The sequence below is a fragment of the Pseudomonas vranovensis DSM 16006 genome, from assembly GCF_000425805.1.
Taxonomy (GTDB): Bacteria; Pseudomonadota; Gammaproteobacteria; order Pseudomonadales; family Pseudomonadaceae; genus Aquipseudomonas; species Aquipseudomonas vranovensis.
This window is the reverse complement of sequence record NZ_AUED01000021.1, coordinates 1-55,457: the sequence shown is the minus strand read 5'-3', so window position 1 is coordinate 55,457 and position 55,457 is coordinate 1. Positions and strand designations below refer to the sequence as shown.

53 protein-coding genes (1 of these 53 running past the window's edge) are annotated in these 55,457 nt (G+C 62.7%); 22 read left to right on the top strand and 31 right to left on the bottom strand.

What is annotated here, in order from left to right; translation table 11 throughout:
* The 3 genes from lipB to H621_RS0116075 all read left to right on the top strand — a co-directional run.
* On the top strand, positions 1–621 hold the 3' portion of the coding sequence (gene lipB, locus H621_RS0116085; RefSeq protein WP_028944401.1) for a lipoyl(octanoyl) transferase LipB. The gene continues 27 nt to the left of window position 1, outside the view; 621 of the gene's 648 nt are visible here — the last part of the coding sequence; the start codon falls outside the window, past its left edge; its stop codon occupies positions 619–621.
* 2 nt (positions 622–623) lie between these two features.
* Positions 624–1,622 (top strand): lipoyl synthase, encoded by a 999-nt coding sequence (lipA, locus tag H621_RS0116080; RefSeq protein ID WP_028944400.1) that lies wholly within the window; start codon positions 624–626, stop codon positions 1,620–1,622.
* A gap of 86 nt (positions 1,623–1,708) precedes the next feature.
* A complete protein-coding gene (locus tag H621_RS0116075; protein WP_051270559.1) occupies positions 1,709–2,668 on the top strand; it encodes a S66 peptidase family protein in 960 nt (319 codons plus the stop codon).
* A 30-nt stretch (positions 2,669–2,698) separates the two neighbouring features.
* Here the strand turns inward: H621_RS0116075 and H621_RS0116070 are convergent, their stop codons facing one another.
* From H621_RS0116070 to leuS, 5 genes are all read right to left on the bottom strand, one after another.
* Positions 2,699–4,015: a lytic murein transglycosylase gene (locus H621_RS0116070; protein WP_028944398.1), complete on the bottom strand. Its 1,317-nt coding sequence runs from the start codon at positions 4,013–4,015 to the stop codon at positions 2,699–2,701.
* Positions 4,016–4,076: 61 nt separating this feature from the next.
* Positions 4,077–4,241 (bottom strand): alternative ribosome rescue factor ArfA, encoded by a 165-nt coding sequence (arfA, locus tag H621_RS0116065; protein WP_028944397.1) that lies wholly within the window; start codon positions 4,239–4,241, stop codon positions 4,077–4,079.
* Between the two features lie 106 nt (positions 4,242–4,347).
* Positions 4,348–5,385, bottom strand: coding sequence for a DNA polymerase III subunit delta (gene holA / locus H621_RS0116060; RefSeq protein ID WP_028944396.1), 1,038 nt, complete (start codon positions 5,383–5,385; stop codon positions 4,348–4,350).
* Positions 5,386–5,421: 36 nt separating this feature from the next.
* Positions 5,422–6,030: an LPS-assembly lipoprotein LptE gene (locus H621_RS0116055; protein WP_028944395.1), complete on the bottom strand. Its 609-nt coding sequence runs from the start codon at positions 6,028–6,030 to the stop codon at positions 5,422–5,424.
* A gap of 65 nt (positions 6,031–6,095) precedes the next feature.
* Positions 6,096–8,702 carry a leucine--tRNA ligase gene (gene leuS / locus H621_RS0116050; RefSeq protein ID WP_028944394.1) on the bottom strand — a complete coding sequence of 869 codons (2,607 nt, stop codon included), beginning with the start codon at positions 8,700–8,702 and terminating at the stop codon, positions 6,096–6,098.
* Positions 8,703–8,940: 238 nt separating this feature from the next.
* On the opposite strand from leuS, the gene H621_RS28755 reads away from it, so the two are divergent.
* Positions 8,941–9,258, top strand: coding sequence for a hypothetical protein (locus tag H621_RS28755; RefSeq protein ID WP_028944393.1), 318 nt, complete (start codon positions 8,941–8,943; stop codon positions 9,256–9,258).
* Between the two features lie 126 nt (positions 9,259–9,384).
* Positions 9,385–10,146, top strand: coding sequence for a YdcF family protein (locus tag H621_RS0116040; RefSeq protein WP_028944392.1), 762 nt, complete (start codon positions 9,385–9,387; stop codon positions 10,144–10,146).
* Here H621_RS0116040 and lnt read toward each other — a convergent pair.
* The 5 genes from lnt to miaB form a co-directional block, all read right to left on the bottom strand.
* Entirely contained in the window at positions 10,143–11,660 is a 1,518-nt protein-coding gene (gene lnt, locus H621_RS0116035; protein ID WP_028944391.1) for an apolipoprotein N-acyltransferase, read from the bottom strand. The genes H621_RS0116040 and lnt overlap by 4 nt on opposite strands.
* Before the next feature lie 8 nt (positions 11,661–11,668).
* Positions 11,669–12,508: a CorC family transporter gene (locus tag H621_RS0116030; RefSeq protein WP_028944390.1), complete on the bottom strand. Its 840-nt coding sequence runs from the start codon at positions 12,506–12,508 to the stop codon at positions 11,669–11,671.
* A gap of 5 nt (positions 12,509–12,513) precedes the next feature.
* Positions 12,514–13,008, bottom strand: a complete 495-nt coding sequence (gene ybeY, locus H621_RS0116025) for an rRNA maturation RNase YbeY (protein ID WP_028944389.1) — start codon at positions 13,006–13,008, stop codon at positions 12,514–12,516.
* Complete coding sequence (locus tag H621_RS0116020; protein WP_028944388.1) at positions 13,001–13,999, bottom strand: PhoH family protein; 999 nt, start codon at positions 13,997–13,999, stop codon at positions 13,001–13,003. Before H621_RS0116020 ends, ybeY begins: the two co-directional genes overlap by 8 nt.
* A gap of 123 nt (positions 14,000–14,122) precedes the next feature.
* A complete protein-coding gene (miaB, locus tag H621_RS0116015; RefSeq protein WP_028944387.1) occupies positions 14,123–15,451 on the bottom strand; it encodes a tRNA (N6-isopentenyl adenosine(37)-C2)-methylthiotransferase MiaB in 1,329 nt (442 codons plus the stop codon).
* A 128-nt stretch (positions 15,452–15,579) separates the two neighbouring features.
* Between miaB and H621_RS0116010 the strand changes: the two genes are divergently transcribed.
* A complete protein-coding gene (locus H621_RS0116010; RefSeq protein WP_028944386.1) occupies positions 15,580–15,906 on the top strand; it encodes a DUF1820 family protein in 327 nt (108 codons plus the stop codon).
* A 9-nt stretch (positions 15,907–15,915) separates the two neighbouring features.
* Here H621_RS0116010 and H621_RS0116005 read toward each other — a convergent pair whose 3' ends face one another.
* From H621_RS0116005 to H621_RS0115990, 4 genes are all read right to left on the bottom strand, one after another.
* Positions 15,916–16,464 (bottom strand): tetratricopeptide repeat protein, encoded by a 549-nt coding sequence (locus H621_RS0116005; protein WP_028944385.1) that lies wholly within the window; start codon positions 16,462–16,464, stop codon positions 15,916–15,918.
* A 182-nt stretch (positions 16,465–16,646) separates the two neighbouring features.
* The gene (gene hemL, locus H621_RS0116000; RefSeq protein ID WP_028944384.1) at positions 16,647–17,927 is read right to left on the bottom strand and encodes a glutamate-1-semialdehyde 2,1-aminomutase; all 1,281 of its coding nucleotides are present in this window, start codon (positions 17,925–17,927) and stop codon (positions 16,647–16,649) included.
* A gap of 15 nt (positions 17,928–17,942) precedes the next feature.
* A complete protein-coding gene (gene thiE / locus H621_RS0115995; RefSeq protein WP_028944383.1) occupies positions 17,943–18,569 on the bottom strand; it encodes a thiamine phosphate synthase in 627 nt (208 codons plus the stop codon).
* Positions 18,570–18,584: 15 nt separating this feature from the next.
* Positions 18,585–19,382 (bottom strand): hydroxymethylpyrimidine/phosphomethylpyrimidine kinase, encoded by a 798-nt coding sequence (locus H621_RS0115990; RefSeq protein WP_028944382.1) that lies wholly within the window; start codon positions 19,380–19,382, stop codon positions 18,585–18,587.
* 265 nt (positions 19,383–19,647) lie between these two features.
* Here H621_RS0115990 and H621_RS0115985 point away from each other — a divergent pair, with 265 nt between their 5' ends.
* The 4 genes from H621_RS0115985 to H621_RS0115970 all read left to right on the top strand — a co-directional run bounded on the left by H621_RS0115985 (position 19,648) and on the right by H621_RS0115970 (position 25,542).
* Positions 19,648–21,630: a sensor histidine kinase gene (locus H621_RS0115985; RefSeq protein WP_028944381.1), complete on the top strand. Its 1,983-nt coding sequence runs from the start codon at positions 19,648–19,650 to the stop codon at positions 21,628–21,630.
* A gap of 85 nt (positions 21,631–21,715) precedes the next feature.
* A complete protein-coding gene (locus H621_RS0115980) occupies positions 21,716–23,368 on the top strand; it encodes an acyl-CoA dehydrogenase family protein (RefSeq protein WP_028944380.1) in 1,653 nt (550 codons plus the stop codon).
* A gap of 32 nt (positions 23,369–23,400) precedes the next feature.
* The gene (amn, locus tag H621_RS0115975; RefSeq protein ID WP_371919747.1) at positions 23,401–24,906 is read left to right on the top strand and encodes an AMP nucleosidase; all 1,506 of its coding nucleotides are present in this window, start codon (positions 23,401–23,403) and stop codon (positions 24,904–24,906) included.
* Positions 24,907–24,912: 6 nt separating this feature from the next.
* Entirely contained in the window at positions 24,913–25,542 is a 630-nt protein-coding gene (locus H621_RS0115970; RefSeq protein WP_028944378.1) for a pseudouridine synthase, read from the top strand.
* Here H621_RS0115970 and H621_RS0115965 read toward each other — a convergent pair.
* The 4 genes from H621_RS0115965 to H621_RS0115945 all read right to left on the bottom strand — a co-directional run bounded on the left by H621_RS0115965 (position 25,539) and on the right by H621_RS0115945 (position 28,358).
* Positions 25,539–25,742, bottom strand: coding sequence for a DUF2788 domain-containing protein (locus H621_RS0115965; RefSeq protein WP_010222926.1), 204 nt, complete (start codon positions 25,740–25,742; stop codon positions 25,539–25,541). The genes H621_RS0115970 and H621_RS0115965 overlap by 4 nt on opposite strands.
* Positions 25,743–25,797: 55 nt before the next feature.
* Positions 25,798–26,274 (bottom strand): Lrp/AsnC family transcriptional regulator, encoded by a 477-nt coding sequence (locus tag H621_RS0115960; RefSeq protein WP_028944377.1) that lies wholly within the window; start codon positions 26,272–26,274, stop codon positions 25,798–25,800.
* 766 nt (positions 26,275–27,040) lie between these two features.
* Entirely contained in the window at positions 27,041–27,913 is an 873-nt protein-coding gene (locus tag H621_RS0115950; RefSeq protein ID WP_028944375.1) for a cation diffusion facilitator family transporter, read from the bottom strand.
* Between the two features lie 25 nt (positions 27,914–27,938).
* Positions 27,939–28,358 carry a hypothetical protein gene (locus H621_RS0115945; protein WP_028944374.1) on the bottom strand — a complete coding sequence of 140 codons (420 nt, stop codon included), beginning with the start codon at positions 28,356–28,358 and terminating at the stop codon, positions 27,939–27,941.
* Between the two features lie 118 nt (positions 28,359–28,476).
* On the opposite strand from H621_RS0115945, the gene hrpB reads away from it, so the two are divergent.
* Positions 28,477–31,005: an ATP-dependent helicase HrpB gene (hrpB, locus tag H621_RS0115940; RefSeq protein ID WP_028944373.1), complete on the top strand. Its 2,529-nt coding sequence runs from the start codon at positions 28,477–28,479 to the stop codon at positions 31,003–31,005.
* A 57-nt stretch (positions 31,006–31,062) separates the two neighbouring features.
* On the opposite strand, the gene H621_RS0115935 is transcribed toward hrpB, so the two are convergent.
* Positions 31,063–31,566, bottom strand: coding sequence for a hypothetical protein (locus H621_RS0115935; protein WP_036989929.1), 504 nt, complete (start codon positions 31,564–31,566; stop codon positions 31,063–31,065).
* A 135-nt stretch (positions 31,567–31,701) separates the two neighbouring features.
* Complete coding sequence (locus H621_RS0115930; protein WP_028944371.1) at positions 31,702–32,358, bottom strand: YciC family protein; 657 nt, start codon at positions 32,356–32,358, stop codon at positions 31,702–31,704.
* A 153-nt stretch (positions 32,359–32,511) separates the two neighbouring features.
* On the opposite strand from H621_RS0115930, the gene H621_RS0115925 reads away from it, so the two are divergent.
* The 3 genes from H621_RS0115925 (at position 32,512) to H621_RS0115915 (ending at position 34,448) form a co-directional block, all read left to right on the top strand.
* On the top strand, positions 32,512–33,243 hold the full coding sequence (locus tag H621_RS0115925; protein WP_028944370.1) for a DUF2076 domain-containing protein: 732 nt from the start codon (positions 32,512–32,514) through the stop codon (positions 33,241–33,243).
* Positions 33,244–33,344: 101 nt separating this feature from the next.
* On the top strand, positions 33,345–33,824 hold the full coding sequence (locus tag H621_RS0115920; RefSeq protein ID WP_028944369.1) for a LabA-like NYN domain-containing protein: 480 nt from the start codon (positions 33,345–33,347) through the stop codon (positions 33,822–33,824).
* A 21-nt stretch (positions 33,825–33,845) separates the two neighbouring features.
* The gene (locus H621_RS0115915) at positions 33,846–34,448 is read left to right on the top strand and encodes a 3'-5' exonuclease (protein ID WP_028944368.1); all 603 of its coding nucleotides are present in this window, start codon (positions 33,846–33,848) and stop codon (positions 34,446–34,448) included.
* On the opposite strand, the gene H621_RS0115910 is transcribed toward H621_RS0115915, so the two are convergent.
* Entirely contained in the window at positions 34,445–34,903 is a 459-nt protein-coding gene (locus H621_RS0115910; RefSeq protein WP_028944367.1) for an Lrp/AsnC family transcriptional regulator, read from the bottom strand. The genes H621_RS0115915 and H621_RS0115910 overlap by 4 nt on opposite strands.
* A 153-nt stretch (positions 34,904–35,056) precedes the next feature.
* Here H621_RS0115910 and yedA point away from each other — a divergent pair, with 153 nt between their 5' ends.
* Entirely contained in the window at positions 35,057–35,989 is a 933-nt protein-coding gene (gene yedA, locus H621_RS0115905; RefSeq protein ID WP_028944366.1) for a drug/metabolite exporter YedA, read from the top strand.
* Between the two features lie 75 nt (positions 35,990–36,064).
* Positions 36,065–37,396 (top strand): RNA helicase RhlE1, encoded by a 1,332-nt coding sequence (gene rhlE1, locus H621_RS0115900; RefSeq protein WP_028944365.1) that lies wholly within the window; start codon positions 36,065–36,067, stop codon positions 37,394–37,396.
* Positions 37,397–37,508: 112 nt separating this feature from the next.
* Here the strand turns inward: rhlE1 and H621_RS0115895 are convergent, their stop codons facing one another.
* Together H621_RS0115895 and H621_RS0115890 are read right to left on the bottom strand one after the other, a co-directional pair.
* A complete protein-coding gene (locus H621_RS0115895) occupies positions 37,509–38,765 on the bottom strand; it encodes a TIGR03862 family flavoprotein (RefSeq protein ID WP_036989926.1) in 1,257 nt (418 codons plus the stop codon).
* 149 nt (positions 38,766–38,914) lie between these two features.
* The gene (locus H621_RS0115890) at positions 38,915–39,829 is read right to left on the bottom strand and encodes a histone deacetylase family protein (protein ID WP_028944363.1); all 915 of its coding nucleotides are present in this window, start codon (positions 39,827–39,829) and stop codon (positions 38,915–38,917) included.
* 100 nt (positions 39,830–39,929) lie between these two features.
* On the opposite strand from H621_RS0115890, the gene H621_RS0115885 reads away from it, so the two are divergent.
* The 4 genes from H621_RS0115885 (at position 39,930) to H621_RS0115870 (ending at position 42,520) form a co-directional block, all read left to right on the top strand.
* Complete coding sequence (locus H621_RS0115885) at positions 39,930–40,355, top strand: EamA family transporter (protein WP_028944362.1); 426 nt, start codon at positions 39,930–39,932, stop codon at positions 40,353–40,355.
* Positions 40,356–40,413: 58 nt separating this feature from the next.
* Positions 40,414–40,983: a GNAT family N-acetyltransferase gene (locus H621_RS0115880; RefSeq protein WP_028944361.1), complete on the top strand. Its 570-nt coding sequence runs from the start codon at positions 40,414–40,416 to the stop codon at positions 40,981–40,983.
* Positions 40,984–41,060: 77 nt separating this feature from the next.
* Positions 41,061–41,930: an acyl-CoA thioesterase II gene (gene tesB / locus H621_RS0115875; RefSeq protein ID WP_028944360.1), complete on the top strand. Its 870-nt coding sequence runs from the start codon at positions 41,061–41,063 to the stop codon at positions 41,928–41,930.
* Positions 41,927–42,520, top strand: a complete 594-nt coding sequence (locus H621_RS0115870) for an HAD family hydrolase (RefSeq protein ID WP_028944359.1) — start codon at positions 41,927–41,929, stop codon at positions 42,518–42,520. The genes tesB and H621_RS0115870 overlap by 4 nt, the downstream gene beginning before the upstream one ends.
* Before the next feature lie 84 nt (positions 42,521–42,604).
* Here H621_RS0115870 and H621_RS0115865 read toward each other — a convergent pair whose 3' ends face one another.
* From H621_RS0115865 to H621_RS0115855, 3 genes are all read right to left on the bottom strand, one after another.
* Positions 42,605–45,076 (bottom strand): TonB-dependent siderophore receptor, encoded by a 2,472-nt coding sequence (locus H621_RS0115865; RefSeq protein WP_084167968.1) that lies wholly within the window; start codon positions 45,074–45,076, stop codon positions 42,605–42,607.
* Positions 45,077–45,182: 106 nt separating this feature from the next.
* Entirely contained in the window at positions 45,183–46,130 is a 948-nt protein-coding gene (locus H621_RS0115860; RefSeq protein WP_028944357.1) for a FecR domain-containing protein, read from the bottom strand.
* Complete coding sequence (locus H621_RS0115855; protein WP_028944356.1) at positions 46,131–46,631, bottom strand: sigma-70 family RNA polymerase sigma factor; 501 nt, start codon at positions 46,629–46,631, stop codon at positions 46,131–46,133. It lies immediately after the preceding gene.
* 143 nt (positions 46,632–46,774) lie between these two features.
* On the opposite strand from H621_RS0115855, the gene H621_RS0115850 reads away from it, so the two are divergent.
* Both H621_RS0115850 and H621_RS0115845 read left to right on the top strand, forming a co-directional pair.
* A complete protein-coding gene (locus tag H621_RS0115850; protein WP_028944355.1) occupies positions 46,775–47,785 on the top strand; it encodes a zinc-dependent alcohol dehydrogenase family protein in 1,011 nt (336 codons plus the stop codon).
* A 263-nt stretch (positions 47,786–48,048) separates the two neighbouring features.
* Positions 48,049–49,302, top strand: coding sequence for an aromatic amino acid transport family protein (locus tag H621_RS0115845; protein ID WP_051270555.1), 1,254 nt, complete (start codon positions 48,049–48,051; stop codon positions 49,300–49,302).
* A gap of 61 nt (positions 49,303–49,363) precedes the next feature.
* Here the strand turns inward: H621_RS0115845 and H621_RS0115840 are convergent, their stop codons facing one another.
* The 5 genes from H621_RS0115840 to hutU all read right to left on the bottom strand — a co-directional run.
* Entirely contained in the window at positions 49,364–49,957 is a 594-nt protein-coding gene (locus tag H621_RS0115840) for a TetR/AcrR family transcriptional regulator (protein ID WP_028944353.1), read from the bottom strand.
* Between the two features lie 11 nt (positions 49,958–49,968).
* Positions 49,969–51,381, bottom strand: coding sequence for a purine-cytosine permease family protein (locus tag H621_RS0115835; RefSeq protein WP_028944352.1), 1,413 nt, complete (start codon positions 51,379–51,381; stop codon positions 49,969–49,971).
* A gap of 95 nt (positions 51,382–51,476) precedes the next feature.
* The gene (locus tag H621_RS0115830) at positions 51,477–52,619 is read right to left on the bottom strand and encodes an acyl-CoA dehydrogenase family protein (RefSeq protein ID WP_028944351.1); all 1,143 of its coding nucleotides are present in this window, start codon (positions 52,617–52,619) and stop codon (positions 51,477–51,479) included.
* The gene (locus tag H621_RS0115825) at positions 52,609–53,775 is read right to left on the bottom strand and encodes a CaiB/BaiF CoA transferase family protein (protein ID WP_028944350.1); all 1,167 of its coding nucleotides are present in this window, start codon (positions 53,773–53,775) and stop codon (positions 52,609–52,611) included. Before H621_RS0115825 ends, H621_RS0115830 begins: the two co-directional genes overlap by 11 nt.
* Positions 53,776–53,801: 26 nt before the next feature.
* The coding region (hutU, locus tag H621_RS0115820; RefSeq protein WP_028944349.1) for a urocanate hydratase at positions 53,802–55,457 on the bottom strand (1,656 nt) is incomplete at its 5' end.

Below are 55,457 nucleotides of genomic sequence, written 5' to 3'. Positions count from 1 at the left end.
CTCGGATTACTGCCTTACGAGCCTGTACTCGAGGCCATGCGTCGGTTCACCGACCAGCGCGGCCCCGAAACCGGTGACGAAGTCTGGCTGGTGGAGCACCCTTCGGTGTTCACCCAGGGCCAGGCGGGCAAGGCCGAGCACCTGCTGATACCGGGAGACATCCCGGTGGTGCAGACCGATCGCGGAGGCCAGGTGACCTATCACGGTCCGGGCCAGTTGGTGGCCTACCTGTTGCTGGACGTGCGCCGACTCGGGTTCGGTGTGCGCGATCTGGTCAGTCGCATGGAGCGCTGCCTGATCGAATTGCTCGCCAGTTACAACGTCGAGGCGGCGGCCAAGGCCGATGCGCCTGGCGTCTATGTCGATGGGGCGAAGATCGCCTCCCTCGGCTTGCGGATTCGCAATGGCTGTTCTTTCCATGGCCTTGCTCTGAACGTGGACATGGACCTCGCGCCATTCCGCCGGATTAACCCCTGCGGGTATGCGGGGCTGGCCATGACCCAGCTGAGCGACCAGGCAGGCCCGATCGAACTCTCTGAGGTAAGGGCAAGGCTGCGCGGGCAGCTGGTCAAGCACCTCGACTATGCTGAGCAGGCGACCCTTACGGGCGGAATCTTCTGAATATGACTACTGTTGTGCAAGAACCAGTGCAAACCGTGACACCGGCGCCTCGCCCAAAGGTCGAGGCGGGCGTCAAACTGCGTGGCGCAGAGAAAGTTGCGCGTATCCCGGTAAAGATCATCCCCACCGACGAGTTGCCGAAAAAGCCTGACTGGATCCGCGTACGTATTCCGGTTTCGCCGGAAGTCGACCGCATCAAGCAATTGCTGCGCAAGCACAAGCTGCACAGTGTGTGTGAAGAGGCGTCCTGCCCGAACCTGGGTGAGTGCTTCTCTGGCGGCACCGCGACCTTCATGATCATGGGTGACATCTGCACCCGTCGTTGCCCGTTCTGTGACGTCGGTCATGGCCGCCCCAAGCCCTTGGACGTCGATGAACCGAAGAACCTGGCGGTGGCCATTGCCGACCTGCGCTTGAAGTACGTGGTGATCACCTCGGTAGACCGCGACGACCTGCGTGACGGTGGCGCCCAGCACTTTGCCGATTGCATCCGCGAGATCCGTGCCTTGTCGCCGGGCGTTCAGCTCGAGACTCTGGTACCGGACTACCGTGGTCGCATGGACGTCGCTTTGGCGATCACCGCCGAAACGCCACCGGATGTGTTCAACCACAACCTTGAAACCGTCCCGCGCCTGTACAAGGCTGCGCGTCCGGGCTCCGACTACCAGTGGTCGCTGACCCTGCTGCAGAAGTTCAAGGAACTGGTGCCGCACGTACCGACCAAGTCCGGTCTGATGCTGGGCCTGGGCGAGACCGACGAAGAAGTGATCGAAGTGATGCATCGCATGCGCGAGCACAACATCGACATGCTGACCCTTGGCCAGTACCTGCAGCCATCGCGCAGCCACTTGCCTGTGCAGCGATTCGTACACCCGGACACCTTCGCCTGGTTCGCCGAGGAAGGCTACAAGATGGGCTTCAAGAACGTCGCTTCCGGTCCGTTGGTGCGTTCGTCGTACCACGCCGACCAGCAGGCGCATGAGGCCAAGATCAAGCTTTGATCGAATGCTGGCACTTCAATGCCGATGTCTGCTGACCAGCGACATCGGCATTTTTATTTGTCCGGTCCATACAAGGAGACGTCTGGATGAATCTTCCGGTCGGTTATCAGCAAGAAGCAGCGGCCTGTAGCCCCCTGTTGCCCAAAGCACTGCCCGACAATGGGTGTATCGCCATCATCGCCCCGGCCGGACCTGCCCAGCTGGATACGCTCGAGGCTGTGCAGTGGTTCAATGATCGCGGCTACCAGTGCCGGATCTATCCAGGAGTGGCCGAAGCCGAGGGATACCTGGCCGGGTGCGATGCGCGACGTCTGGCAGACCTGCATGCCGCATTTGCCGCCACGGATGTCGACGCCATCATCTGCCTGCGCGGGGGATACGGCAGCATGCGCCTGCTCGATGGCATCGACTATGCGTTGCTGCGCCAACATCCCAAGCCGTTGGTGGGCTACAGCGATATCACTGCCTTGCACAACGCCATTGCCCGGCATGCCGGTTTCGTGACCTTCCATGGCGCGATGCTCAAGTCCGAGCTGTTGGCCAACAAGCAGGAGCCCACGGTCGCGTCGCTGTTCGAGCTGCTCAGTGGCCACCTCGGACGTGGTGACACTTTGGAGCACCCGCAAGCCTACCCGCTGAGCACAATCGTTCCTGGTGCCGCCTCAGGCCGCTTGCGCGGCGGTAACCTGGCAATGATCTGCGCAACCTTGAACACACCGGCAGAAATACTCAGCCAGGGCAGCATCCTGTTCATCGAGGACGTCAACGAACCGCTGTACCGCATCGACCGCCTGCTGACCCAGTTGCGCCTGGCCGGCAAGTTCGAGGGGGTTCGTGGTGTGCTGGTCGGTGATTTTGCAGGCCTGGAGCAGGCGCAACTCGCGCCGATTTTGAGGCAGATGTTCGAGCCCCTGCGTATTCCGGTGCTGGCTGGATGGCGCAGTGGGCACTGTGACCCCAACCTGACCTTGCCCTTCGGCGCTCAGGTGCTCCTGGATGCCGACCGCCATCGACTGCAGTTGCAACAGGATTTGTTCGCGCAATGAAAAACGCCCCTTGAACGGGGCGTTTTTTATTCAGCGCTGACGCAGGTTTTCCAGCAACTTGTGGGTCGGGTAGCCATCGGCGGGCCACCCCAGTGCCTGTTGTGCGCTACGAATCGCCTTGCGGGTATTGGCGCCAATAATACCGTCGGCGGCACCGGCGTCGTAATTCCTGGCGCTGAGCAGGGTCTGCAACTCGACACGCTCACTGCGGCTGAGGGGCAGATCGTCCTTCGGCCAGCTGCCGGCGATATAACCCGAGCCAGTGAAGCGTTGGCTCAGCAGGCCGACCGCCATCGCGTAGGAGGAGGAGTTGTTGTACTTGAGAATGGCGCGGAAGTTGTCCAGCACCAGGAATGCCGGACCGCGGTAGCCTGCAGGCAGCAGCAGGGCGGCGGAGAGCTGCTCGCTGCCCGCAGGCAGGCGTACACCGACCGGCAGTTTCAGGCCCAGTTGCATCCATTCAGTGACGCTCTTGCGCTGGGCGCCATCGGCCAGCCAGTAATCGAAGCTGGCGGGCAGTTGCACCTCAAAGCCCCAGGGCTCCCCGCGCTTCCAGCCGGAGCTCTGCAGGTAATGGGCGGTAGACGCCAGCGCATCCGCGGAGCTGTTCCAGATATCCCGGCGGCCATCGCCGTCGAAATCCACCGCATGGGTGTTGTAGGTGGTGGGGATGAACTGAGTCTGGCCCATGGCGCCAGCCCACGAACCGCGCATGGCATCAGGCTGTATATCGCCATTTTGCAGAATCTGCAGGGCGGCGATCAATTGCGCCTGGGCAAAGGCCGGACGACGGCCTTCGTAGGCCAGGGTAGCCAGGGAGCGGATCACCGACTTATTGCCCTGGAACTGGCCGAAGTTGCTTTCCATGCCCCAGACCGAGACCAGTACATCGCGGTCGACGCCGTAGCGTTGTTCGATCTGGCCGAGCAGCACGGAATGTTTCTCCAGCAGGGCTTTACCGTTGCGTACGCGCAGCGGCGACAGGGCGCCGTCGAGGTACTCCCACACCGGGCGAGTGAATTCCGGCTGGCTACGGTCGGCCTTGACGACGTCCATATCGGGCGTGACACCAAGGAAAGCGCTATCGAAGGTGGTGGGCTTGATGCCGGCCTGCAGGGCTTGCTGACGGAAGCCTGCCTGCCATTGGGCAAAGGTTTGCAGCGGTTGGATTTCGCTGCTGGTGTCGACAGCCGGGTTGGGCACGGTCACGACCGGAGCAGGCTGGGCGGGCGCCAGCGGCAGCGCATCGGCGGCGGTGGGCTTTTCCGCGCAGGCGACAAGGAAGATGAGGCTGGAGGCGGCAATCAGTTGGCGAGGTTGCCAACGACGGGAAAGACAAAGGGGCATGCACAGGTCCAGGTATTTCAGGTCAGGTGCCGACCATATCATGCCTGCTGAAATCTTGCCTTTATGCGGCCAAAAAGTAAGAAGCCTCCCAATCTCTCGATTGGAAGGCTTCGCGGCGGTAGCTGCCTTTGCCTTTGCCGGGTTGTTCCTGGCGGCAGCGGAACAGCGGTTGGGCGATGAGTGATTTGGCCTTGTTGGGCCGGGCTTTTGTCGGCTTTTTGCTCATGGGAGGATGACCTCTGGGTGGGGAGTGGCGCGAATATAGGACTGAAAGCATCGCGGGGCAAGCCCACGCCTTCAATCTCCAGGGTGGACTTGTCGGGTAGTGGGCGTCACTCAGCCGGCAAGGCCAGCCGCTGCCCTGCCATCAACAACGAAAGCCGTGCCAGGCTGGTCCAGGGAGAGCCCTGGGCCTGGCCCTTGATCTGCGCATCGATGCGCTGGGCATCTTGCAGCAACTGGCTCCAGCGTTGCGCCGAAAGGCGCTGCAGGGCTTTGCTCATCAGCGGCTTGCGTTTATCCCAGACCGGTGGCCGCGCCTGGCTGAACGCTTTGTCCAGCGGCACGCCCTGGCTGAATTGCTGAGCCAGGCTCGCCAGCAGGCGTAACTCACGGGCCAGCGCCCAGAGAATCACCGGCGGTTCGACGCCTTCGCCGCGCAGGCCTTCGAGCATGCGCAGGGCATGAGCCGCCTCGCCATTGAGTATCGCATCGACCAAGCCAAAGACATCGAAGCGGGCGCTGTCGGCCACGGCAGCTTGCACGGTCTCGACAGTAATTTGATTGCCTTCCGCCAGCAGCTTGAGCTTTTCGATTTCCTGGGCGGCGGCAAGCAGGTTGCCCTCGACCCGGGCAGCGATCAGATCCACGGCATCACGCTGTGCCGACAACCCTGCCTGGGACAGGCGCTGGTTGATCCATTGCGGCAGTTGCTGGGCATCGACCGGCCAGATCTGTATGAACTGGACCTGTTGGCCTTCAATCAGTGCCTTGCCCCATTTGGTCTTCTGCGCGCTGCCGTCCAGCTTGGGCAGGCTGATCAGCAGCAGGGTGTCCTCGGCAGGCCGGGAGCAGTACTCGATCAGGGCTGCCGCACCCTTGTCGCCAGGCTTGCCAGAGGGCAGGCGCAGTTCCAGCAGGCGGCGCTGGGCGAACAGGGAGAGGCTGGCGCCGGCCTGGAGCAGGGTGCCCCAGTCGAAGTTGGCGTCGGCACTGAATACCTGGCGCTCGTCGAACCCTTGCTGGCGTGCCGCGCCACGTATGGCGTCGGCAGCTTCCTGGCACAGCAACGGGTCGTCGCCACTGATCACGTAGACCGGTGCGAGAGGGCCTTGCAGGTGCTTGTTGAGCTGGGCGGGGGAGAGTTTCATGGTCGCAGACGGGGCACCGAAGTGCCCCGTTCAGGCTCAGTTCATCGGCAGTTGCAGGGGCGACTGCTGAGGCGTCTCGTCCTGGGCGCGGCGGGCCGCTTCCATGGCGTCGGCTTCGGCCTTGGCACGTTCGTCGGCTTTTTGCTGCAGCACCTCGAGTTGAGTCGGGGTCAGCAGTTGCAGGCGAACCAGCATGTTTTGCACCAGTTCGCGGCGCATTTCCTTGCGAGCCTGGGTGGCTTCCTGCTGGGAGCCGGTGATGTTATTGCCGTCGTGCACGTAGATCTTGCGTACTTCGAGCTTGTCGTTCAGCAGGTTGGTGTCGTTGTGACCGTCGATGGTGTAGCTCAGCACGGTGGTCAGCTCGTATTCGGCCGAGCGGCCGGATCCGCCAGCGTAGGAGGCTGCGCGTTGAGATTCTTGTTCGTTGGTCAGGATCAGTTTGTACGGTGCGCCAGCGTGGACGTTGACGCCGCTGGTCTGCAGGGCCTGGCGCAGCTGGGTCACGGTCTCGCCGTAGGCGTTACGTGCGCTCAGGTCCAGTTCCTTGATAGCGAGTTCGGTCTGGCCGGTGCCGCGCAGCTGGAAACCGCAGGCACTGAGCATGACGGCCAGGCCGATCACCAGCAGATTGCGTTTGATCATCTTGTAGCTCCCTCTTGGGCCGATTCTGTATACGGGCCCGCCGTTCATGCGGGCCCGTAGTCCTGTCAGTTGGCGACGATGTTGACCAGCTTGCCCGGTACCACGATGACCTTGCGGATGCTCAGGCCTTCGGTGAAGCGCAGGACGTTCTCGTTGCTGCGGGCAGCGGCTTCGATGTCTTCACGGCTGGCGCCGGCCGGCATTTCGATCTGCCCGCGCAGCTTGCCATTGACCTGGATGACCAGAACGATGCTGTCCTGGACCAGGGCGCTTTCGTCCAGCGTCGGCCAGGCGGCATCGATCACGGCATCCTGGTGACCCAGGCGCTGCCACAGCTCATGGCTGATGTGCGGGGTGATCGGGGCCAGCAGCAGGGCGACGGTTTCCAGGCCTTCCTGCAGCAGGGCGCGGTCTTGCTCGGTAGCCTGCGGGGCTTTTTCCAGCACGTTCATCACGGTCATCACCTGGGCGATGGCGGTGTTGAACTTGTGGTGCTGGCCGACATCGATGCTGGCCTGTTTGATGGCCGCGTGGATGGCGCGGCGGATTACCTTCTGAGCGTCGTCCAGGGCCGCGACGTCGAGCTTGCCCGGCAAGCCCTGGGTCACGTGGGCCTGGGCCAGGCGCCAGACACGGCGCAGGAAGCGGTTGGCGCCTTCAACGCCGGAGTCGGACCACTCCAGGCTCATGTCGGGCGGCGATGCGAACATCATGAACAGACGGCAGGTGTCGGCGCCATAGGCATCGATCATCGCCTGCGGGTCAACGCCGTTGTTCTTGGACTTGGACATCTTCTCGGTGCCACCGATCTCGACCGGCAGGCCGTCGGTTTTCAGGCGGGCGCCGATGATCTTGGCCTTGGCATCACGCTCGATTTCAACGTCGGCCGGGTTGAACCAGTCCTTGCCGCCGTTGCTGGCAACGCGGTAGTAGGTTTCGGCAACGACCATGCCCTGGGTCAGCAGGTTCTTGAACGGCTCGTTGGAGGTGACCAGGCCTTCGTCACGCATCAGCTTGTGGAAGAAGCGCGCGTACAGCAGGTGCAAGATGGCGTGTTCGATACCGCCAATGTACTGGTCCACCGGCAGCCAGTGGTTGGCAGCCTTTGGATCGACCATGCCGCCTTCGTAGTTTGGCGAGGCGTAGCGGGCGAAGTACCAGGACGACTCGACGAAGGTGTCCATGGTGTCGGTTTCGCGCTTGGCCGCGGTGCCGCATTTAGGGCAGGTGCAGGCGTAGAACTCAGGCATGCGAGCCAGTGGCGAGCCTGCGCCATCCGGTACAACGTCTTCAGGCAGGGTGACGGGCAACTGGTCTTCAGGGACCGGCACGTCGCCGCAGGACGGACAATGGATGATCGGGATCGGGCAGCCCCAGTAGCGCTGGCGGCTGATACCCCAGTCGCGCAGGCGGAACTGGGTGCGCGATTTGCCGAGTTCTTTCTTGATCAGTGCCACTTCAATGGCATCGAAGGCGCCCGGGAAGTCCAGGCCATCGAATTCGCCGGAGTTGATCAGCGTGCCGTGTTCGCCACATGCAGCATCCCACGCGGCGGCAACGTCGTCGCCCAGGCTGGTGCGAATCACGGCCTTGAACGGCAGGTTGTACTTTTTGGCGAACTCGAAGTCGCGTTCGTCATGGGCCGGAACGGCCATTACCGCACCGTCGCCGTAGTGCATCAGCACATAGTTGGCGACCCACACCGGCAGTTTTTCACCGGTCAGCGGGTGCTCGACGAACAGCGAGGTGGCCAGGCCTTTTTTCTCCTGGGTGGCGACGTCGGCTTCGGCGACGCTGCCGCTCTTGCATTCGTCGATGAACGCCTGCAGCGCTGGGTTGCCCTGGGCTGCCTGGGTGGCCAGCGGGTGCTCGGCGGCAACGGCCACGTAGGTGGCGCCCATCAGGGTGTCGGGACGGGTGGTGAAGACTTTCAGTGCCCCGGCGTGGCCGATGCTGGCCAGGTCGTAGGGGAACTGAACTTCCATGCCACGCGACTTGCCGATCCAGTTGCGCTGCATGGTCTTGACCTGTTCGGGCCAGCCCGGCAGCTCGTCGAGGCTTTCCAGCAGCTCGTCGGCATAGTCGGTGATCTTGAAGTAGTACATCGGGATTTCGCGCTTCTCGATCAGCGCGCCCGAACGCCAGCCACGTCCATCGATGACCTGCTCGTTGGCCAATACAGTCTGGTCGGCCGGGTCCCAGTTCACGGTACCGTTCTTGCGGTAGATCACGCCTTTTTCGAACAGGCGGGTGAACAGCCACTGTTCCCAGCGGTAGTAGTCCGGCTTGCAGGTGGTGACTTCGCGGGACCAGTCGAAGGCAAGGCCCAGGCTCTTGAGCTGGGTCTTCATGTAGTCGATGTTTTCGTAGGTCCACTTGGCCGGCGCGACGTTGTTCTTCATCGCGGCGTTTTCGGCCGGCATGCCGAAGGCGTCCCAACCCATTGGCTGCATGACATTCTTGCCCAGCATGCGCTGGTAGCGGGCAATCACGTCGCCGATGGTGTAGTTGCGCACGTGGCCCATATGTAGCTTGCCGCTTGGGTACGGGAACATCGATAGGCAGTAGAACGTGTCCTTGCCTTCCTGTTCACTGACTTCAAAAGACTTTCGCTCGTCCCAAAACGATTGGGCGGCGGCTTCGATTTCGCGGGGCTGATAGAGTTCGTGCATGGCTACTTTGCGCTGAGAAATGGGAGACCTTATCCAGGCAGCGAAAAAAACGCTGCATCGGCAATCCGGTGTCAAAAGGGTGAACGCCCTAGCATACATGACCGCTGTCCACCGAGGGAAACCCTGATTGCACAGCCTGCGGCGCTGCGGGCCGTTGGTCGCGGCGCCCTGCTGCTTTTGCGAGTGACGCTAAGCTCAGGAGTGGGGGAGATATATTTATCTTCAATGAGGTGAACGGATGGGAGAGTCGCAGCTACAAGCAACAAAACCGGAGCTTTACGAACGGTTGATCGACCGTCTGGGGTTGGCCCTGGAGGTTGCCAGAACGGCCGTTCGGTTACGCGATGAAGTGCCTGCTGAATTGGAGTTGCGTGGTCTTAGCCGCGCTGAATTCGATGTTATCAAAGCCTATCTGGACTCCCTTCCAGAAGGTAGGCATGGATGCGCTGGCGCACAGCTATCACCGGAGCCGCCTGCTTCGGCCAGAGTCGTCTGGCTCAAAGACAAGACGCGCTCCACTACCACGGCAAAATCCAGGACGCTGCAATTCAAATAGCCGTTCGGATTCCCAGGCGCAATGCGGAGTGCGCCAATATTGAAAAATCTATGAGGATCGGCGCCTGACTACGCTTGTTGCCAGGTGCCGATCCTTTTAGGCTGCGCACCTCCCTGGAGGTGTCCTGTGCCGATCCGCTACCTGATCAAACAACTGATCCTGCCGCCTGGCATTCTATTCCTGTTGCTGCTGGTGGCCTGGTGGCTGCGCCGGTCGTGGCCGCGGGTCTCTGCCTTGTGCTTTGTGCTGGGCCTGGGTGGGCTGTGGTTGATGAGCTTGCCGGTTGTTGTCGAGCGTTCGGCGCGTTTGTTGGAAACCGAGCCGGCGCTGAGCCAGGCGCACTGGGCGCAACTGGCCGAACGGGCCGATGCCATTGTCATTCTAGGGGCCGGGCGAGAGCGGGGTGATCCGGCCTGGGCTGATGTCGACCAGCCTACCGGCGTGGCCATGGAGCGCATGCGCTATGCGGCGCAGTTGGCCAAGGCTTCAGGCTTGCCGCTGCTGACCAGTGGTGGCCTGCATTTTGGTACGCCACCCAGTGAAGCACAGTTGATGGCCGATGCCCTGCAGCGTGACTTGGGTGTCACGGTGCGCTGGCAGGAAGGGCGCAGCCGCACGACCTGGGAAAATGCCCGGATGACTGCTGAAATGCTTCAGCCCCTGGGCATCAAGCGTGTGGTGGTAGTGACCCAGGCCTGGCACATGCAGCGCTCGCGCTGGAGCTTCGAACAGGCGGGGTTTGAGGTGGTGCCGGCGCCGGTCGGCTTTCTCGGGCGCGATCATGCCCGGCCGTTCGGAGGCTGGCTGCCAGAAAGTAAGTCGATCTGGCAGAGCGGCCAACTGCTCAACGAGGCAGTCGGCCTGCTCGGCTACCGGGTGTTCTACTAGACGGTCTTGGCAATGCGGCTGGCGAGCAGGGCCCAGCCCAGCAACAGCGCGCAGAGGATCACCAGGGGCCAGGAGCGATACTGCAGGTACGGTGTGAGCTGCTGCATCGGCACCACTTCGCCGTACAGGACCCCGCGCTCGAACTGCGGGATCTGCGCGGTGATCCGGCCGAACGGGTCAATCAGGCCGGTCACGCCATTGTTGGTGGCTCGGATCATCCAGCGACCCGCCTCCAAGGCACGCATCTGCGCCATCTGCAGGTGCTGGAGCGGACCGATCGAGGTGCCGAACCAGGTGTCGTTGCTGATGGTCAGGAGAATGTCGCTGCGCGCTGCCAGGCTTGCAGCGAACTCCGGGTAGACCACTTCGTAGCAGATGTACGGGGCAATCTGATAACCCTTGGCCTGCAGCAATGGTTGATCCGAGGGGCCACGGGCAAAGTCCGACATTGGCAGGTCGAAGAAAGCGATCAGGCCGCGAAGCATGTCCTGCAAGGGCACGTACTCACCGAACGGCACCAGCTTCTGCTTGAGGTAGGTGCCATCGCCTTCGCCGGTCACGGTGATGCCGTTGTAGTAGCGGCGTTGCTGGTGGACGATTTCGCGGACCGGCAGGCCGGTGATCAGCGCCGAATGACGTTCGGCAGCGAAATTGCCCATCATGTCCAGGTAACCCTGGGCCTGGTCCTTGAGGATCGGCACCGCGGTCTCCGGCCAGATCAGCAGATCGACAGGCTTGGAGCTGAAGCTCATGTCCCGGTACAAGGCCAGTTGGGCATTGACGTGTTCGGGGTTCCACTTCATTTCCTGTTCGACGTTGCCTTGCAGGGCCGCAACGGTCAGGGGCTTGCCGGCTGGCGTGGTCCAGGCGTGATTCTTCAGTGCCAACCCCACGGCCCAGGGTGCCAGCAACAACACAATGGCCACCGCCAGGAACGACTTGCGCTCACGCAGGCGCGGCACGTTGCACAGCAGGGCGGCACACAGGGCCAGGCAGAAGGAGATCAGCCACATGCCGCCGATTGGGGCCAGGGCGGACAGCGGTCCGTCAAGCTGGCTGTAGCCGGAGTACAGCCAGGGAAACCCGGTGAGGAACCAGCCACGGAAGGCTTCCTGGCCCACCCACAAGGCCGCGAAGCACAGGGCGTCGGCCAGGGGGGCTTCGTTGCGGCGCAGCCAGCGTGCCCAGACCCAGGCGGGCAGGGCGAAGAACCAGGCGATGGCGGCAAAGAACGCCACCAGCAGGCCGGTTGCCAGTAGCGGTGTCGCGCCGCCGTAGGTGTTGATGCTGACGTAGATCCAGCTGGTGCCAGCCGCGTACAAGCCGAAGCCGAAGCACCAGCCGCGGCCTAGGGCCTGGCGCGGGCTCAGCTCGCGCAGGCCAAGGTAGAACAGGCCGGCCGCCAGCAACGCCAGCGGCCAGATGTCGAACGGCGCCAGGGCCAGGGTGGTGATTGCGCCAGCCGCCACGGCCAGCAGGTTACCGGGCCAGCCGGGGCGGGTGATCCAGCGCATGGTTGTCCTTAACGGGTGATAGGGGTCAGACGCAGCAGGTGTATCCGGCGGCTGTCGGCGTTGAGAATGCGGAAGCGATACGGGCCTATTTCAGTGGTCTCGTTACGCTTGGGCAAGTGGCCGAAGGCGCTCATCACCAGGCCACCGACAGTATCGAATTCATCGTCGGAGAATTGGCTGTCGAAGAACTCGTTGAAGTTCTCGATCGGGGTCAGGGCCTTGATCAGGAAGTCGCCGCTTGGCAGTGGCTTGATGTAGCTGTCTTCCTCGACGTCATGTTCGTCTTCGATATCGCCGACGATCTGCTCGAGCACGTCTTCAATGGTGACCAGGCCGGCCACGCCGCCGTACTCGTCGATGACGATGGCCATGTGGTTGTGGTTGGCACGGAACTCGCGCAGCAGTACGTTCAGGCGCTTGGACTCGGGCACGAAGGTGGCCGGTCGCAGCAGGTCCTTGATGTTGAAGCTGTCGCCATTCTCCTTGAGGATCAGTGGCAGCAGGTCTTTGGCCAGCAGGACACCGAGCACGTCGTCATGGCTTTCGCCGACCACCGGGTAGCGCGAGTGCGCAGCGTCGATCACCGCCGGCAGGAACTCGCGTGGCGACTGCGTGGCCTTGATGCTGATCATCTGCGAGCGCGGCACCATGATGTCGCGTACTTGCAGGTCGGCCACCTGGATGGCGCCTTCGACAATGGTCAGCGCCTCGCTGTCCAGCAGCTTGTTCTGGTGGGCTTCGCGCAGCAGCTCAAGCAGCTCCTGGCGGTTTTTCGGCTCATGAGCAAAAGCCTGGGTCAGTTTGCCCAACCAGGACTTTTGCCCGTTGCTCGATCGATCTTCGCTCATGGCGGTTACTCGTGTTCCTTGCTGATATCAGTGTGGGGTACGTCGTGCTCGTCGTCGGCGTAAGGGTCCGGGTGACCCAGTTCGGCAAGCAACTCTTGTTCCAGTGCTTCCATTTCCTCGGCCTCATCGTCTTCGATGTGGTCATAGCCCAGCAGGTGCAGGCAGCCGTGGATCACCAGGTGTGCCCAGTGGGCTTCGAGAGACTTGCCCTGTTCGGCGGCTTCACGCTCGACCACCGCGACGCAGATCACCAGATCGCCGAGCAGGGGGATGTCGAGCAAGTCGTCGGGAACATCGGCGGGGAAGGACAGCACGTTGGTGGCGTAGTCCTTGTGCCGGTAGGTGTGATTGAGCTCACGGCCTTCGGCTTCGTCCACCAGGCGGATGGTCATTTCCGAGTCGGCAGTGCGCTGGCGCAACGCCAGTTCGCACCAGCGGCGGAACAGGGTGTCATCAGGGGCAGCGGCATCCGTGGCCCGTTGCAGGTCGAGTTCAAGCATCGCGACGGGTGCCTTCTCGGTCTGGCTGCTGGTTTTCAAAGCGCTCGTAGGCTTCGACGATACGCTGCACCAGTGGGTGGCGAACCACGTCTTTGGGTTGGAAGTGGGTAAAGCTGATACCCGGCACGTCCTTGAGCACTTCAATCACATGGGCCAGGCCCGACTTGGTGCCGCGCGGCAGGTCGACCTGGGTGATGTCACCGGTGATCACTGCCGTGGAGCCGAAACCGATACGGGTCAGGAACATCTTCATCTGCTCGACCGTGGTGTTCTGGCTTTCGTCGAGGATGATGAAGCTGTTGTTCAGGGTCCGGCCACGCATGTAGGCCAGCGGGGCGATCTCGATCACCTGGCGCTCGATCAGCTTGGCCACGTGTTCGAAGCCGAGCATTTCATACAGGGCGTCGTACAGGGGGCGCAGGTACGGGTCGATCTTCTGGGCCAGGTCGCCGGGCAGGAAGCCGAGCTTCTCGCCGGCTTCGACCGCTGGGCGCACCAGCAGGATACGGCGTACTTGTTCGCGCTCCAGCGCATCGACTGCGCAGGCCACGGCCAGGTAGGTCTTGCCGGTACCGGCCGGGCCGATGCCGAAGTTGATGTCGTTGCCAAGGATTTCCTTGACGTAGCGCTGCTGGTTCAGCCCGCGAGGACGAATCATGCCCTTGCGCGTGCGCAAGGAAACACTGACTTCGTTCACCGCCGGGTTCTCCAGGGCCTGGACTGCAGATTCCTGCAGGAACAGGTGGACCATTTCCGGCGACAGCTCAGTGGCCTTGGTCTCGCGATAGAGGCGACGCAGCAGTTGCTCGGCAGAGGAGGTGTGCTTGGGTTCGCCGATCAGTTCGAACTGATTGCCGCGGTTGCGGATTTCGATGGCCAGGCGTTGTTCGATCAGGCGCAAATGCTCGTCGAATTGCCCGCACAGATTGGCGAAGCGATGGGCCTCGAAGGGTTCGAGGATGAAACGATGAGGTTCTATGGGTGCGTTCAAGGTTGTTTTTCAGCCGCCCGACGGCAATGGATATGGACTCAAGGATAACCCTAGCCGCTGCAGGGCGAAAGCGCTGAAACGATCAAGGGTCGCCGGGCCAGTGTTGCGGCCCGGCTGGACAGGTCAATGGGCCAGCGAACCGAACAGCGAGTGAGGGCGTGCGTCGTCGATATGGATGTCGACGAACTGGCCGATCAGCTTCGGATTGTCGCAGCGGAAGTTGACGATACGGTTATTCTCGGTGCGCCCCTGCAACTGGCCGGGGTCGCGGCGCGAGTAGTCGGTGACGAGGATGCGCTGGATGGTGCCAACCATTTGTCGGCTGATTTCGAAGCCTTGGGTATCCAGGCGGTGCTGCAGGGCCTTGAGCCGCTCCTTTTTCACGTCTTCCGACGTCTCGTCGGGCAGGTCGGACGCCGGCGTTCCCGGGCGCTGGCTGTAGACGAAGGAGTAGGAGAAGTCGAAACCGACGTCGGCCACCAGCTTCATGGTCTGCTCGAAGTCTTTCTCGGTTTCGCCCGGGAAGCCGACGATGAAGTCCGAGCTGATGCAGATACCCGGCACTGCGGCCTTGAGCTTGCGCAGCTTGGATTTGTATTCGAGGACGGTGTGGTTGCGCTTCATCGCCGCCAGCACGCGGTCAGAGCCCGACTGCACGGGCAGGTGCAGGTGCTTGACCAGCTCCGGCACTTCGGCGTGGGCCTGGATCAGGCTGTCGGAGAACTCCAGCGGATGCGAGGTGGTGTAGCGGATCCGGTCGATGCCATCGACGGCGGCGACCACGCGGATCAGTTCGGCAAGGTCTGCCAGGCGGCCATCGTGGGTCTGGCCGCGGTAGCCGTTGACGTTCTGCCCCAGCAGGGTGATTTCGCGCACACCGTTTTCGGCCAGGTGGATCACCTCGGCCAGCACGTCGTCGAACGGCCGGCTGACTTCTTCGCCACGGGTGTAGGGCACCACGCAGAAAGTGCAGTACTTGCTGCAGCCTTCCATGACCGAGACATAAGCGGTCGGGCCGTCGATGCGCGGTTCGGGCAGGTGGTCGAACTTCTCGATTTCGGGGAATGACACATCGACCTGAGGCAGGCGCGTGGTGCGCGCCGCGTCGATCATTTCTGGCAGGCGGTGCAGGGTTTGCGGGCCGAATACCACGTCGACATAGGGCGCGCGCTTGCGGATCGACTCGCCTTCCTGACTGGCCACGCAACCGCCGACGGCGATGACCATGTCCGGGTTCATGTCCTTGAGTTCACGCCAGCGGCCCAGTTGGGAGTAGACCCGGTCCTGGGCGCGCTCGCGGATCGAGCAGGTGTTGAGCAGGATCACGTCGGCGTCTTCGGCACGCGCAGTGACCTCCAGGGCTTGATGTTCGCCCAGCAGATCGACCATGCGCGAGCTGTCGTACTCGTTCATTTGGCAACCGTGGGTTTCGATATAAAGCTTTTTGGCCATGGGAGATCATCAGGTAATTCGAAGAACCGCGCATTATAGGGGGGTGGGCCGGCGGTTCCTAGCGTTGTCGGTCTGGGCCCTATGTTATAGTTTGCGCTTTCTTTACAACCTGTGACTGCCCCTTCGAAATGACCAAACGTGAAGCGCCTATCTACAAAGTGATCTTTCTCAACCAGGGCCAGGTATTCGAGATGTATGCCAAGCAGATCTACCAAAGCGATCTGTGGGGCTTTCTGGAAATAGAAGAGTTTGTCTTCGGAGAGCGCACCCAGGTCGTGGTCGATCCGAGTGAAGAAAAACTCAAGGCCCAGTTCGAGGGCGTGGTGCGCAGCTTCGTGCCGATGCATTCGATCGTGCGCATCGATGAGGTCGAACGCTTGGGAACGCCGAAAATCAGCGAGGCCCGAGGCGTGGGCAACGTGATGCCGTTTCCGATGCCGATGCCGGAGAAGTAGGCCGGTTGTTCAGGGGAGTGGCGAGAAAGGGGTGCGCCCTTCGGCGGTCTGCAGCTCAAGCAGGTATTTGCGGAAAATCTGTCCCAGTACCTGGGTCGCCATTTCCAGTTCGTCGCGCGGCATTTTTTCCGACACTTCGTCGGCCAGGTCCAGGGCGTCCTCTGCGCCGTTGACCGCCGCCATTTTCAACACGATGTACGCCTGTACATTGTTGGCGGCAACGCCTTCGCCCTTGTAGAACATGGTTCCCAGGCGATATTGCGCTTCGGCGTGGCCTTGCAGCGATGCCTGCTCGAAATAGCTCAGCGCCTGATTGAGATCGCGCGGGGTGTAGGTGCCCTGATAATAGAACTCGCCCAATTCGTATTGAGCCTGGGCGTCGCCCGCCTGCGCTGCTTGCTGGCACGCTGCCAGGGCCTGGGGCAGGTCTTCAGGTTGGGAATCGAGGGTGCAGCGGCCCGTTGCTGGAATCAGCAACGAGTTACCGCCTGCCGAGGCCAGCAGGGGCTGAAGAAGCAACAGGCAGCCCAGGGCGAGGGCGCGGCCGGTGCGGTTCATGGGGATCGACTTACCTCTGCAAAGCTGCGGCCAAAGTGTCTGGTGGCACATTATGGGATAAGCAGCGCCTACCTTACAAAGTCTTTACTCGATTTTCTGTGATGAGAGGCATTATCGCGGGGCAAGCCCGCTCCTGCACCGTACAGTGTAGGAGCGGGCTTGCCCCGCGATGGTTCATGCAATCAGAGCTTGGCGAACGCCTTCTCGGCAGCATCCAGGGTGATCTTGAGCTCGGCCTCGCCATGGGCGATCGAGGTAAAACCGGCCTCGAAGGCGCTTGGCGCCAGGTATACGCCACCTTCGAGCATCAGGTGGAAGAAGCGCTTGAAACGCTCGGCATCGCTGGCCATCACGTCATCGAAGGTGACGATGTCGTCGGCACCGCTGAAGTACAGGCCGAACATGCCGCCCGCCTGGGTGGTGACGAACGGAATGCCGGCTGCATCGGCGCGCTGCTGCAGGCCGTCGAGCAATTTGCTGGTGTAGGCACTGAGCTCGTCGTGGAAGCCTGGGCGGCTGATCAGCTTGAGGGTGGTCAGGCCCGCGGCCATGGCCAGCGGGTTGCCCGACAGGGTGCCTGCCTGGTAGACCGGGCCCAGTGGTGCGATCTGCTCCATGATCTTGCGCTTGCCGCCGAAGCAGCCAACCGGCATGCCGCCGCCGACGATCTTGCCGAAGGTCGACAGGTCCGGTGTGACGCCGTAGTGCGCCTGGGCGCCGCCCAGGGCAACGCGAAAGCCGGTCATCACTTCATCGAAGATCAGCACCACGCCGTGCTTGTCGCACAGGGTACGCAGGCCTTCGAGGAAGCCCGGTGCGGGCGGCACGCAGTTCATGTTGCCGGCCACAGGCTCGACGATGATGCAGGCCACTTCCTGGCCCACGTCGGCCAGCATCTTCTCGACGGCGTCGATGTCGTTGAACGGCAGGGTCAGGGTGTGTTTGGCAAAGGCTGCCGGTACGCCTGCGGAGCTTGGCACGCCCTGGGTCAGCAAGCCGGAGCCGGCCTTGACCAGCAGGCTGTCGGAGTGACCGTGGTAGCAGCCCTCGAACTTGATGATGCTGTCGCGACCGGTATAGCCGCGGGCCAGGCGAATGGCACTCATGGTCGCTTCGGTGCCGGAGCTGACCATGCGCACCATTTCCATCGACGGCACGATGGAGCAGACCAGGTCGGCCATTTCGGTTTCCATGGCGGTTGGTGCGCCATAGGACAGGCCGTGTTCAAGCTGCTTGCGCACCGAGTCGAGGACGTCCGGGTGGCTGTGGCCGAGGATCATCGGCCCCCAGGAACCCACGTAGTCGACATAGCGCTTGTCGTCTTCGTCGGTGACGTAGGCACCTTCGGCATGCTTGAAGAACAGCGGGGTGCCGCCAACGCTCTTGAACGCCCGCACCGGCGAGTTGACGCCACCGGGGATGTGCTTCTGGGCGTTGGCAAACAGGGTTTCGGAACGAGACATGATGGGCTCTCTCAATCAGGCAGATGCGAACAGGGCGTTGAAGGCGCGGGCACGGCGGGTGACTTCCTGCGTGCTGTCGGCGCCGAACAGGCCGTGAATCACCGCCAGCAGGTCGGCGCCGTGGGCGACCAGCGGGGCAGCGTTGTCCAGGGTGATGCCGCCGATCACGCAGATCGGCAATTTGAGCCGGGCGCGGGCTTGCTCCAGCAGGGCCGTATCGGCGGCTGGCGCACCCGGTTTGGTAACGGAATTGAAGAAGCGGCCGAAGGCCACATAGCTGGCGCCTTCGCGGGCGGCTTGTTCCGCCAGCTCCAACTGCGCGTGGCAGGTAGAACCGATGATCGCCTCGCGTCCGAGCAAGGTACGGGCCGGGGTCAACGGGCCGTCGGTCTGGCCCAGATGGACGCCGACACCCAGGCGTGCGGCCAACTCGGCATCGTCGTTGACGATCAGGCGGGTCTTGTAGCGGCTGCACAGCTCGACCAGGGCTTCGGCCTCGCGCAGGCGGCGGGCTTCATCCTGGCTTTTGTCACGGTATTGCAGCAAGGTCACGCCACCGTCGAGGGCCGCTTCGACGTAGGGCAGAAACTTGCCGGCCAACAGCTGGCTGTCGGTGATGGCATACAGACCGCGTAGCTTCATCTCGGGGCCTCGGGTTCAGGAGCAGAAATCCAGGGGAAGGCGACGCGGCACATATTGGCCCTTGCCCAGTTGTTCGGCATCGCGCAGGGTGCGCCAGGTGTAGTCCAGGGCCGAGCGGACGGCGCTTTGCAAGTGCTCGCCCAGTGCCAGGCGGCCGGCCAGGGCGCTGGCCAGGGTGCAACCCGAGCCGTGGTAGCTGCCGGGCAGGCGTTGGCAGGTCCAGGTATGACGCTGGCCATCGCGGCTGTACAGGCGGTTGTGGATTTCATGCTCGTCACCGTGACCGCCGGTGATCAACAGGTGTCTGACGAAGGGCAGCAGTTTTTCTGCGCATTCGTCGGCGGTGCCTTCCGGCAGTTCGGCCAGAATGCGGGCTTCAGGAAGGTTCGGCGTGGCAATGGTCGCCAGCGGCAACAGTCGCTCGCGCATGGCGTAGCCAACCTCATCCTTGCCCAGGCGGCCACCGCCGCCAGCGCGCAGTACCGGGTCGCAGACCAGCGGCAGGTGCGGGTGGGCACTGAGCAGTTCGACGACGGTGTCGACCATGTCCAGCGAGCCAAGCATGCCCAGCTTTACCGCCGCTACCGTCGAGTCGGCGAGCACGGCGTTAGCCTGGGCCAGTACCCACTCGCGGTCGAGCACGCGAAAGTCACTGACATTGACGGTATCCTGCACGGTCAGGGCGGTCACGGCGGGAGCGGCGTGGCAACCTTGAGCGATCAGGGCTTCGATATCTGCCTGCAAGCCGGCGCCGCCACTGGGGTCGTGGCCGGAGAGACAGAGGACAACGGGGCGGGAGCTGTAGGTATTCATGGTGCGCGAGCTTAACACCAATCGCTTTTGTCGGGTCTGCCCCTGCAGTGAGGTTTTTTGATCAAGTGGTCAGGAAGTGCTTGTGTAAAGCTCTGAAAGTGCCGTTCTAGAGCCTCTCGTACAAAGTTTTAAGTAGCCTCTGGCGGCCTTGAAAAGCTATGCTAGAGTGCTCGAATCTACCGATAACGGTTACTGCCGGATTGCGTCGCCTCAAACGGATGGGAGGCCATTGCGACACGACCGGGACAGACCATGCTGGGGCTGTATGCGCTATTTGCTGATTGTTGTGCTGGGCTGGTTGCCACTGCTGGCCGGGGCGGTCGATTTCGACGACTCAACGCGCAGCCTGCCCCTGGGGCGGGTAATGCACGTGTTCGAGGATCGCGAGGGCAATTCCAGCATTGCGCAGGTGAGTGCTCCGGCGTTCAGCGAGCATTTTCGCCGGCACCACGCCGATGTACTCAACGCCGGTTATTCAACGTCGGTGTTCTGGATCCGGCTCGATCTGCACTACACCGCCCTGCCTTCGGCCGCCCCGCGCAGTTGGTTGCTGGAGCTGGCCTACCCGCCGCTGGATCACCTGGAACTCTACCTGCCGGACGCTGCCGGTATGTTCCGCCTTGCGCAGCGCACCGGTGATGCCTTGCCCTATTCCAGCCGCCAGATCGAGCAGAACAACTACCTGTTCGAGCTGCCCTTTGTCCCCGGGCAAACCACCACCGCCTACTTGCGTCTGCACAGCCAGGGCTCGGTACAGGCACCCTTGACGTTGTGGTCTGCCAAGGCTTACCTGGAAGAGCAACCCACCCGCCTCTATGTGCTTGGCCTGATCTACGGCGTACTGCTGGGCATGCTGGTGTACAACCTGTTCATCTACCTCAGCGTGCGTGACACCAGCTACCTCTACTACATCCTCTATATCGCCTCGTTCGGCCTTTACCAGGTATCGGTCAACGGTGCCGGCGTGGCGTACTTCTGGCCCGACAACCCCTGGTGGGCGAACGCGGCCACGCCGATGTTCATCGGGGCCGCCGGATTGTTCGGCTGTCAGTTCGCCCGCAGCTTCCTGCAGCTAGGCCAGCACAGCCGAGTATTCGATAACCTGCTCAAGGTGCTGATGGCCGGTGGCGTACTGGTCATGCTGTTGTCGCTGACCAGCAGCTATGCCATTGCCTTGCGCCTGGCCACGGCGCTGGCCCTGCTGTTTACCGTGAGTATTTTTGCCGCCGGGGTATTCGCCTGGCGCCGCGGCCTGCGAGTGGCCCGTTACTTCATCATTGCCTGGTCGGCTTTCCTGCTCGGTGGGCTGGTCAACACGCTGATGGTCCTGGGCTACCTGCCCAATGTATTCCTGACCATGTACGCCAGCCAGATCGGCTCGGCCCTGGAAGTCGGCCTGCTGTCGCTGGCCCTGGCCGACCGGATCAACAGCATGCGTGACCAGCAGGCCCAGGCCCTGCGTGAGACCGGCCAGACCCTGGAACGCCTGAATCAGCAGTTGGCCAATAGCAACCGGCTCAAAGACGAGTTCCTGGCCACGGTGACCCACGAGCTGCGCACGCCGATGAATGGGGTGATCGGCTCGCTGGAATTGATGCAGACGCTGCCGCTGGACCCCGAGCTGGCCCAGTATCAGCGTACCGCCAGTGCCGCGGCCCAGGACATGATGGGCATGGTCGACGACATCCTGATTCTTACCGAGCTTCAGGCCGGGCGGTTGAGCGCACAGAACGCCCCCTTCGGCTTGCGCGCGCTGGTGCAGGAGCTGCGCGCCAAATACGCAGGGTCGGCCCTGGCCAAGGGCTTGTACCTGAGCCTGGATACTCCGGCCGACCTGCCCGAGATGGTAGTCGGCGATCGGCACAAGCTGGCGCTGTGCATCAGCTACCTGCTCGACAACGGTATCAAGTTCACCCACCAGGGTGGCGTGATGCTGCAGGTCAGGGGGCAATTGCAGGGGCCGCACCTGATAGGCTTGTCGATCAGTGTCAGTGACAGTGGCATCGGTTTCGACAGCCTCGACGATTCCAACTTGTACCAGCGCTTCTTCCAGGTCGATGGCTCGATGACCAGGCAGTACGGCGGCCTGGGCATTGGTCTGGCGATTTGCCGGCAGTTGGCCGAACTGATGGGCGCACGCTTGCAGCATGAGTCCAACCCGGGCCTTGGCAGTCGATTCGAGCTGGGTCTGAGCCTGGCCTTGAGCCAGCCGCAGGCGATGAGCCGCCAGGGGTTAAATCGCAGCTAGTTAGGCATTTTTGTCACTTTGAGCGGGGGGCAGGGCGTGATTCACTGAAATTTCAGACACGTCCGGATCCAGGAGGCCCTCCCCGATGAACCTGCACCAGTACGCTGAAACCCATGAGGTTACCAACCAGCCGCCATCGCTGGAGGGTGCCAATCTCTATCGCATCGACGTGCCCCTGCAGCAATGGTCACGGCGTTATGGGGCTGGCTGGGCCGAGGCGCGGATCGATGCGTACGGGGCGTTGGCCGGTGGCCCATTGATGGCGGCGGGGTTTCTGGCCAACCAGAACAAGCCCCAGTTCAGCAGCCATGATCGCTATGGTCACCGTGTCGATCTGGTGGAGTTTCATCCGGCCTACCATGAGCTGATGCGCACGGCCATTGAGCATGGCCTGCCCTCGCTGCCCTGGACCAACCCTCGCGACGGCGCCCATGTTGCCCGTGCCTCGATGACGTACCTGCACAGCCAGGCCGAAGCCGGTAGCGGCTGTCCGTTGACCATGACCTTTGCCGCCGTGCCGGCGCTCAAACTGCAGCCGGAACTCGCGGAATACTGGCTGCCGAAGGTCCTCGCCAGCGAATACGACCCGCGCAATATCGGTGACCGGCACAAGGTCGGTGTGACCCTGGGCATGGCCATGACCGAGAAGCAGGGTGGTACCGATGTGCGGGCCAACACCACGCGGGCGTATCCGGTGGGCGCGCCGGGGCCGGGCCAGGCTTACGAACTGGTCGGGCACAAATGGTTCTGCTCGGCACCGATGTGCGATGCCTTCCTGACCCTGGCCCAGACTGAAAAGGGCCTGAGCTGCTTCCTGCTGCCGCGTCACCGCCCGGATGACAGTCGCAACCAGTTCTACATCCAGCGCCTGAAGAACAAGTTGGGCAATTGCTCCAACGCCTCCAGTGAAGTGGAGTTTCGCGGTGCCCTGGCCTGGATGATTGGCGAAGAGGGGCGCGGCGTACCGACCATTATCGAGATGGTCGCCATGACCCGCTTCGACTGCATGGTTGGCTCCAGCGCCTTGATGCGCCAGGCCCTGACCCAGGCCGCGCACCATTGTGCCCATCGAAAGGTAGGTGGCCGCCTGCTAGCCGAGCAGCCACTGATGCAGAACGTGCTGGCTGACCTGGCCCTGGAAAGCGAAGCCGCGCTGGCGCTGAGCCTGCGCATGGGGCACGCCCTGGATCAACCCGACGATGCCCACCAGGCCCGCTTTGCTCGGCTGGTGACGGCGGTAGGCAAGTATTGGATCTGCAAGCGTGCCCCGGCCATGATCAACGAGGCCGCCGAGTGCATGGGCGGCGCCGGGTATGTCGAAGAAAGCATCCTGCCAAGGCTGTACCGCGAGGCACCGGTCAACTCGACCTGGGAAGGTTCAGGCAACGTTCAGTGCCTGGATGTACTGCGTGCGCTGTCCAAGGAGCCGGGTGTCCTCGACACCCTGTTCGACGAATTGGGCGACGGCCATGGCGACCCGCGGTTGGCGGCGCATATCGGCAACCTCAAGGCGGCATTCGCCGACACCGGCGATATCCAGTACCGCGCCCGCCAGCTCACTGAAGACATCGCCCTGGGCCTGCAGGCCAAGCTGTTGCTCGAGGCCGGTAACGCCACGGTCAGCGACGCCTTCATTGGCAGCCGACTGGGCGGCAGTGGCCGGGTCTACGGGGTGTTGCCGCGAGGGGTGGATGTTGGCGAACTGGTGGCACGCGCGACCCCGAACTGGCCGCTCTAACGTGCGTGCCTTTGCCTGAATAAGTAGGCAAGATGGAGGCATGCATGTCAGACAGGAAGTACATTGTGAGCCGTACTGATGAAGCCTTCGTTGTCGTAGAAACCGCCGAGCAGGCCGTCGATCGTCTGGCGAGCCTGCACGAGCAAGCCACCGCGGCCCTGAGCCTGGCGCTCAAGCGCTACCTCAAGGACCGCACCGAGCCCAACGCCGAAGAACGTGCGCAGTTCCGTTACCCGGAGCTGCGCCTGACCTACGAGTACCACGGCGAAGTACCGGCCATCACCCGGGCCTACGCCAAGGTGCAACTGCCTGGTACTTACAGCGTCACCGTGACCCAGCCCGCATCTTTTCGTAACTATCTGCTGGAGCAATTGAAGCCACTGATGCGCGACTTCACCGTAAAGGTTGAAGTCGGCGTCAGCGAGCAGAACATCCCCTATCCCTATGTGGTCGAGCAGGGCGACGAGCTGGCCGGTACCGGGATCACCGCGGCAGCACTTGCACGGGTGTTCCCCAGCACCGACCTGTCGGCGGCCACCGATGGCATCGCCGATGGCCTCTACGACTGGGCCAACGTCGACCCCTTGCCGCTGGCGCTGTTCGATGCGGCGCGGGTGGATTTCTCGCTGCGTCGCCTGGTGCACTACACCGGCAGCGACTGGCGCCACGTGCAACCGTGGATCCTGCTGACCAACTACCACCGCTATGTCGATCAGTTCGTCAGTCATGGCCTTGAGCAGTTGCGCGATGACCCACGCTTTGTGCGCATGGTCTTGCCAGGCAACGTGGTCATTGAAAAGAGCATGGACAACGGTGAAGCCCAGGCCTTGGTGGCAGGGGTGGTCTGGCACCGCTACCAGATGCCGGCCTACCACCTGATTGCTGCCGACGGCGATGGCATCACGCTGGTCAACATTGGTGTGGGGCCTTCCAACGCCAAGAACATCACCGACCACCTCGCGGTGCTGCGCCCGCATTGCTGGCTGATGATCGGTCACTGTGGTGGGCTGCGGCAGTCGCAGACCATCGGTGACTATGTACTGGCGCACGCCTACATGCGCCGTGACGGCATTCTGGACCGGGTGGTACCGCCGCATATTCCGATCCCGGCCCTGGCCGAGGTGCAGCTGGCGCTGCAGGAAGCCGCTGCCCAGGTGACCGGCGAACGTGGCGATGAGCTGAAAAAGCGCCTGCGCACCGGCACCGTGCTGACCTACGACGACCGCAACTGGGAGCTGCGCTGGGCTCAGGAACGACCATTGATCAACCTGTCGCGTGCCGTGGCGGTCGACATGGAGAGCGGCACCATTGCCGCCCAGGGTTATCGCCTGCGGGTGCCATATGGCACCTTGCTCTGCGTCTCGGACAAGCCGCTGCACAGCGAAATCAAGCTGCCGGGAGCGGCCAACGCCTTCTACAATCGGGCGGTCAGCCAGCACTTGAAGATCGGTATTGCGGCATTGGACCTGCTGCGCACCGAACTCCATTCGCTGCACTCGCGTAAACTGCGCAGTTTCGATGAGCCGCCGTTCCGCTGAGGCCCCATGCCGTTACCCCCACGTTCCACGCCGCGTCGTCCCGCGGCCAAACCCTCCGGTCCGCGTCGCCAAGCCAAGGCGCCGCCGGCCGAGCCGCGGTTGATCCTGTTCAACAAGCCTTTTGACGTACTGACCCAGTTCAGTGACGGTGAAGGGCGTGCGACCCTCAAGGACTACATCGACATCCCCGGTGTCTATCCGGCCGGGCGTCTGGACCGCGACAGCGAAGGGCTCTTGTTGTTGACCAACGACGGCCAGTTGCAGGCGCGCATCGCCGACCCCAAGCACAAGCTGGCGAAAACCTATTGGGTACAGGTGGAAGGCGAGCCGACCGAGGAGCAATTGCAACGGCTGCGCGACGGCGTCGAACTCAATGACGGCCCCACCTTGCCTGCCCAGGCCCGGCAGCTTGAAGAGCCGCAACTATGGCCGCGCAATCCGCCGGTGCGCTTTCGTAAAAGCGTGCCCACCCGGTGGCTGGAACTGGTGATCAAGGAAGGGCGCAACCGCCAGGTGCGGCGCATGACGGCAGCCGTCGGCCTGCCGACCCTGCGCCTGGTACGGGTGCGGATCGGCGACTGGACGCTGGAGGGGCTGGATCAGGGGCAGTGGCGGGAAGTACCGGCCAAGCGCTAGACGCCTTCGATAAAGCCGATCACCACGCTTTTGATGATGAAGGCGAGGATGCCCAGGCCCAGCACGAAAAACAGGATGAAGGTGCCGAACTTGCCGGCCTTGGATTTTTTCGCCAGGTCCCAGACGATAAAACCCATGAAACCAATCAGGATGGTGACCAGGATGGTCATCATCCATTCTTCGAACAACGCAGGATCCATCGATACTCTCCGGCAGGTTGAGGCGCGCGATTATACGCCCCGCTTGCCGCTCTGACTAACGCAGGTGCGTCAGCGGTAGTTCGGTGCTGGCCAGCACCTGGTTGAGCACAAAGCTCGAACGCACGCTGGTCACCCCTTCGATTCGGGTCAAGTGGCCCAGCAGCAGCTTCTGGTAGTGGTCCATGTCGGGCACCACCACCTTGAGCTGGTAGTCGGCGTCCATCCCGGTGACCAGGCTGCATTCAAGCACCTGGGGCAGGTTGCGAATCGCCGTTTCAAAGGCCTCGAAGCGTTCCGGGGTGTGTCGGTCCATGCCGATCAGCACGTAGGCGGTGAGGCTCAGGCCCAGCTTCTTGCGGTCGAGCAGGGCAACCTGGCGCGAAATGTAGCCGTCGTCTTCCAGTTGCTTGACCCGTCGCGAGCAGGGCGAGGGCGAAAGGCCGATGCGTTCGGCCAGTTCCTGGTTGGAGATGCGCGCATCGCGCTGCAATTCGGCAAGAATGCTCAGGTCGTAGCGGTCCAGTTTGCTCATGGAACATGCCTTTTCTATTTCAATTGCGGCGAATTATCAATCCGTAGCTAAAAATTGCGCAAGTGCTATTTTAATGAGCAATCTTCGCAATCCGCTGCCGGCGCTGCAGCCTTATGCTTATACCCAGAATCACTGCCCGGACATCAGTCCAGTGCAGCTGGCCTTATCGGGGCAGCTGCGGCCAGCAACCTAAGGGGTTGTGCTCGGCCCCCGGGCTACACACTGTTCACAAGACAGCGTGAGGTGAGCCGACGTCACAAGCGTCGAGCACGGACAAAATTCTCGAAGGGAGACCGTTTGGTCTCCCTTTTTTATTGCCTGCGATTTTTCCGGTTGCGGCCGATAGCGATGCATAGCCCCTCGGGAGAAAGAGCATGAAGTCGCGAATCTGGCCGCTGGCTGGTGTTGGTTTGTTGTGCAGCTGTCTGCAGGGCTGGGCTCAGGAAGGGTCGCCGTTGCAGCCGCGGCCCGACCAGGTGCGCCAGACCCAGCCCCCTAGGATCGGATACTACGAGGACGTTCCCCGGCGCTACCCGAGCCGTTGGGAGCGGAATCGCTACGCGTGCGGTCGTTGGGCAGAGCAGCAGCTGGATTACCGGCGAGCACTGGAGAAGTGCCTGGCCAGGCGCGGCATCAGGCAGGAGCAACTGCGTTGGTAGCCGCTACCGCAAGGCTGTGATCGGCCGCGAAGCGGCCGTGGGACGTCAGTGGCGATTGCTACGCCGACGATCGCAGGCTGACGGCAGCGGCTACAAAGGCTGCCGGACTACGGTACAGGGTCGGCGTGTACCAGCACCTCTGCCCTGGGGTATTTGCGATGGATCGCGGCAGCCGCCTGGTCGCACAGGGCATGGGCCTGGGTGAGTGGCAATTCACCCGGTAGCTCCAGGTGCAGTTGCACGAACCAGTGGCTCCCCGACAGCCGGGTGCGCAGGTCGTGGGCGCCGCGTACACCCGGCACGCTGCAGGCCAGCGCCAGCATCTGCTCGCTGATGTCGCCGGGCAACTCCTTGTCCATCAGGATCGCGGTGCTCTCCCGGGCAATCTGCACAGCGCTCCAGAGAATATACATCGCAATGCCGAGGCCGAAGAAGGCATCCAGTTGTGGCCAGCCCAGGCGTGCCAGCACCAGGGCAATGAGGATGCTGCCGTTGAGCAGCAGGTCGGAGCGGTAGTGCAGCGAGTCGGCGCGCACGGCGGTGGAGCCGGTAATGCGGATCACCTTGGCCTGGAGCATCAGCAAGGCCACGGTCAATCCGAGTGACAGCAGCATCACGGCAATACCAATGGCGGTGTCGCCCAAGGGTTGGGGATTTTGCAAGCGCTCCACGGCCTGTACGCCGATCAGCACGGCACTGACCCCGATGAACAACGCCTGAGCCATGCCGGCCATGGCTTCGGCCTTGCCGTGGCCATAGCGGTGATCGTCATCGGCCGGGCGCAAGGCGTAGTGCACGGCCAGCAGGTTGAGGAACGAGGCGACGCCATCAAGTGCCGAGTCGGTCAGGCCCGCCAACAGGCTCACCGACCCGCTGAGCCACCAGGCCACTGCCTTGGTGAGGATCAGAATACTGGCCACCGCCAAAGAGGCGCGGGTGGCCAGGCGCAGCAGGCGTTGATGCTCAGCCGAAGGGGTCATGCTGCAGGGGGCTTCCTTTCAGTGCTCAGGCGGCGGGCTTGAGGCCGTACATCGCCAGTTGCTCGACGCTGCCCTTGTGCTGGATCAGGCGCGGGTCGTTCAGCGGCAGGCGCTGGCCCAGTTCGCTTTCGAGGATAGCCTGCAGCTTGCTGTTGTCGACCTTGCCGTCGGCGCCGATGGCCTGGTTGAGTTTTTCCGGGGCCACTTGCGCGGTGGTGCCACCCGGCAGATAGATGGCGCCGGTGGCGAAGTCGACACCGAAGGCAATCAGGCCCGGGAGCACATAGAACAAGATGCCGATGGCATCGAGGGCGGCGACTACCGGGTCGATCTTGCCTTCGATCTGGCCGCGTCGGTCAGGGAAGAAAATCGTGCCGCAGGCCGTCAGTTGAGTCAGCAGGGTGGCGACCAGAACGCCGCCGATGACGCGGGAGGGAATACGCATGGAAATCTCCGGAATGAAGGCCTCAAAGATACAGGCAAAGAGCCGGTATCTACAGCTAAGACCATGATAAGGCAGGCTCGGTTCGCCGTTATACTCGGCGCATTGTTTGAGGGCCACCATGAATTCATTACCGATCGATGCCGTACTGCCAGCCTTGCGTGATGCCTTGCGCCTGCGCCACGAAGCCGTGCTCGAAGCGCCACCCGGCGCCGGCAAGACAACCCGCGTGCCATTGGCACTGCTCAACGAGCCGTGGCTGGGCGACCAGACCATTCTGATGCTCGAACCACGTCGATTGGCGGCTCGCGCGGCGGCCGAGCGGTTGGCCAGTGAGCTGGGCGAGCAGGTCGGGCAGACCGTCGGTTACCGGATCCGGCTGGACAGCAAGGTTGGCCCCACGACCCGTATCGAAGTGGTGACCGAGGGCATTCTCACCCGCCGCCTGCAGGCAGACCCGGCACTGGAAGGCGTCGGCCTGCTGATCTTCGATGAATATCACGAGCGCAGCCTGGATGCCGACCTGGCCCTGGCCCTGAGCCTCAATGGCCGTGAATTGCTGCGCGACGAGCCACCGCTGAAAATTCTGCTGATGTCGGCGACTCTCGAAGGCGAACGCCTGTCGAGCCTGCTGGATGCAGCGCCGGTGATCAGCAGTGAAGGGCGCATGTACCCGGTCGATGTGCGCTGGGGGCGGCCGTTCCAGCCGGGCGAGTTCATCGAGCCACGGGTGGTCGACACCGTGTTGCAGGCTGTTGTCGACGAAAGCGGCAGCCTGCTGGTGTTTCTCCCGGGGCAGGCGGAAATCCGGCGAGTGCATCAGCAACTGCAGGATGCCCTGGGCGAGCGCCCCGACATTCTATTGTGCCCCTTGCATGGCGAGCTGGACCTCAACGTCCAGCGCGCCGCCATCGATGCCGCGCCACCGGGTAAACGCAAGGTGGTGCTGGCCACCAACATCGCCGAGACCAGCCTGACCATCAATGGCGTTCGTGTCGTAGTGGACGCGGGGTTGGCGCGAGTGCCGCGATTCGACCCGGGCAGCGGCATGACCCGGCTCGACACCCAGCGGATTTCCCGGGCCAGCGCCACCCAGCGGGCCGGGCGGGCGGGACGTCTGGAGCCGGGTGTGTGCTACCGGTTGTGGTCCGAGGCCCAGCACGAGCAACTGGCCGCTTACGGCAGCGCTGAAATTCTCCAGGCCGACCTTGCCGGATTGGCCTTGCAACTGGCCCGCTGGGGCGTGACGCCAGAGCAGTTGCGTTGGCTCGATCAGCCGCCTGCAGCCGCCTATACCCAGGCACTGGATCTGTTGCAGCGCCTGGGTGCCTTCAAGGCCGACGGCCAGTACAGCCTGAGTACCCACGGTCAGGCCATGGCCGAACTGCCGGCCCATCCGCGTATCGCCCATTTGTTGTTGCGTGGCCAGGACCTGGGGCTGGCGAACATGGCCTGTGATGTGGCCGCGTTGCTCGGTGAGCGCGACCTATTGCGCGGTGGCGGCGCCGACCTGCACAGTCGCCTGGCGCTGCTCAGCGGTGAAGCCCGTGCGGCAAGGGGCGGGCAGGGTGGCGTGCAGCGTGCCCGGCAACTGGCCAGGCAGTATCGCGGCTATCTGCGTGGCAAGCCGGGGTCAGCGGTCGCAGACCCCGAGCATTCGCGCTGGTTGGGCGCTTTGCTGGCGCTTGCCTACCCCGACCGGGTCTCCCAGCAGCGGCGCGCCGGGGGCGGTGAATATCGTCTGGCCAATGGCCGTGCAGCACAGTTTGGTGAGCCCGATGCATTGATGAAGCATCCCTGGTTGGTGGTTGCCGACCTGGGCAGCCGCCAAGGGCAGCGTGAAGAACGGATTTATCTCGCCGCTGACTTCGACCCGGCGTTGTTCGACGGGGTGCTGGCCGAACAAGTGCGCACCCTCGACATTCTGGATTGGGACGAGCGCGAGAATGTGCTGCGTGCCGAGCGCCAGCGCAAGGTCGGTGAGTTGGTGCTCAGCCGTGAGCCATTGACCGGTCTGGACGAAGATGCCCGCGCCCGGGCCTTGCTGGAGCTGGTGCGGCGCAAGGGGCTGGAGTTGCTGTCGTGGACCCCTGAGCTACGCCAATGGCAGGCCCGAGTGGCCTTGCTGCGCCAACTGGACCTCGAAGCAGGCAACAGCACGCAATGGCCCGACCTGAGTGACGCCGCATTGCTGGTTTCACTGCCGCACTGGCTGCAGCCGTACCTGGGCAAAGTCACCCGCTTGAGCCACTTCGCCCACCTCGACCTGTCGTCGATCTTGCGCAATCTGCTGCCCTGGCCCCTGCCTCAACGCCTGGACGAATGGGCGCCGACGCACCTGAGTGTGCCATCGGGTTCAAACATTCGCCTGGACTACAGTGAAACGCCACCGATTCTGGCCGTGCGTCTGCAGGAGCTGTTTGGCCTGGCCGATACCCCGCGTATTGCCCAGGGCCGCCAACAGGTGCTGCTGCACGTGTTGTCTCCGGCGCGTCGTCCGGTGCAGGTCACCCAGGACCTGGCCAACTTCTGGCGCAGTACCTACACCGAAGTGAAGAAGGATTTGAAAGGGCGGTATCCAAAGCACTACTGGCCGGATGATCCGCTGGTGGCAGAGGCGACTGCACGCGCGAAGCCGCGCAAAACCTGAAAACTGCAGTGCAGCCACCAGGGGTCAAGCCTGGTGGTCGCGTGCCGATCAATGCCTTCAGCCGATGCGCCTGACCAGAAACTCGCAGTTCCGGCCTTGTTCGACATTCAACTGGTAAAAGGCGCCAGGCTGGTAATGGGGAGTGTCGGGGATGGCATTGACGCGATGTCCCCGGTGGTCGCGCCAGTGGCAAACCAGATCGTTTTCGCGCCAGTCCAGCGGTTCGAGCTTCCAGTAGTCCTTGACCTCGGCATGCTCGTACAGGCCCAGGTAGCCATTGCGGCTGCTGCCGAGTCTCTTGGCAGCAGACTGACCGGTACCCAAGATGTTGAAGTGCAGTCGGCTTTCGCTCTGTGAATGAAAGACGAAATTGAACACAGGGGGGGGCTCGGCTCCGCCGGCCTGAAGCCAGTCGTATTCCGGGGTCAAACCCCAGGTGAACTTATCGCGGGTCTGGCTGAGGCGCAGGGGGATTTCGCGGCCCTTGTCGAGCATGTAGATCCTGCCGAGAAACGACTCGATCGCATCAGACCGCAGCGTTGTTTCTTGAAAGTCACCCATGGGGAAACTCCTTGTCCGTTGAGTGTCAGGTTCGAGGTGAGCAGCGCCTTGCTGCACAAACGCACCATAAGCACCTGACAGTCGGTATTGGAGGCCGAAGGCTTTCTTGGTGAGTGATCGTTGCCTGGCGGCGGATCAGGCGGTCGCGTTGGCCTCGATTAACATGAACAAGCGGTACAGCACCACGGTGCTGAACAACTGCAGGAAGCTGTTGAGGCTGTCGAGGGCAAACTGCACGCCAGCCTGCGGTTCGGGGAATGCCATCATCAGCAGGCCGTCGATCAGCCACAGCGGAGCGAGAACCGCGAGCACGCACACCAGGATGCGCCAGAAGTTACCCGTGGTCATGCGCGCACTCTCGCGCATGGCGGCAATCACCGGCAGGCCACGCAGTACCAGCAGGTATTCGGCGAACACCAGGTTGATCATCACCCAGATGCCCGGCAGCACGAACAGGGCGACGCCGGCCATGATCAGCAGCGAGCTGATCATGATCAGCAACGCCAGGGTCGGCCACAGTTGCAAGGCCCTGGCGAACAGGTCGCGCTTGGGCGGTGCTTCGCCGTTGCTGCGGGTGTCGAGGTAGAGGATCAGCGCAGCGCTGTAGATCGGGTAGAACAGCAGGCTGACCAACATGCCGTAGGCCGGCGAGGGCTTATCGCCCAACTGGCTGTAGAGCAGTTGGGTACACAGGGTTTCGAGCACCACCAGCGGCAGGCACAGCTGCACGATGCTGGTCAGGTGGCGGCGGAAAAAATACAGGGAGTCGCGCAAAACGCTCAGCGGATTCATCGGTCAACATCGCATGGCAGAAAAAGCAGGGCGTAACTGTAGCCCAGCCGCTCTCCAAGCTGAAGAAAGTTTCATCCCGAGTTGTGTTGAATCCGCGTCCCAGACGCCCCATTTTCAAAGCACTCGAATTTCCCGGCGTGTATGAGGTTGCCCATGAACAGCGAAGAACAAACCCTGATCGATGGCCTGTTCGGCCGACTCAAGCAAGCCGAAGACCCGGCCGTGCCTCGCGACGCCCAGGCCCAGGCGCGAATTGCCGAGCACCTCCAGCAACAACCGGCGGCGCCGTACTACATGGCCCAGGCAATCCTGGTTCAGGAGGCTGCCCTCAAGCGTCTGGATGAACAGAACAAGCAGCTTCAGGCTGAACTGCAGCAGGCCAGGGCGCAGTCATCGGCCCCTGCACCGAACAGCGGCGGTGGTTTTCTTTCCAGCATCTTTGGCAGCAGCGTCCGCGATCCGCAAGCGGCTCGGCCCCAGGTCCAGCCCGCATCGGGCGGTGGCTGGCGCGAGCCCGCGCGGTCATCCAGCCCCGCCGGCTCTGCACCGCAGCAAGGCTTCAACGCGGCACCCGCTTCCTCGGCACGCGGTGGCGCCAGCAGCTTCTTGGGGGGCGCATTGCAGACAGCGGCTGGAGTGGCTGGCGGCGTCATGCTGGCCCAAGGCATCAGCAGCCTGTTCAACCATCATTCGCAACCTCAAGAGGTGGTCGAAGTGATCAAGGAAGAACCGGCTCCTGCCAGCGACAGTGGTGGCTGGGGCAGTAATGATGATCAGCGCGTGACCGCCGACAACGGCTATGGCAATGGCCAGGGAGACCTGATGGAGACCGATTACGGCAACGACGACGGTGGATTCTTCGACGGTGACGACAGCTTCGTCTGACCGTGCATACCCGCACTGCTTCCAGGCTGGCATACTGGGCGCCGAAACGGCCCCGGTGTGCGGCGGCCGGCAACAGCGCCGTGGCGCCAAGAGGATAAGCGGTGAAGAAGATCGCGGTATTCGCCGATGTACAAAACCTCTATTACACCGTGCGCCAGGCCTACGGCTGTCATTTCAACTATGCCGCGCTGTGGGCCGACATCAGCCAGCACGGGCAGATCGTCGAGGCGGTCGCCTATGCCATTGACCGGGGTGACAGCAAGCAGCAGCAGTTTCAGCAGATCCTGCGCAACCTGGGCTTCACGGTCAAACTCAAACCCTACATCCAGCGCAGCGACGGCTCGGCCAAGGGCGACTGGGACGTGGGGATCACCCTGGATGTAATCGATGCCGCTGCCCGGGTCGACGAGGTGGTCCTGGCATCCGGTGATGGTGACTTCGACTTGTTGCTCGAGCGCGTCATCAGCCGCCACGGCATCGAAGCGGTGGCCTACGGCGTGCCGGGGTTGACTGCCAATTCATTGATTCGCGCCGCCAGCCGCTATGTGCCCATCGAGGGCGCCTTGCTGCTCAAGCACTAGGTTCTACAGAGGTCGCTTTTTTTGGAACGTATAGCTGTCATCGACTTTGAAACCACCGGCATCTCGCCGGGCGCAGGCTGCCGGGCGACCGAAGTGGCCGTGGTCATGCTCGAACGCGGGCGCATTGTCGAGCGGTACCAGAGCCTGATGAATGCAGGCGTAGCGGTGCCGGCCTTCGTCGCCGGCCTGACCGGCATCACCACCGCCATGCTGCGCAGCGCACCACCCATTGCCCGGGTGATGAACGAGGTGGCCGAGTTCGTCGGCGATACGCCAATGCTCGCGCACAACGCCTCGTTCGACCAGAAGTTCTGGGACTACGAGCTGGCGCAGATCGGTCGCAGCCGCAGCCAGCGGTTTGCCTGCTCGATGCTGTTGGCCCGGCGGCTGATGCCGTCGGCACCCAATCACAAGCTCGGCACCCTGACCCGCTGGGCCGGGCTGCCAGACACCGGCACGGCCCACCGGGCGATGGCCGATGCCGAAATGGCCGCCAACCTGGCCCAGCACCTGGCCGGCCAACTGCGCGAGCAGGGTATCGGTGCGCCTTCCCACACGCTGTTCTGCAGCCTGCAGAAAGTCCCGGCGGCGAAAATTGGCGAAGCCCTGAAGGCCTACCGCTAGGCCTTCTTGCCGTTGTGCTCCAGGTGGCCCAGCGGCAAGCGCCGCTCTACCGCGCTGGAGAGGATGATCGAGGTCTTGCTGAAACCGAACTGGGCAACCCGGTTGATCAACTCTTCCAGCTCCGGCATTGAGCCCACGGCAGCCTGCATGATCACGCAGGGGTCACCCGTTACCCTATGACACTCGGTCAATTGCGGGATCTGGGTGAGTTCTTCGTAGGTCTGCTGGTTACCGTGGCTGGCCAGACGCAGCTCGATCACGCACTGGATCGGCAGGCCGATTTTCTCCAGGTCGACCTTGGCCTGGTAGCCGGTGATCACCCCGCTGGCCTCAAGCTTGGCCACCCGCTCGGCAACGGCCGGGGCCGACAGATTGACCTTGCGCGCAAGCTCGGCAAAAGAGGCGCGGCCATTTTCCAGAAGGGCGCTAAGCAGCATTCGATCGTACTTGTCCATGAGCGTCCGGGGAGTGGGTTTGGATTCAATGGTGATGGGCCTGAAGAAACGTGCTTTCGAAAGTGTACTGCCCGTTTAAACAGGTTTTGTAACTTAAGTTTGCGGTCACGCCTTTCTAAACTAATCCCCCGACAATTAAAACTCGAGCCCCCCATGCCTGCCTCTCGTCGTTTTCCATTGGTGCTGATCGGCGCCTTTCTCGCCTTGTACCTGGTGTGGGGTTCGACCTACCTGGTCATTCGAATTGGTGTCGAGTCCTGGCCACCGCTGCTGATGGCGGGGGTGCGCTTCGTCATCGCGGGTAGCTTGCTGTACGGTTTTCTGCGCTGGCGCGGTGTGCCGGCACCCACCTGGCCGCAATGGCGCGCCGCCGGCATCATCGGGGTGCTGTTGCTCAGCTGTGGCAATGGTGGTGTGACCCTGGCCGAACATGCCGGCGTGGCCTCGGGTGTCGCGGCCCTGGCGGTGGCAACCGTGCCGCTGTTCACCTTGCTGTTCGGCTTGTTCTGGGGCCATCGCAACACTCGCCTCGAATGGGCCGGGATCATCCTTGGCCTGGTGGGCATTGCCATGCTCAACCTTGGGTCGAACCTGCAAGCCAGCCCCGCAGGCGCTGCATTGATCCTGTTTGCCGCCGCGTCCTGGGCTTTCGGTTCGGTCTGGAGCAAAACCTTGCCGCTGCCACAGGGCCCGATGGCCAGTGCCGCAGAAATGCTCGTGGGCGGTGTCGTGCTGTTGCTGGGCAGTGCCCTGAGCGGTGAGCGCATGACCCAGATGCCGACAGCCGCCGGTTGGGGCGCGCTGGCCTACCTGGTGTTCTTCGGTTCGATCCTGGCCTTCAGCGCCTACATGTACCTGCTCAAGCACGTGCGTCCGGCGGCGGCCACCAGCTATGCCTACGTCAACCCGGCGGTGGCGGTGATGCTCGGCATCGTGTTTGCCGGCGAGCAAATCGGTTTTGAAGAGTGCGTGGCGATGGCAGTGATCATCGGTGCAGTGGTGTTGATTGGTCTGCCGCAGTGGCGCAAGCCGGCTGCCGAAGCAGCCAAGCCGCAACCCCAGGTGCAAGGCGAGCTGTGCAAGTGATCGAGGTTTGTCAGGAAGGCGGTGGCCGAACAAGGTAAACTGCCGCCATTGCTGAACTCCCCTGACGGTACCGCTATGACATTCGCCAAACTCGGCCTGATTGAACCCTTGCTGCGCGCGCTCGAGCGCCTGGACTACAACACCCCGACGCCGGTCCAGGCCCAGGCCATTCCTGCCGTATTGGCCGGCCGCGACCTGATGGCCGCCGCCCAGACCGGCACCGGCAAGACCGCAGGTTTCGCCTTGCCGTTGCTGCAGCGCCTGACCCTGGAAGGCGCCAAGGTCGCCAGCAACTCGGTGCGTGCCCTGGTGCTGGTGCCAACCCGCGAGCTGGCCGAGCAGGTCCACAGCAACATCCGCGAATACGCCGAGCACCTGCCACTGACCACCTACGCCGTGTATGGCGGGGTCAGCATCAACCCGCAGATGATGAAACTGCGCAAGGGTATCGACCTGCTGGTGGCCACCCCGGGCCGCCTGCTCGACCTGTTCCGCCAGAACGCCGTGAAGTTCAACCAGCTGCAGGCCCTGGTGCTCGACGAAGCCGACCGCATGCTCGACCTGGGCTTTGCCGAAGAACTGCGCGCGGTGTATGCCGCACTGCCGGTTCGTCGCCAGACCTTGCTGTTCTCGGCGACCTTCTCCGACGAAATTCGCCAACTGGCCGGGCAGACGCTCAACGATCCGCTGAGCATCGAAGTCAGCCCGCGCAACGTTACCGCCAGCACCGTCAAGCAGTGGATCGTACCGGTGGACAAGAAGCGCAAGCCGGAGCTGTTCAGCCACCTGCTGCGCAAGCAGCGCTGGAAGCAGGTGCTGGTGTTCGCCAAGACCCGTAACGGCGTCGATCAACTGGTCGAGCGCCTGCGTGGCCAGGGTGTCAATGCCGATGGCATTCATGGTGACAAGCCCCAGGCTACCCGCCAGCGTGCGCTGGACAGCTTCAAGGCCCGTGAGATCCAGATCCTGGTGGCTACCGATGTGGCAGCCCGCGGCCTGGATATCGACGACCTGCCCTTGGTGGTCAACTTCGATCTGCCGATCGTGGCTGAAGACTACATCCACCGCATCGGCCGTACGGGTCGCGCCGGTAACACGGGTGAGGCAATATCGCTGGTGTGCGCCGATGAAGTGCAGTTACTTTCGGCAATCGAGACCCTGACCCGCAAGACCTTGCCGCGTCATGAAGAGCCGGATTTCATCCCTGATCACAAGGTGCCGATGACCGATGCCAGCGGCCAGGTGCTGAAGAAACCGAAGAAACCGAAAAAGCCCAAGGAAAGCAGCAGCAAGCGCAGCCTGGGCCGCTGGATGGACAGCGGCGATGCGCCGGCGGCAACGCCTGCGGCCAAGCCGGTACGCAAGGTGCCGACTTTTAACACCGGGCCGCGCAAGCGTAAGCCGTAAGATTATTCACGGAGGGTCGTAGCCGCTGCTGCCAGGCTACGATCGGCCGCGAAGCGGTCGTAGAATTTCAAAGGTGACTGCGATGCAATCGATCGCAGCCTGGCGGCAGCGGCTACGAAGACAGTTGTGTGCCCTGCGAGGCGATCCATTCCAGCACCCCAAGCCCCGCTTTACGCCCACTGGCAAAACAAGCCGTCAGCAGGTACCCGCCAGTCGGCGCTTCCCAATCGAGCATCTCGCCTGCGCAGAACACACCCGGCACTTGCGTGAGCATCAAACGCTTGTCCATCGCCTCGAACACAACCCCACCCGCGGTGCTGATGGCCTCATCCAGCGGGCGAGGGCGCACCAGCACGATCGGCAGCGCCTTGATCGCCCGAGCCAGCAAGTGCGGGTCGGCAAAGGTCGAGGCATCGGTCAGCTCACGCAGCAACGCCGCTTTGACGCCATCCAGGCCGAGCTGGCTGTGCAGGTGCTTGGCCATCGAGCGTGAGCCCCGGGGCTTTTCCAGGGCCTTCTGAATGTTATCCACAGCGCGGTTGGGCAGCAGGTCGAGCAGTACTGTGGCGCTACCGCCAGCATTGATGGCCTCGCGGATCTTCGCCGACCAGGCATACACCAGGCTGCCTTCCAGGCCTTGGGCGGTAACGATGCATTCACCCAGGCGTGGCGTTTGCCCGGCCAGGCTCAGGGCAATGTTCTTCAGCGGGGCCCCGGCGAATTTGCTTTTCAGCAGATCACTCCAGGCCTGCACCTCGAATCCACTGTTGGCGGCCTGCAGTGGCGCAACCTGCACGCCTTTATCCACAAGCCACGGCAACCAGGCAGCGTCGGAGCCAAGTCGTGCCCAGCTGCCGCCACCCAGGGCCAGCACCGTGGCTGCGGGGCTCCGGGTCAACTCGCCCTGTGGATAACCGATCCGCAAGGCCCCTTCGGCGTTCCAGCCAAGCCAACGGTGACGGGTGTGGATAACTACTCCGGCGTCGCGCAGGCGCTTGAGCCAGGCACGCAGCAGGGGCGCCGCTTTCATGTCGCGAGGAAATACCCGGCCGGAGCTGCCGACAAAGGTCTCGATGCCGAGGTCATGAATCCACTGACGCAAAACGTTGGCATCGAAGCCTTCCAGCAGTTCAGCGATGGAATCGGCGCGCTCGGCATAGCGCGCTACGAAGGCAGGGTAGGGTTCGGAATGGGTGATGTTCATGCCGCCGACCCCGGCCAGCAGGAACTTTCGTCCAACCGACGGCATGGCGTCGTACAGATCCACTGCAACCCCGGCCTGGCTGAGCACTTCGGCGGCCATCAGCCCGGCAGGCCCGCCTCCGATAATGGCAACGTGTGGGCGGTCGGCGGAGCGGGTGTCGGTCATGGTCGGCTGCAGGCTGGGAAAAAGAGCCGGCATTCTACCCCAGCCCATCGCCAGGAAACACTGATCAAAAAACGTACAGCCTACTCAAGCCCAGGCGGTTAAAGGGCTCGGGCGGCTTTCGCTCAGGTTATCCACAGGCGGTTCCACAGTCATTGTGAGTAACCCAGCACTCGGTTGGCGCTGTGGTGAAGGATGCCGTGGCGTCGGGCCAGGGCCTGGCGGTCCTTGCTATACCCACCGCCGATCACCCCGACCACCGGAATGTCCCGGCCCAGGCACTGGCGCAGTACGTGCTCGTCGCGGGCGGCGACACCTTCATCGGTCAGTTGCAGGTAGCCCAGGGCATCGTCCTTGTGTACATCGACGCCGGCGTCGTAGAGCACAAGGTCCGGGCGGTACAGCGGCAGCAGGTAGTTCAGGGCGTCTTCGACCACTTTCAGGTAGGCGTGGTCGCCCATACCCCGGGGCAAAGGGATGTCCCAGTCGCTCTGGGCCTTGCGCGCCGGGAAATTCTGCTCGCAGTGCAGTGACACGGTAATGGCATCCGGGGTGTCGTGAAGGATGCGCGCGGTGCCGTCGCCCTGATGCACATCGCAGTCGAAGATCAGCACCTTGTGTACGCGTCCGGCTTCGAGCAGGTAGTGGCTGATCACGGCCAGGTCGTTGAAGATGCAAAAGCCTGCCGGGTGGTCGTAGTGGGCGTGGTGGGTGCCACCGGCCAGGTGACAGGCGATGCCCTGCTCCAGGGCCTGCTCGGCCGCCAGCAACGAACCACCGACGGCCCGCACGGTACGCCGGGCCAGGGCTTCACTCCAGGGCAGGCCCAGGCGGCGCTGGTCTTCGCGCGACAGTTCGCCGTGCATGTAGCGCTCGATATAGTCGCGGTCATGGGCCAGGGCGAGGATGTCGTTGGGGCAGATGTCCGGGCGCAGCAACGCTTGATCGGTGGTCAGGCCGCTGTCGATAAGGTGGTCGCGCAGCAGGCGGAACTTGTCCATCGGAAAGCGGTGGTCGGCTGGAAAGTCCGGGCTGTAGTCGTCGTGGTAGATCAGCGGCAGGGGCATGGCAGGTACTTGAGCAGGTCAGGTGCCGATCTTGCCAGCAGCCGGTGCCCTTGCGCTACTTTGTAAGCAGACCAACGACTTTTCCACAGGCGGACTCAAGATGCTGGCTTCCTGGACGTTCTGGGCTGTGTTGTCGGCCGTGTTTGCGGCACTGACAGCCATCTTTGCCAAGGTGGGCATCACTGGCATCAACGCCGACTTCGCCACCTTGCTGCGTACCGTGGTGGTGCTGATCAGCCTGGCGCTGATTCTCTACGCCACCGGCCAGTACCAGTCGTTGAGCTCGATCTCGCCGCGCGGCTACCTGTTCCTCGTGCTGTCGGGGCTTGCCACGGGGGCTTCCTGGATTTGCTACTTCCGCGCCTTGCAACTGGGCCAGGCGTCGCAAGTTGCCCCTGTGGATAAACTCAGCGTGGTGCTGGTCGCCGTGCTCGGGGTCACCCTGCTCGGCGAACGGCTCGACCTGCGCCAGTGGGCGGGGATCAGCCTGGTAACGGTAGGCGTCGTGATGCTGGCATGGCGCTAGCGACCGTGATTGGACCTACGCTGTAAACTGCAGGCTGTGGATACGGAGCGAGCCGAGCATGACCCCGATACTCGAACTGGAAAGCGCACGCCTGGTGCTGCGCCAATGGCAGGATGACGACCTTGCCGAGTTCTCCGCCATGTGCGCCGACCTGCAGGTAATGCGCTATTTCCCCGCCCCGCTGACACGCCTTGAAAGCGCCGCCCTGATCGGCCGCGTTCGTGGTCACTTCAATGAATACGGTTACGGCCTCTGGGCCCTGGAACGCAAGGACACGGGTGCCTTCATCGGCATGACCGGTTTGCTCAACGTCAACTTCCAGGCCGACTTCACGCCTGCCGTGGAAATCGGCTGGCGCCTGGCGCGTCGTCATTGGGGCCTGGGTTTTGCCAGTGAGGCGGCCTGGACCAGCCTGCGTTGTGCCTTTGCCCAACTGGGCCTCGAGCAAGTGGTGTCGTTCACCACCGAGAGCAACCTGCCGTCACAGAAGGTGATGCAGGCCATCGGCATGCAGCAGGACCTGGGCGGCAGTTTCCTGCACCCGAAACTGCCCGAGTTCCATCCCCTGCGCCCGCATGTGCTGTATCGCATCAACCGGGCCCAATGGCAGCAAACGCTGCGCGGCTGAATCGCACAACATACGGGTGGGTAATGACAAACCCTGTATCATTTGTCGCAGTTGCGCATAGCTTTGGAGAATTGTGAATGAGCCACGTGTTGGACGATCTGGTCGACCTGCTGAGTCTGGAAGCCATCGAGGAAAACCTGTTCCGCGGACGTAGTCAGGACCTGGGCTTTCGCCAGCTGTACGGTGGCCAGGTGCTGGGCCAGTCGTTGTCCGCTGCCAGCCAGACAGTCGAAGAGGCGCGTCATGTGCATTCGCTGCACGGCTACTTCCTGCGTCCGGGCGATGCGGCGATGCCGGTGGTCTACTCGGTTGACCGCGTGCGCGATGGCGGCAGCTTCAGCACCCGGCGCGTGACGGCGATCCAGAAGGGCCAGCCGATTTTTACCTGCAGTGCGTCGTTCCAGTACGACGAAGAGGGCTTCGATCACCAGACGCAGATGCCGACCGTGGTCGGCCCGGAAAACCTGCCGTCGGAAGTGGAGCTGTTCCAGCGCATCGCCGACCGCCTGCCCGAGTCGATCCGCGACAAGATGCTCTGTGCCAAGCCGATCGAGATGCGCCCGGTCACTGAAGAAGACCCGTTCGACCCCAAGCCGGGTGATCCGGTGAAGTACATCTGGTTCCGTGCCGACGGCACCTTGCCGGACATACCTGCATTGCACAAATACATGCTGGCCTATGCCTCGGACTTCGGCCTGCTGACCACCTCGCTGCTGCCCCACAGCAAATCGGTGTGGCAGAAGGACATGCAGATCGCCAGCCTCGATCACGCGCTGTGGTTCCACGGCAACCTGCGCGCAGACGAGTGGCTGCTGTACGCGATGGACAGCCCCTGGGCTGGAAACGCCCGTGGCTTTTCCCGCGGCAATATCTACAACCAGGCCGGGCAACTGGTGGCGTCGTCGTGCCAGGAAGGCCTGATCCGTCATCGCAAGGACTGGGCATGAGCCTGAACGATATCCGTCATTGGGTCTTCGACATGGATGGCACCTTGACCGTGGCGGTGCATGATTTTGCCGCCATTCGCGAGGCGCTGGAGATTCCACCTGCCAACGATATCCTCACCCACCTGGCCGCCTTGCCTGCAGCAGAGGCTGCGGCCAAGCACGCCTGGTTGCTGGAGCATGAGCGCGACCTGGCGATCGGTTCGCAGGCCGCTGCGGGCGCTGTGGAGCTTGTGCGTGAGCTGGCTGGGCGCGGTTGCCAGCTGGGCATCCTGACCCGCAACGCCCGCGAGCTGGCCCACGTGACGCTCGAGGCCATCGGCCTGGCCGACTGCTTTGCCGAGCAGTACGTGCTGGGACGCGATGAAGCACCGCCCAAGCCGCATCCGGGTGGCTTGCTGAAATTGGCCCAGGCCTGGGATGTGCCGCCGACCGAGATGGTCATGGTGGGCGACTACCGCTTCGACCTCGATTGCGGTCGAGCGGCGGGCGCCAGGACCATCCTGGTCAACCTGCCGGACAATCCCTGGCCGGAGTTGACTGACTGGCACGCGGCGGATTGCCGGGCCTTGCAGGGGTTGCTGCGCGGCTGATGCGATTCAATCGCGGGGCAAGCCCGCTCCCACCGGGCAATTGTGTCGTCGCCTGGTGGGGGCGGACTTGCCCCGCGAAATGCATCAGAAATCCCAGCGCGTGGTGAGCATCACGTTGCGGGCTTCACCGTAGTAGGTGGTGTCGAAGTTGCCCAGCCCGCTCAGGTAGCGCTTGTCGAACACGTTGTTGGCGTTGAGCGTGAAGCTCAGGTGCTCGTCGTACTGGTAGCGAGTCATCAGGTCGACCAGGGTGTAGCCGCCTTGCTTGATGTAGGTGTAGTCGTTCACCGCACCGCTGTAGATCTTGCCGTAGAACGCGCTCTGCCAGTTTACCCCGCCACCGACGGTTACCTTGTCCATCACCCCCGGCAGGCGATAGGTGGTGAACATCCGCACCAGATGCTCAGGCTTGCTGGTGCTCATCGGGAAGCCATAGATGCGCTGCTCGTCGGCGTCGCGGGTGCGGGCATAGGTGTAGCCGGCCGACAGGTTCCAGCCCTCCATCAGTTCACCGGCGAGCTCCAGTTCCACGCCTTTGGTCGTCGCACCGTCGGTTGCCTTGTAGATGCCTTCGTTGGTGAACGGATTGGAGCCGATCGACTCGGCAACGTTGTCCTGCTCGATGCGGAAGACCGCCAGGCTGGCGTTGAGCCGGCCGTCGAAGTACGCCGCTTTCAAGCCGGCTTCGTAGCTGTCGCCTTCGACCGGGTCCAGGGTCGAACCGTTGCTGTCCTTGTTGGTCTGTGGCTGGTAGATCGAGGTGTAGCTGGCATACACCGAGTAGGTGTCGTCGAGGTCATACACGGCGCCGGCGTAGGGGGTGACCACGCCATGTTGTTTGTAGCTGGCCGAGTTGTCCTGGAAGATCGGGTTGAGGCCGTCGTAGTTGTAGTCGTCGTGGTACTTGAAGGTGCTGACCCGGGTGCCGAGGATCAACGAGAGCTCATCGGTCGGACGCAGGCGGGTGGCGATGTAGGCGCCGTTCTGGCTCTTCTGCTGCTCGTACTTGCCGTTCTTCGGGAAGTCGGGCACGCCGATATCGCCTTTCCAGTCGAAGATGCTGCCCGGCACCATGGCGAATTCGCTGGTGTCCCAGGTGCTGCCGGTCTGGCGTGAGTGGGAGGTGCTGAAACCAACCACCAGGTCATGCTGGCGACCGAACAGGCTGAAGGGGCCGGAGAGGTTCAGGTCGGCGCTGTTCTGCACCCGATGGCCTTCCCAGCGCCCCCAGAAGAAAAACATGCCGTTGCCGTCGCGGTCCGGGCTGCCGCCACTGGCCGAGGCCAGGCGGGTGTCGTGATCGCTCTGCAGTTGGTTGACGCTGAGCTTGAGCGACCAATCGTTGACCAGCGCCTGCTCCAGGGAGGCGAAGTAGGTACGGTTCTGGAAGTCGCGGCGACTCCAGTCGGCACCCGGGTTGAACGAGCGCGAGAAGTCGGTGCGGCCGCCGTCGGTGTAGTACACCGGGTTGCCGGTCCAGGAGGAGCCGCGCGGGGTGGTGGTCTGCTGGTCGATACCGACGGTGAGCAGGGTATCGGGGGTGATGTCGGCTTCGAGGATGCCGTAGTACACCTCTTTTTTCTGCTGGTAGTGGTCCTGGTAACCCTGCTTGTCTTGCTGCGCGCCGACAAAGCGGCCACGCACGGTGCCGCTGTCATTGAGCGGGCCGGACACATCACCCTCGCCGCGGTAGTTGTCCCAGCTGCCGGCGCTGCCGGCAAGCGAGGCCTGGAACTGGGCGGTGGGTTTCTTGCGGATGAGGTTGACCGTGGCGGAGGGGTCGCCAGAGCCGGTCATCAGGCCGGTCGCGCCCTTGAGCACTTCGACCCGGTCATAGATGGCCATGTCGACATGGGCGGTGCCTTCGCCGTACACGCCGTCATAAATGGTATTCACGCCGTCGTACTGGTAGTTGGTGATCACCTGGCCGCGGCTGGAAAAGTCGACCCGGTCGCTGTCATAGGTCTGCCCGGAGACACCCGGGGTGCTGCGCAGTACGTCGGAGATGCTCTGGGCACCCTTGTCGTCCATCAACTGGCGGGTGACCACGGTGATCGACTGCGGTGTTTCACGGATCGACAGCGGCAGTTTGGTTGCCGTGCGGGTCGCTGCCGTGGTGTAGGAGCCGGTGTTCTCGGTGGTTTCACCCAGCACTTGGCCGTTGATACTGGTCGCCCCCAGCTCCAGCGCACCGCTGCTGTTCACAGGGACCAGTACATAACCGCCGTTGCTCTGGCGCTGGGCCTGCAAGCCGCTGCCCTGCAGCAGGCGCGCCAGTCCTTCTTCCACCGAATAGTTGCCTTGCAGCCCGGCCGACTGGCGGCCCTGGGTCTGGCGGGCGTCGAACGACAGGGTAATGTTGGCGCGGGTGGCGAACAGGCTCAGGGTGGTACCCAGCGGGCCCGGCGCAATCTGGAATGCGGTACTGGCGCTTTGCGCCTGCGCCTGGGCCGGCAGCATCGCCAGCATCGGCAGCGGGGTCAGGGTCAGACCAAACAGCGCCAGGTGAACGGCGCGAACCAGAGGGCGGGGCGCCCGTGGGCAAGTGCGGGTCATGCAGGTTTTCCTTCGATTGGCTGGGCAGAGGGGCAGCTTGAAAATGCTGCTTTACCTGCGTAGCCGAATGAGAATGAAAATCGGCAACCCCTTTGGTGAAAATTGTTCAGGCAGGTTCGATGCGGGTCCAGTAGCGGGTCAGGTAGCGCACTTTGACGGGCAGCGAGGCGCTGAGGTTTTCCAGAATGGTGTCGGTGTCGTCGATGCGAAAGGCACCCGACAGGCGCAGGTCGGCAACCTCGCTCGCGCAGCGCAGCACCCCAGGGCGGTAGCGGTTCAGTTCGCTGACGAAGTCGGCCAGGCGCCATTCGATCACCGTCAGCATGCCCTGGGTCCAGGCTCCGGTACCGGGCGCGGCGGAGCGGGCAGGGCCGATGCGTTGTTTGTCGAAGTTGGCGGACTGACCGGCCTCCAGGCGCAGCATCAGCAGCGGGTTTTCCACAGGGCGGATTTCCACGGCGTGTTGCAGCACGCTGACCTGGCTCTGGCCAGCATCGCTGCGCACGCTGAAGCGCGTACCCAAGGCGCGCACGCGGCCTTCGGCGGTCTGCACCTCGAAGGGGCGGGCGGCAGGATCGCTGGCGGTCTGCACCATGATTTCGCCACGGTACAGGCGCACCTGGCGATACTCGTCGTCAAAGTGGATATCCACGGCGCTGTCAGTGTTGAGTTCAAGCAGGCTGCCGTCGCTGAGGCTGATGTGCCGACGCTCACCCTTGCCGGTACGCAGCTCGGCCATCATTGCCTGGCCCGGGGTACTTTCACGCACGGCCCAGCCGGTGGCACCGACGGCCATGAGCATGGCCAGGGTCTTGAGCACGGCGCGCCGACGCGCACGAACCCCGGCCAGGGTCGGCAAGGCAACGTCGGCAGGCAGGTTGCCCAGCTGTCGTTGCAGCTTCTCTACCCGGGCCCAGGCCTGGGCGTGGGCCTGGTTCTTGCCTAGCCAGTCTTGCCAGGCGTTGAGCTGCGCTTCGCTGGGTTGTTTGGCATTGAGTTGCACGTACCAGGTTGCGGCGGCTTCCAGGGTGCGGTAATCCAGGGGCTGGGCCATTCAGTCGTCCGTCAGCAGCAGGCAGTGGGTCATGGCACGGATCAGGTGTTTCTTCACCGTGGTGACCGATACGCCCATGCGCTCGGCGGTGGCGACATAGTTCAGGCCCTCCAACTGAACGGCCAGAAAGATTTGCCGGGTACGTTCGCCCAGGCCATCGAGCAGGGTATCGACGGCCACCAGGGTTTCGAGGATCAGCAAGCGGGTTTCCGGGGAGTCGGCCAGCCGCTCGGGGCGGCTGGCCAGTTCGGCAAGGTAGGCCTGCTCAAGCGCCTTGCGGCGGAACTTGTCGACCATCAGCGCATGGGCGATGGCGCCCAGGTAACTGCGCGGTTCGCGAATGGCGTGAACATTGCGTGCGGTCATCACCCGGATGAAGGTGTCCTGGGCGAGGTCCGCGGCATCGCTGGCATTACCCAGGCGGGCACGCAGCCAGTTCTTCAACCAACCGTTGTGTTCGCTGTAGAGCGTATGCAGGGCAGCGTGATCGGGAGCAGGCATGAACGGCACAACCCATGCGAGTAATTGATAATTACTCGCATTATTGTAGTTTGTCAGGATGTTTCGCAAGAGGGGGCGCTTGACCTGGGTAAAACGCGGGCAAAGACTGAACAGCTATTTACCCGATCACTCAGGAGCTACCCATGACCAGCAAGGCCATTTACGTCCAGGCGGGCGGCGGTTACGACAAGGTTCAGGTCGGTACCAGCGAGGCAGCCGCACCCAAGGCTGGCGAGATTACCGTGCGCCTGCATGCCAACTCGCTCAACTATCACGACTTTGCCGTGGTCAGCGGCATGTGGGGCCCCGCCGAGCCGCGCATTCCCATGGCCGATGGCGCGGGCGTGGTGACAGCGGTCGGTGAAGGGGTCAGCGAGTTTGCGGTAGGCGATGCGGTGGTCAGCACCTTCTTCCCCGATTGGCAGGGCGGCCACCCGCAGGTGGAGGGCTTCGCCACGGTGCCCGGTGACGGCATCGACGGTTATGCCCGCGAGCAGGTGACGGCCCGCGCCACCTCATTCACCCATGCGCCCAAAGGCTACAGCCATGCCGAGGCCGCCACCCTGACCACTGCCGGCCTCACGGCCTGGCGCACATTGATGGCAGACGGCTCGCTCAAGCCTGGTGACACCGTGCTGGTACAGGGCACCGGTGGTGTTTCGATTTTCGCCCTGCAGTTCGCCAAGCTGGCCGGTGCCACGGTGATTGCCACCTCGTCCAGCGACGAAAAACTCGAACGCCTCAAGGCCCTGGGCGCCGATCACCTGATCAACTACCGCAAGACCCCAACCTGGGGCGAAACCGTGCGCAAGCTGACCAACAACCGCGGTGTCGACCATGTGATCGAAGTGGGCGGCCCGGCCACGTTGGAGCAGTCGATGATCGCGGCGGCCATCGGTGGCCACATCTCGCTGATCGGCATTCTCACCGGTGTAGCAGGGCAGTTGCCGCTGATCCAAGCACTGGTACGCCAGATTCGCCTGCAGGGTGTGCTGGTCGGCAGCCGGGAGCAACAGCAGGCGATGGTGCGTGCCATCGACGCCAATGGCATGCGTCCGGTCATCGACAAGTCGTTCGCCCTGGAAGAGATCGTCGAGGCGTTCCGCTACCAGGAAAGCAACCAGCACTTCGGCAAGATCTGCCTGGAATTCTGATCAACCTTCCCCTTGAGTCAGCCCGACATTAGTCGGGCTTGACCCCGATCTGCTTCCTCGAAATTCACTAACCCTCTGCTTTTCAAGAATTTTTCAGAAATTTCCGAATCACACTCTTTCGCCTTGTCTGGGTGTTATTTCAAACACCTTGTGTGATATTTTGCCCGCCGCTCGAGAAATCCATGGCACAGCGCCCATTGGGCCTGTGACGCATCGCTTCAGGTGCATCCGGTAATAAATACAAATACGTAGTGAGTGTGATCATGAGTGCAACCCCCAACACCGCCGTGGGCGGTGCTGACCCGTCCGTGGTTGAATCTTCGGGCCTTGAGGTCAAACGCCTGACGTTCGTCGAGGCGGTGGCAATGATCGTGGGTACCAACATCGGTGCCGGCGTATTGTCGATGGCCTATGCCAGCCGCCTGGCCGGCTACATGCCATTGCTGCTGTGGCTGGCCGTGGCCGGTGTCTTCACCACCATCTCGATGCTCTATGTCTCGGAAACGACCCTGCGTACTCGCAGCCACCACCAACTGAGTGGCCTGGCGCAGCGCTATGTCGGCTCGTTCGGAGCCTGGGCGATCTTCCTGTCGGTAGCGGTCAACAGCATTGGCGCCCTCACCGCGTACATGAGCGGCAGCGGCAAGATCCTCAGCGAGTTCTTTGGCATCAGCCCGGCCATCGGCAGCCTGCTGTTCTTCCTGCCTGCAGCCTTCGTGCTGTACCTGGGCCTGAAGGCCATCGGCAAGGGCGAGAAGTTCATCAGTATCGGCATGGTCTCGATGACCCTGGTGTTGGTGATTGCGACCCTGATCAACGAAAAAACCGACTTCGGCAACCTGTTCGACGGTAGCTGGATCTACATGATCCCAGTGTTCAACATCGCCGTATTCTGCTTCTCGGCGCAGTACGTCGTACCGGAAATGGCCCGCGGCTTCAGCCATGCGCCCAAGCGCCTGCCGATTGCGGTGATCACCGGCATGGTCATCACCTTCATCCTGCTGGCCATCGTGCCGATGTCGGTGATTGCACTCAACGGCCTGGAAAACCAGACCGAAGTCGCCACCCTGGCCTGGGGCCAGGCCCTGGGACAGTGGGCGTTCTACACCGCCAACACCTTCGCCCTGTGCGCCATGATGACCTCGTACTGGGGCCTGGGCGGCAGCTTCCTGACCAACATCTTCGACAAGTTCAAGAGCCTGGGATCGGAAAGCAACCCCAAGAACCGCCTGCTGGTACTGGCGATCGTCTGCGTTCCGCCGTTCATCCTGGCCTACAGCGGCATGGTCGGCTTTGTTAACGCGCTGTATTTTGCCGGCGTGTTCAGCGGCGTGATCCTGTCGATCATGCCGATCCTGATGCTGCGCTCGGCCCGCAAGAACGGCGACATCGTCCCTGCCTGGCAGTGTGGCTGGATTGCCCATCCGCTGATCCAGGTGCTGGTGGTGATCCTGTACCTGTGCAGCATGATGTATGCGATTGCCAGTGCGTTTGGCTGGTTGCCTGGCGGCTGGTAAGGCTTCGGGGCAGTTGTTGTGGAAAGGCCGGTGCAGTGATGCACCGGCCTTTTTTATTGCCTCACACACGCTTGTCGCTGGAGATCATGCGCAGGGCGCAGCGTGTGAGGACATCTGTGAGCTGCTGCTCGTTTAGCTGTTCGTCACTCCACTGTGCCTGACCGTACAGCATCCCGATCACGGCATGAGTGAGCAGCGTGATTTCTGCTTGAGGGTGGGCACTGTTCTGAAGTTCATCGCTGATGATGAGCTGGAGCTGTGCGCAATAAGCTGCTTTGAGCGTGTTCGCCTGTTGCTTGTTTTCTTCATCGAGATTGACCAATTCCCGGGTGATCAGCACCAGCTTGTGCTGCTCATTCAGGCTGAAGGCGACGAATGCCTGAACGAAGCGACGTACCCGTTCGCCTGTCGTGCTGGCGCCTTTGATCCGACGTTTGGTATCGGCGAGCAGGTCTGCCAGGGCGGACTCGATCAGCTCGAACAGCAGGCACTGTTTGTTTTCGATGTGATGGTACAAAGAGCCCGCCTGCAGCCCTACGTGCGCGGCCAGGTCACGCAGGCCGATGGCCTGGAAGCCGTGAGTTGCAAAGAGCTCCAGGGCAGCGTCAATCAGTCGGTCTCGGGCGCTGGGAGTAGTCGTGATGGCTGCAAGCATGAAGGGCTCCGTCAATCAGGAAGAATCAGCTGTGCGGGAATCCGTTGCACCGAGTTACGGGCCACCAGGTAGTAGACAAGGGCTGGCACGGTCAGCCCGATCAGCCACGAGATGTCGGTTCCACCCAGCACCTCGACCAGTGGCCCGGTGTAGAAGCTGGTCGCAATGAAGGGCAGCTGGATCACCACGCCCAAGGCGTAGATGACGATACCGGGAATGTTCCAGCGGCCGTATCGTCCATCTGGATCAGAAAGTGCGGGAATGTCGTAGCGCTCTTTGGTCACCAGGTAGAAATCGACCAGGTTGATGGCGCTCCAGGGGGTGAAGAAAGCTAGCAGGAACAGGATGAAGGCTGAAAAATCATGCAGGAACGAATGCCGTCCTAGCAGTGCCAGCGCGGTGGCCAGGCCGACCATGAACATGATGTAGACCAGGCGCAGGCTTCGGGAGATTTCCTGGTGCCCGCGAAAGCCGCTGACGATCGTCGCCAATGACATGAAGCTGCCATAAGCGTTGAGCGTGGTGATGGTCACCTTGCCGAATACGATGCTGAAAAAAAGTAGCGAAGCGACTGCGCCACTGGCACCCATACCGACGATGTAAGCCACCTCATGGCCCGCAAACTGATCGCCGGCGAGGGCCGCGACAAATACACCGAAGACCATTGAAATCTGCGTGCCGATGACCGAGCCCAGGCCCACGGCCAGAAAGGTTTTCAAGGCTGAAGTGTTTCTTGGCAGATAACGTGAATAGTCCGCTACGTAAGGGCCGAAGGCGATCTGCCAGGAGGCCGAAAGTGAGATTGCCAGCAAAAAGCTGCTCAAGGAAAAGTGCCGGTTGTCCAGCAGTTCACCGATGTCATGAGCAGACAGCAAGCGATAGAACAGATAGAAGAACGCAACTACACCAATGACGCTCGACAGCCGGCCGATCCAATGGATGGTCCGGTAGCCCAACACGGTGAGCACGACAATCAGTGCCGCAAAAATGAGGATGCCACTAGCGTCACTGACATTGATCAACTGGCCGATCGCTTGGCCTGCCAGCACCGAGCCACTGGCGGAAAACCCCACATACATCATGCACACCAGAACGATGGGGATCACCGCACCAAAAACACCAAACTGCACGCGGCTGGAAATCATCTGTGGCAAGCCCAGTTGCGGGCCTTGCGCTGCGTGCAGCGCCATGATCGCGCCGCCCAGCAGTTGCCCGATAAGCAGGCCGATCAGTGACCAGAACACATCCCCACCCAAAACAACCGCCAGGGCGCCGGTGACGATGGCGGTCACTTGCAGGTTGGCGCCGAACCACAAGGTGAACTGGCTGAGCAGTCGTCCATGTCGCTCTGATTCGGGGATGTAGTCGATGGAACGCCGTTCTATATACGTCTTGCGCTGCGCACTTTCTTTGGAGGCGGACATGGCGGTTCCTCTCAGGCGTCGTTCGATACGAGCGCCGTCTCGTGGTTGAAACACTAAGGAGGGGGCCTGAAGAACAGGCCCCGGTTTTCACTGGATCAGCGGTAGGCGTCGAGCAAGCTGCGCGAGATGATGATTTTCTGCACTTCCGAGGTGCCTTCGAAAATCCGCAGGATTCGCGCGTCACGCACATAGCGCTCCAGCGGCAGGTCGCGAATGTAGCCATAGCCGCCATGCAACTGCAGGGCCGCGTCGGTAACAAAGCCTGCGCATTCGGCGGCAACCAGCTTGGCGGTGGCCGAGTCCAGGCTGAATCGCTCACCACTGTCGCGTCGGGCCGCAGCCTTCCAGGTGAGCATGCGGGCGCTTTCCAGGTGGGCGTACATATCGGCAAGGCGCCATTGCGTGCCTTGGTAGGCAGCCAGCGGCTTGGGCCCGATCTGGCGCTCGCGAACCCAGCTCAGGCTTGCTTGCAGGGCGGCATTGGCGATGCCGAGCGACATGGCTGCAACCTCGACACGACCACGGTCGAGTACCTCCATGGCAGTGCTGAAGCCAGCGCCTTCGTTACCGAGCAACGCTGACTGGGGCAACCAGCAGTCCAGGGACAGTTCGTAGATGGTGCTGCCGCGCAAGCCCATGGTTTTTTCCGGGCTGGAAAAACTGATGCCGGCGGTGCCCTGTGGAATGAGGAAGGCGCTGATGCCCTTGTGCCCGGCATCGGCATCGGTCTTGGCATAGAGCACGATAAAACCTGCTTCGCGGGCATTGGTGATGTAGTGCTTGCTGCCGCGTACACGCCAGCCGCCGTCTTCGCGCTGTGCCCTGCAACGCATGTCAGCCGGGTTGGAGCCGGCTGCCGGCTCCGTCAGGGCAAAGGCGCCGAGCAGTTCGCCGCTGGCAGCACGCGGCAGCCATTCCTGTTTCTGCGCCTCAGTACCACCAATCAGAATCGAGTCGGTCGCCAGGAAGTGTGCGGTCAAGGCCGACGCGGTCGAGGCGCAAGCGCCTGCCACCGCCTCCACTACGCGGCTCATGGCCAGGCTGCCAATGCCCAGGCCACCGTACGCTTCCGGCAGGTTGATACCCATGCCGCCCAATTCGGCCAATGCTTGCAGGCTTTCGGCGCAGAACGTTTCGCTTTCATCGTAATGCTGGGCACGTGGCTGGATGACTTCGCGGGCAAGTTTTTCCGCCGTTTCGACAATGGCGAGTTCAACCTGGTCGAGTTCAAAGTTCATGGGAAAGCTCCTGTTTGCGCAGTCCGAATGCCTGGTTGTCCGCACCCAGACGAGGGGCAAGGGTGGTGGCGTGGGGTTTATGGCCATTGAAGAAAACCGGTTGCGGCACCAGTGGCAGTGCGCTGCCCTCGGGTCGAATCAATAGTTGGCGAACGTTGGCCTGTTCGCTTTCGGCGGCCTGGGCGAGGGTCCAGACAGGGGATGAGGGCACACCCGCATCGAGCAGCAGGTCGCAGGCCTGCTCGACGGTGAGCGCGCGGGTCCAGTCTTCGATTTCTGCGCGTAGCGCAGGCTCGTTCAAGGTGCGTTGCGGGTCTTCGGCAAAGCGTGGGTCGCGGGCCAGTGCGGGCTTGCTCATGCATTCACACAAGCGCTGGAACAGTTTGTCGCTCGCGACCGCGATCACCACCAGGCCATCGGCTGCGCGATAGGTATCGAACGGTGTCGAAATCGGATGTCGGTTACCTACCAGCCCCGGCGTCACGCCAGTGGCGAACAAGCCCGACAGGCCAGTCATTTGCAGGCTGAACAGCACATCGAACATGGCGACGTCGATGTACTGCGCTCCGGGTGCATGCCGCTCGCGGGCGAACAACGCCGAACTGATCGCCCACGCTGCATAGACGCCGGCGCACAGGTCGCCAATGGATTCGCCACTGCGGGTCGGGCCGGTCTGGGCAAATCCGGTGACACTCATCAGCCCGGACATCGCCTGGGCGACGATGTCATAGGCCGGATTGCGTGACAGCGGACCGTGCTGGCCGAAGCCGGAAATGCTTGCGTAGATCAGCCGCGGATTGTGTTGTTTGAGTGTGTCGAAATCGATACCCAGGCGTTGAGTGACACCTGGGCGGAAGTTCTCGACGACCACGTCCGCTTCGCGGACCAGTTCATACAGGCGGGCACGCTCGGCAGTGTCCTTGAAGTCGATCTCGACACTGCGCTTGCCGCGATTGATCAAGCCGAAATAGACACTCTCACCCTCTTTGAACGGGCCCAGGTGGCGGCTGTCGTCACCGTGCTCGGGTACCTCGAACTTGATGACGTCGGCGCCCAGGTCGGCGAGCATTGCGGTGCAATGCGGCCCGGCCAGGACCCGGCTCAGGTCCAGTACGCGAACGCCTTTGAGTTGTTGGGTAAACGGGCTGCTGGTCATGGTGCAGGCTCCTCGATGGTTAGGGGTCAAGCCTTGCCGATCATTGGCAGGTTGAGGCCTTGTTCCTTGGCGCAGTCGATGGCGATCTGGTAGCCGGCATCGGCGTGACGCATGACGCCGGTGGCCGGGTCGTTGTGCAGTACGCGAGCGATACGCTCGGCCGCTTCATCGGTACCGTCGCAGACGATCACCATGCCCGAGTGCTGGGAGAAGCCCATGCCGACGCCGCCACCGTGGTGCAGCGAAACCCAGGTCGCGCCGCTGGCGGTATTGAGCAGGGCGTTGAGCAGTGGCCAGTCGGAGACGGCGTCGGAGCCATCCTGCATCGACTCGGTCTCGCGGTTGGGGCTGGACACCGAGCCCGAGTCCAGGTGGTCGCGGCCGATGACGATCGGCGCCGACAGCTCGCCGCTGCGGACCATTTCGTTGAAGGCCAGGCCCAGTTTGGCGCGCAGGCCCAGGCCAACCCAGCAGATACGTGCCGGCAGTCCCTGGAAGCTGATGCGCTCGCGCGCCATGTCCAGCCAGTTGTGCAGGTGGGCGTCGTCGGCGATCAGTTCCTTGACCTTGGCGTCGGTCTTGTAGATGTCTTCAGCGTTGCCCGACAGTGCCGCCCAGCGGAACGGACCGATACCGCGGCAGAACAGCGGACGGATGTAGGCCGGTACGAAACCCGGGAAGTCAAAGGCATTGCTGACGCCTTCTTCCTTGGCCATCTGGCGAATGTTGTTGCCATAGTCGAAGGTCGGGATGCCCTGCTTCTGGAAATCGAGCATGGCCTGGACGTGTACGGCCATCGATTGCTTGGCAGCCTTGACCACGGCAGCCGGGTCGGTCTGGGCGCGGTCGCGGTACTGTTCCCAGGTCCAGCCGGCTGGCAGGTAGCCGTTCAGTGGGTCGTGGGCGCTGGTCTGGTCGGTGACCATGTCGGGACGCACGCCACGCTTGACCAGTTCCGGCAGGATTTCGGCGGCGTTGCCCAGCAGGGCGATGGAGATGGCCTTGCCTTCGGCGGTGTACTTGGCGATACGGGCCAGGGCGTCGTCCAGGTCCTTGGCTTGCTCGTCGACATAGCGGCTGCTCAGGCGGAAGTCGATGCGGCTCTGCTGGCATTCGATGTTCAGCGAGCAGGCACCGGCCAGGGTCGCGGCCAGTGGCTGGGCACCGCCCATGCCGCCCAGGCCTGCGGTCAGTACCCACTTGCCCTTGAGGCTGCCGTTGTAGTGCTGGCGACCGGCTTCGACGAAGGTTTCGTAGGTGCCCTGGACGATGCCCTGGCTGCCGATGTAGATCCAGCTGCCGGCGGTCATCTGGCCGTACATGGCCAGGCCCTTGGCATCCAGTTCGTTGAAGTGTTCCCAGTTGGCCCAGTGCGGCACCAGGTTGGAGTTGGCGATCAGCACGCGCGGGGCGTTGCTGTGGGTCTTGAACACGCCGACCGGCTTGCCCGACTGCACCAGCAGGGTTTCGTCGTCGTTCAGGTTGGTGAGGCTCTCGACGATCTTGTCGTAGCACTCCCAGTTGCGTGCAGCGCGGCCGATGCCGCCATAAACCACCAGCTCCTTGGGGTTCTCTGCCACTTCCGGGTCGAGGTTGTTCATCAGCATGCGCAGCGGGGCTTCAGTCAGCCAGCTTTTGGCGGTGAGCTTGTTGCCGCGGGCTGCGCGGATTTCGACGTCACG

What these genes read in the sequence shown, in the direction of transcription:
- lipA (WP_028944400.1), top strand. Translation starts at nt 624, where the DNA reads ATGACTACTGTTGTGCAAGAACCAGTGCAAACCGTGACACCGGCGCCT.
- H621_RS0116075 (WP_051270559.1), top strand. Translation starts at nt 1,709, where the DNA reads ATGAATCTTCCGGTCGGTTATCAGCAAGAAGCAGCGGCCTGTAGCCCC.
- H621_RS0116070 (WP_028944398.1), bottom strand. Translation starts at nt 4,015, where the DNA reads ATGCCCCTTTGTCTTTCCCGTCGTTGGCAACCTCGCCAACTGATTGCC.
- arfA (WP_028944397.1), bottom strand. Translation starts at nt 4,241, where the DNA reads ATGAGCAAAAAGCCGACAAAAGCCCGGCCCAACAAGGCCAAATCACTC.
- holA (WP_028944396.1), bottom strand. Translation starts at nt 5,385, where the DNA reads ATGAAACTCTCCCCCGCCCAGCTCAACAAGCACCTGCAAGGCCCTCTC.
- H621_RS0116055 (WP_028944395.1), bottom strand. Translation starts at nt 6,030, where the DNA reads ATGATCAAACGCAATCTGCTGGTGATCGGCCTGGCCGTCATGCTCAGT.
- leuS (WP_028944394.1), bottom strand. Translation starts at nt 8,702, where the DNA reads ATGCACGAACTCTATCAGCCCCGCGAAATCGAAGCCGCCGCCCAATCG.
- H621_RS28755 (WP_028944393.1), top strand. Translation starts at nt 8,941, where the DNA reads ATGGGAGAGTCGCAGCTACAAGCAACAAAACCGGAGCTTTACGAACGG.
- lnt (WP_028944391.1), bottom strand. Translation starts at nt 11,660, where the DNA reads ATGCGCTGGATCACCCGCCCCGGCTGGCCCGGTAACCTGCTGGCCGTG.
- H621_RS0116030 (WP_028944390.1), bottom strand. Translation starts at nt 12,508, where the DNA reads ATGAGCGAAGATCGATCGAGCAACGGGCAAAAGTCCTGGTTGGGCAAA.
- ybeY (WP_028944389.1), bottom strand. Translation starts at nt 13,008, where the DNA reads ATGCTTGAACTCGACCTGCAACGGGCCACGGATGCCGCTGCCCCTGAT.
- miaB (WP_028944387.1), bottom strand. Translation starts at nt 15,451, where the DNA reads ATGGCCAAAAAGCTTTATATCGAAACCCACGGTTGCCAAATGAACGAG.
- H621_RS0116010 (WP_028944386.1), top strand. Translation starts at nt 15,580, where the DNA reads ATGACCAAACGTGAAGCGCCTATCTACAAAGTGATCTTTCTCAACCAG.
- H621_RS0116005 (WP_028944385.1), bottom strand. Translation starts at nt 16,464, where the DNA reads ATGAACCGCACCGGCCGCGCCCTCGCCCTGGGCTGCCTGTTGCTTCTT.
- hemL (WP_028944384.1), bottom strand. Translation starts at nt 17,927, where the DNA reads ATGTCTCGTTCCGAAACCCTGTTTGCCAACGCCCAGAAGCACATCCCC.
- thiE (WP_028944383.1), bottom strand. Translation starts at nt 18,569, where the DNA reads ATGAAGCTACGCGGTCTGTATGCCATCACCGACAGCCAGCTGTTGGCC.
- H621_RS0115990 (WP_028944382.1), bottom strand. Translation starts at nt 19,382, where the DNA reads ATGAATACCTACAGCTCCCGCCCCGTTGTCCTCTGTCTCTCCGGCCAC.
- H621_RS0115985 (WP_028944381.1), top strand. Translation starts at nt 19,648, where the DNA reads ATGCGCTATTTGCTGATTGTTGTGCTGGGCTGGTTGCCACTGCTGGCC.
- H621_RS0115980 (WP_028944380.1), top strand. Translation starts at nt 21,716, where the DNA reads ATGAACCTGCACCAGTACGCTGAAACCCATGAGGTTACCAACCAGCCG.
- amn (WP_371919747.1), top strand. Translation starts at nt 23,401, where the DNA reads ATGGAGGCATGCATGTCAGACAGGAAGTACATTGTGAGCCGTACTGAT.
- H621_RS0115970 (WP_028944378.1), top strand. Translation starts at nt 24,913, where the DNA reads ATGCCGTTACCCCCACGTTCCACGCCGCGTCGTCCCGCGGCCAAACCC.
- H621_RS0115965 (WP_010222926.1), bottom strand. Translation starts at nt 25,742, where the DNA reads ATGGATCCTGCGTTGTTCGAAGAATGGATGATGACCATCCTGGTCACC.
- H621_RS0115960 (WP_028944377.1), bottom strand. Translation starts at nt 26,274, where the DNA reads ATGAGCAAACTGGACCGCTACGACCTGAGCATTCTTGCCGAATTGCAG.
- H621_RS0115950 (WP_028944375.1), bottom strand. Translation starts at nt 27,913, where the DNA reads ATGACCCCTTCGGCTGAGCATCAACGCCTGCTGCGCCTGGCCACCCGC.
- H621_RS0115945 (WP_028944374.1), bottom strand. Translation starts at nt 28,358, where the DNA reads ATGCGTATTCCCTCCCGCGTCATCGGCGGCGTTCTGGTCGCCACCCTG.
- hrpB (WP_028944373.1), top strand. Translation starts at nt 28,477, where the DNA reads ATGAATTCATTACCGATCGATGCCGTACTGCCAGCCTTGCGTGATGCC.
- H621_RS0115935 (WP_036989929.1), bottom strand. Translation starts at nt 31,566, where the DNA reads ATGGGTGACTTTCAAGAAACAACGCTGCGGTCTGATGCGATCGAGTCG.
- H621_RS0115930 (WP_028944371.1), bottom strand. Translation starts at nt 32,358, where the DNA reads ATGAATCCGCTGAGCGTTTTGCGCGACTCCCTGTATTTTTTCCGCCGC.
- H621_RS0115925 (WP_028944370.1), top strand. Translation starts at nt 32,512, where the DNA reads ATGAACAGCGAAGAACAAACCCTGATCGATGGCCTGTTCGGCCGACTC.
- H621_RS0115910 (WP_028944367.1), bottom strand. Translation starts at nt 34,903, where the DNA reads ATGGACAAGTACGATCGAATGCTGCTTAGCGCCCTTCTGGAAAATGGC.
- yedA (WP_028944366.1), top strand. Translation starts at nt 35,057, where the DNA reads ATGCCTGCCTCTCGTCGTTTTCCATTGGTGCTGATCGGCGCCTTTCTC.
- rhlE1 (WP_028944365.1), top strand. Translation starts at nt 36,065, where the DNA reads ATGACATTCGCCAAACTCGGCCTGATTGAACCCTTGCTGCGCGCGCTC.
- H621_RS0115895 (WP_036989926.1), bottom strand. Translation starts at nt 38,765, where the DNA reads ATGACCGACACCCGCTCCGCCGACCGCCCACACGTTGCCATTATCGGA.
- H621_RS0115890 (WP_028944363.1), bottom strand. Translation starts at nt 39,829, where the DNA reads ATGCCCCTGCCGCTGATCTACCACGACGACTACAGCCCGGACTTTCCA.
- H621_RS0115885 (WP_028944362.1), top strand. Translation starts at nt 39,930, where the DNA reads ATGCTGGCTTCCTGGACGTTCTGGGCTGTGTTGTCGGCCGTGTTTGCG.
- H621_RS0115880 (WP_028944361.1), top strand. Translation starts at nt 40,414, where the DNA reads ATGACCCCGATACTCGAACTGGAAAGCGCACGCCTGGTGCTGCGCCAA.
- tesB (WP_028944360.1), top strand. Translation starts at nt 41,061, where the DNA reads ATGAGCCACGTGTTGGACGATCTGGTCGACCTGCTGAGTCTGGAAGCC.
- H621_RS0115870 (WP_028944359.1), top strand. Translation starts at nt 41,927, where the DNA reads ATGAGCCTGAACGATATCCGTCATTGGGTCTTCGACATGGATGGCACC.
- H621_RS0115865 (WP_084167968.1), bottom strand. Translation starts at nt 45,076, where the DNA reads ATGACCCGCACTTGCCCACGGGCGCCCCGCCCTCTGGTTCGCGCCGTT.
- H621_RS0115860 (WP_028944357.1), bottom strand. Translation starts at nt 46,130, where the DNA reads ATGGCCCAGCCCCTGGATTACCGCACCCTGGAAGCCGCCGCAACCTGG.
- H621_RS0115855 (WP_028944356.1), bottom strand. Translation starts at nt 46,631, where the DNA reads ATGCCTGCTCCCGATCACGCTGCCCTGCATACGCTCTACAGCGAACAC.
- H621_RS0115850 (WP_028944355.1), top strand. Translation starts at nt 46,775, where the DNA reads ATGACCAGCAAGGCCATTTACGTCCAGGCGGGCGGCGGTTACGACAAG.
- H621_RS0115845 (WP_051270555.1), top strand. Translation starts at nt 48,049, where the DNA reads ATGAGTGCAACCCCCAACACCGCCGTGGGCGGTGCTGACCCGTCCGTG.
- H621_RS0115840 (WP_028944353.1), bottom strand. Translation starts at nt 49,957, where the DNA reads ATGCTTGCAGCCATCACGACTACTCCCAGCGCCCGAGACCGACTGATT.
- H621_RS0115835 (WP_028944352.1), bottom strand. Translation starts at nt 51,381, where the DNA reads ATGTCCGCCTCCAAAGAAAGTGCGCAGCGCAAGACGTATATAGAACGG.
- H621_RS0115830 (WP_028944351.1), bottom strand. Translation starts at nt 52,619, where the DNA reads ATGAACTTTGAACTCGACCAGGTTGAACTCGCCATTGTCGAAACGGCG.
- H621_RS0115825 (WP_028944350.1), bottom strand. Translation starts at nt 53,775, where the DNA reads ATGACCAGCAGCCCGTTTACCCAACAACTCAAAGGCGTTCGCGTACTG.